Annotated in this window: 51 protein-coding genes, 1 pseudogene and 1 riboswitch; of the genes and pseudogenes, 40 read left to right on the top strand and 12 right to left on the bottom strand. The window is 40.0% G+C overall.

The window, feature by feature from the left end; genetic code table 11:
* Positions 1-467: 467 nt before the first annotated feature.
* The 4 genes from ACIFPW_RS13740 to ACIFPW_RS13725 form a co-directional block, all read right to left on the bottom strand.
* Positions 468-602: a hypothetical protein gene (locus ACIFPW_RS13740; RefSeq protein WP_430245049.1), complete on the bottom strand. Its 135-nt coding sequence runs from the start codon at positions 600-602 to the stop codon at positions 468-470.
* A gap of 48 nt (positions 603-650) precedes the next feature.
* Positions 651-803 (bottom strand): hypothetical protein, encoded by a 153-nt coding sequence (locus tag ACIFPW_RS13735; protein ID WP_430245047.1) that lies wholly within the window; start codon positions 801-803, stop codon positions 651-653.
* Between the two features lie 135 nt (positions 804-938).
* Positions 939-1,229, bottom strand: coding sequence for a hypothetical protein (locus ACIFPW_RS13730; RefSeq protein WP_430245044.1), 291 nt, complete (start codon positions 1,227-1,229; stop codon positions 939-941).
* A 146-nt stretch (positions 1,230-1,375) separates the two neighbouring features.
* Complete coding sequence (locus tag ACIFPW_RS13725) at positions 1,376-1,654, bottom strand: hypothetical protein (protein WP_430245042.1); 279 nt, start codon at positions 1,652-1,654, stop codon at positions 1,376-1,378.
* Between the two features lie 104 nt (positions 1,655-1,758).
* On the opposite strand from ACIFPW_RS13725, the gene ACIFPW_RS13720 reads away from it, so the two are divergent.
* From ACIFPW_RS13720 to ACIFPW_RS13585, 28 genes are all read left to right on the top strand, one after another.
* Positions 1,759-3,156: a YqiA/YcfP family alpha/beta fold hydrolase gene (locus tag ACIFPW_RS13720; RefSeq protein ID WP_430245040.1), complete on the top strand. Its 1,398-nt coding sequence runs from the start codon at positions 1,759-1,761 to the stop codon at positions 3,154-3,156.
* Between the two features lie 17 nt (positions 3,157-3,173).
* Complete coding sequence (locus ACIFPW_RS13715) at positions 3,174-3,476, top strand: hypothetical protein (protein ID WP_430245038.1); 303 nt, start codon at positions 3,174-3,176, stop codon at positions 3,474-3,476.
* A gap of 146 nt (positions 3,477-3,622) precedes the next feature.
* The gene (locus ACIFPW_RS13710) at positions 3,623-5,440 is read left to right on the top strand and encodes a sigma 54-interacting transcriptional regulator (RefSeq protein WP_430245036.1); all 1,818 of its coding nucleotides are present in this window, start codon (positions 3,623-3,625) and stop codon (positions 5,438-5,440) included.
* A 188-nt stretch (positions 5,441-5,628) separates the two neighbouring features.
* Entirely contained in the window at positions 5,629-6,789 is a 1,161-nt protein-coding gene (locus tag ACIFPW_RS13705; protein ID WP_430245150.1) for an iron-containing alcohol dehydrogenase, read from the top strand.
* A gap of 30 nt (positions 6,790-6,819) precedes the next feature.
* Complete coding sequence (locus ACIFPW_RS13700; RefSeq protein ID WP_430245034.1) at positions 6,820-8,169, top strand: GntP family permease; 1,350 nt, start codon at positions 6,820-6,822, stop codon at positions 8,167-8,169.
* Between the two features lie 30 nt (positions 8,170-8,199).
* Positions 8,200-9,657, top strand: a complete 1,458-nt coding sequence (locus ACIFPW_RS13695; RefSeq protein ID WP_430245032.1) for a CoA-acylating methylmalonate-semialdehyde dehydrogenase — start codon at positions 8,200-8,202, stop codon at positions 9,655-9,657.
* 580 nt (positions 9,658-10,237) lie between these two features.
* The gene (sigY, locus tag ACIFPW_RS13690; protein ID WP_430245029.1) at positions 10,238-10,774 is read left to right on the top strand and encodes an RNA polymerase sigma factor SigY; all 537 of its coding nucleotides are present in this window, start codon (positions 10,238-10,240) and stop codon (positions 10,772-10,774) included.
* The gene (locus tag ACIFPW_RS13685) at positions 10,771-11,103 is read left to right on the top strand and encodes a YxlC family protein (protein WP_430245027.1); all 333 of its coding nucleotides are present in this window, start codon (positions 10,771-10,773) and stop codon (positions 11,101-11,103) included. Before sigY ends, ACIFPW_RS13685 begins: the two co-directional genes overlap by 4 nt.
* The gene (locus ACIFPW_RS13680) at positions 11,090-11,299 is read left to right on the top strand and encodes a transcriptional regulator (RefSeq protein WP_159781743.1); all 210 of its coding nucleotides are present in this window, start codon (positions 11,090-11,092) and stop codon (positions 11,297-11,299) included. Before ACIFPW_RS13685 ends, ACIFPW_RS13680 begins: the two co-directional genes overlap by 14 nt.
* A gap of 4 nt (positions 11,300-11,303) precedes the next feature.
* Entirely contained in the window at positions 11,304-11,504 is a 201-nt protein-coding gene (locus ACIFPW_RS13675; protein WP_194220751.1) for a PLD nuclease N-terminal domain-containing protein, read from the top strand.
* Between the two features lie 12 nt (positions 11,505-11,516).
* Positions 11,517-12,410, top strand: a complete 894-nt coding sequence (locus ACIFPW_RS13670) for an ATP-binding cassette domain-containing protein (protein WP_430245025.1) — start codon at positions 11,517-11,519, stop codon at positions 12,408-12,410.
* A complete protein-coding gene (locus tag ACIFPW_RS13665) occupies positions 12,407-13,183 on the top strand; it encodes an ABC transporter permease (protein WP_430245023.1) in 777 nt (258 codons plus the stop codon). Before ACIFPW_RS13670 ends, ACIFPW_RS13665 begins: the two co-directional genes overlap by 4 nt.
* A 499-nt stretch (positions 13,184-13,682) precedes the next feature.
* Positions 13,683-14,678, top strand: coding sequence for an ester cyclase (locus ACIFPW_RS13660; RefSeq protein WP_430245022.1), 996 nt, complete (start codon positions 13,683-13,685; stop codon positions 14,676-14,678).
* A 34-nt stretch (positions 14,679-14,712) separates the two neighbouring features.
* Positions 14,713-16,302, top strand: a complete 1,590-nt coding sequence (locus ACIFPW_RS13655; protein WP_430245020.1) for a sodium:solute symporter family transporter — start codon at positions 14,713-14,715, stop codon at positions 16,300-16,302.
* Between the two features lie 111 nt (positions 16,303-16,413).
* Complete coding sequence (locus ACIFPW_RS13650) at positions 16,414-17,433, top strand: LacI family DNA-binding transcriptional regulator (protein WP_430245019.1); 1,020 nt, start codon at positions 16,414-16,416, stop codon at positions 17,431-17,433.
* A 12-nt stretch (positions 17,434-17,445) separates the two neighbouring features.
* On the top strand, positions 17,446-18,201 hold the full coding sequence (locus ACIFPW_RS13645) for an SDR family NAD(P)-dependent oxidoreductase (RefSeq protein WP_430245016.1): 756 nt from the start codon (positions 17,446-17,448) through the stop codon (positions 18,199-18,201).
* 49 nt (positions 18,202-18,250) lie between these two features.
* On the top strand, positions 18,251-19,396 hold the full coding sequence (locus ACIFPW_RS13640; protein ID WP_430245015.1) for an ester cyclase: 1,146 nt from the start codon (positions 18,251-18,253) through the stop codon (positions 19,394-19,396).
* 67 nt (positions 19,397-19,463) lie between these two features.
* Positions 19,464-20,678 (top strand): iron-containing alcohol dehydrogenase, encoded by a 1,215-nt coding sequence (locus ACIFPW_RS13635; RefSeq protein ID WP_430245013.1) that lies wholly within the window; start codon positions 19,464-19,466, stop codon positions 20,676-20,678.
* Between the two features lie 40 nt (positions 20,679-20,718).
* Positions 20,719-22,104, top strand: coding sequence for an aldehyde dehydrogenase family protein (locus ACIFPW_RS13630; protein WP_430245148.1), 1,386 nt, complete (start codon positions 20,719-20,721; stop codon positions 22,102-22,104).
* 23 nt (positions 22,105-22,127) lie between these two features.
* Positions 22,128-22,751 (top strand): cupin domain-containing protein, encoded by a 624-nt coding sequence (locus ACIFPW_RS13625; RefSeq protein ID WP_226611957.1) that lies wholly within the window; start codon positions 22,128-22,130, stop codon positions 22,749-22,751.
* A gap of 4 nt (positions 22,752-22,755) precedes the next feature.
* On the top strand, positions 22,756-23,472 hold the full coding sequence (locus tag ACIFPW_RS13620) for an alpha/beta fold hydrolase (RefSeq protein ID WP_430245011.1): 717 nt from the start codon (positions 22,756-22,758) through the stop codon (positions 23,470-23,472).
* The gene (locus tag ACIFPW_RS13615; RefSeq protein WP_430245009.1) at positions 23,469-24,245 is read left to right on the top strand and encodes an HpcH/HpaI aldolase family protein; all 777 of its coding nucleotides are present in this window, start codon (positions 23,469-23,471) and stop codon (positions 24,243-24,245) included. Before ACIFPW_RS13620 ends, ACIFPW_RS13615 begins: the two co-directional genes overlap by 4 nt.
* A gap of 216 nt (positions 24,246-24,461) precedes the next feature.
* Positions 24,462-24,977 carry a CBO0543 family protein gene (locus ACIFPW_RS13610; protein ID WP_430245007.1) on the top strand — a complete coding sequence of 172 codons (516 nt, stop codon included), beginning with the start codon at positions 24,462-24,464 and terminating at the stop codon, positions 24,975-24,977.
* Positions 24,978-25,704: 727 nt separating this feature from the next.
* Positions 25,705-27,657: a MotA/TolQ/ExbB proton channel family protein gene (locus ACIFPW_RS13605; RefSeq protein WP_430245005.1), complete on the top strand. Its 1,953-nt coding sequence runs from the start codon at positions 25,705-25,707 to the stop codon at positions 27,655-27,657.
* The gene (locus tag ACIFPW_RS13600) at positions 27,657-28,328 is read left to right on the top strand and encodes an OmpA/MotB family protein (protein ID WP_430245003.1); all 672 of its coding nucleotides are present in this window, start codon (positions 27,657-27,659) and stop codon (positions 28,326-28,328) included. The genes ACIFPW_RS13605 and ACIFPW_RS13600 overlap by 1 nt, the downstream gene beginning before the upstream one ends.
* Entirely contained in the window at positions 28,328-29,590 is a 1,263-nt protein-coding gene (locus ACIFPW_RS13595; protein WP_430245001.1) for an EH signature domain-containing protein, read from the top strand. Before ACIFPW_RS13600 ends, ACIFPW_RS13595 begins: the two co-directional genes overlap by 1 nt.
* Positions 29,544-30,551, top strand: coding sequence for a hypothetical protein (locus ACIFPW_RS13590; protein ID WP_430244999.1), 1,008 nt, complete (start codon positions 29,544-29,546; stop codon positions 30,549-30,551). Before ACIFPW_RS13595 ends, ACIFPW_RS13590 begins: the two co-directional genes overlap by 47 nt.
* An 8-nt stretch (positions 30,552-30,559) precedes the next feature.
* Complete coding sequence (locus tag ACIFPW_RS13585; RefSeq protein ID WP_430245146.1) at positions 30,560-32,158, top strand: DEAD/DEAH box helicase; 1,599 nt, start codon at positions 30,560-30,562, stop codon at positions 32,156-32,158.
* Positions 32,159-32,266: 108 nt separating this feature from the next.
* Here ACIFPW_RS13585 and ACIFPW_RS13580 read toward each other — a convergent pair whose 3' ends face one another.
* Genes ACIFPW_RS13580 through dndB form a run of 5 tightly spaced genes read right to left on the bottom strand, consistent with a single transcriptional unit; the run spans position 32,267 to position 38,436 of the window.
* Entirely contained in the window at positions 32,267-33,388 is a 1,122-nt protein-coding gene (locus ACIFPW_RS13580; RefSeq protein ID WP_430244997.1) for a cysteine desulfurase family protein, read from the bottom strand.
* Between the two features lie 11 nt (positions 33,389-33,399).
* Positions 33,400-33,771: a DNA sulfur modification protein DndE gene (gene dndE, locus ACIFPW_RS13575; protein WP_430244995.1), complete on the bottom strand. Its 372-nt coding sequence runs from the start codon at positions 33,769-33,771 to the stop codon at positions 33,400-33,402.
* Positions 33,768-35,756, bottom strand: coding sequence for a DNA sulfur modification protein DndD (dndD, locus tag ACIFPW_RS13570; RefSeq protein ID WP_430244993.1), 1,989 nt, complete (start codon positions 35,754-35,756; stop codon positions 33,768-33,770). The genes dndE and dndD (ACIFPW_RS13570) overlap by 4 nt, the downstream gene beginning before the upstream one ends.
* A gap of 18 nt (positions 35,757-35,774) precedes the next feature.
* Positions 35,775-37,340 carry a DNA phosphorothioation system sulfurtransferase DndC gene (gene dndC, locus ACIFPW_RS13565; protein WP_224597142.1) on the bottom strand — a complete coding sequence of 522 codons (1,566 nt, stop codon included), beginning with the start codon at positions 37,338-37,340 and terminating at the stop codon, positions 35,775-35,777.
* Positions 37,330-38,436 (bottom strand): DNA sulfur modification protein DndB, encoded by a 1,107-nt coding sequence (gene dndB, locus ACIFPW_RS13560; protein ID WP_226611976.1) that lies wholly within the window; start codon positions 38,434-38,436, stop codon positions 37,330-37,332. The genes dndC and dndB overlap by 11 nt, the downstream gene beginning before the upstream one ends.
* Before the next feature lie 175 nt (positions 38,437-38,611).
* Here dndB and dptF point away from each other — a divergent pair, with 175 nt between their 5' ends.
* The 3 genes from dptF to dptH are packed head-to-tail and all read left to right on the top strand — an operon-like array spanning position 38,612 to position 47,598.
* Positions 38,612-40,879: a DNA phosphorothioation-dependent restriction protein DptF gene (dptF, locus tag ACIFPW_RS13555; protein WP_430244990.1), complete on the top strand. Its 2,268-nt coding sequence runs from the start codon at positions 38,612-38,614 to the stop codon at positions 40,877-40,879.
* Position 40,880: 1 nt separating this feature from the next.
* Positions 40,881-42,284: a DNA phosphorothioation-dependent restriction protein DptG gene (gene dptG / locus ACIFPW_RS13550; protein WP_430244988.1), complete on the top strand. Its 1,404-nt coding sequence runs from the start codon at positions 40,881-40,883 to the stop codon at positions 42,282-42,284.
* The gene (gene dptH / locus ACIFPW_RS13545; RefSeq protein WP_430244986.1) at positions 42,265-47,598 is read left to right on the top strand and encodes a DNA phosphorothioation-dependent restriction protein DptH; all 5,334 of its coding nucleotides are present in this window, start codon (positions 42,265-42,267) and stop codon (positions 47,596-47,598) included. The genes dptG and dptH overlap by 20 nt, the downstream gene beginning before the upstream one ends.
* A 44-nt stretch (positions 47,599-47,642) precedes the next feature.
* Here dptH and ACIFPW_RS13540 read toward each other — a convergent pair whose 3' ends face one another.
* From ACIFPW_RS13540 to ACIFPW_RS13530, 3 genes are read right to left on the bottom strand one after another with little or no spacing between them, the layout of a single operon-like run.
* Positions 47,643-48,014: a hypothetical protein gene (locus tag ACIFPW_RS13540; protein WP_430244984.1), complete on the bottom strand. Its 372-nt coding sequence runs from the start codon at positions 48,012-48,014 to the stop codon at positions 47,643-47,645.
* A gap of 6 nt (positions 48,015-48,020) precedes the next feature.
* Positions 48,021-50,030 carry a DNA sulfur modification protein DndD gene (dndD, locus tag ACIFPW_RS13535; RefSeq protein WP_430244982.1) on the bottom strand — a complete coding sequence of 670 codons (2,010 nt, stop codon included), beginning with the start codon at positions 50,028-50,030 and terminating at the stop codon, positions 48,021-48,023.
* Positions 50,030-50,215, bottom strand: a complete 186-nt coding sequence (locus ACIFPW_RS13530; protein ID WP_430244979.1) for a DNA modification system-associated small protein — start codon at positions 50,213-50,215, stop codon at positions 50,030-50,032. The genes dndD (ACIFPW_RS13535) and ACIFPW_RS13530 overlap by 1 nt, the downstream gene beginning before the upstream one ends.
* A gap of 364 nt (positions 50,216-50,579) precedes the next feature.
* Between ACIFPW_RS13530 and ACIFPW_RS13525 the strand changes: the two genes are divergently transcribed.
* From ACIFPW_RS13525 to ACIFPW_RS13485, 9 genes and pseudogenes are all read left to right on the top strand, one after another.
* Positions 50,580-50,903, top strand: coding sequence for a nucleoside triphosphate pyrophosphohydrolase (locus ACIFPW_RS13525; RefSeq protein WP_430244977.1), 324 nt, complete (start codon positions 50,580-50,582; stop codon positions 50,901-50,903).
* Between the two features lie 97 nt (positions 50,904-51,000).
* Positions 51,001-51,103, top strand: a riboswitch (SAM riboswitch).
* A gap of 21 nt (positions 51,104-51,124) precedes the next feature.
* Positions 51,125-51,526, top strand: coding sequence for a hypothetical protein (locus tag ACIFPW_RS13520; RefSeq protein ID WP_430244975.1), 402 nt, complete (start codon positions 51,125-51,127; stop codon positions 51,524-51,526).
* Positions 51,527-51,810: 284 nt separating this feature from the next.
* A pseudogene (locus tag ACIFPW_RS13515) lies at positions 51,811-52,706 on the top strand (DNA/RNA non-specific endonuclease).
* A 195-nt stretch (positions 52,707-52,901) separates the two neighbouring features.
* Positions 52,902-53,558 carry a hypothetical protein gene (locus ACIFPW_RS13510; RefSeq protein ID WP_430244973.1) on the top strand — a complete coding sequence of 219 codons (657 nt, stop codon included), beginning with the start codon at positions 52,902-52,904 and terminating at the stop codon, positions 53,556-53,558.
* A gap of 24 nt (positions 53,559-53,582) precedes the next feature.
* On the top strand, positions 53,583-54,179 hold the full coding sequence (locus ACIFPW_RS13505) for a flavin reductase family protein (RefSeq protein ID WP_430244971.1): 597 nt from the start codon (positions 53,583-53,585) through the stop codon (positions 54,177-54,179).
* Positions 54,180-54,305: 126 nt separating this feature from the next.
* The gene (locus ACIFPW_RS13500; protein ID WP_430244969.1) at positions 54,306-54,827 is read left to right on the top strand and encodes a DUF6141 family protein; all 522 of its coding nucleotides are present in this window, start codon (positions 54,306-54,308) and stop codon (positions 54,825-54,827) included.
* A gap of 249 nt (positions 54,828-55,076) precedes the next feature.
* On the top strand, positions 55,077-55,391 hold the full coding sequence (locus tag ACIFPW_RS13495) for a DUF5082 domain-containing protein (protein WP_224884981.1): 315 nt from the start codon (positions 55,077-55,079) through the stop codon (positions 55,389-55,391).
* A complete protein-coding gene (locus ACIFPW_RS13490; protein WP_430244966.1) occupies positions 55,388-56,992 on the top strand; it encodes an HNH/ENDO VII family nuclease in 1,605 nt (534 codons plus the stop codon). Before ACIFPW_RS13495 ends, ACIFPW_RS13490 begins: the two co-directional genes overlap by 4 nt.
* Positions 56,993-56,994: 2 nt before the next feature.
* Positions 56,995-57,468 carry an SMI1/KNR4 family protein gene (locus tag ACIFPW_RS13485; RefSeq protein WP_430244964.1) on the top strand — a complete coding sequence of 158 codons (474 nt, stop codon included), beginning with the start codon at positions 56,995-56,997 and terminating at the stop codon, positions 57,466-57,468.
* The last annotated feature ends 203 nt before the right edge of the window (positions 57,469-57,671 follow it).

Raw genomic sequence — 57,671 nt, 5'->3', positions numbered from 1 at the left:
CACCACTAATGAACACAGTTCCCATTGATGAAAATTGATGCGAGCTGATTTGTACATGATTAAAGGTTCGGTCACTCACAAATCTGCTCTTTACAAGCTTCTTTCATATTAGGGAAATCCTCTCCTGGAGCTAAATGCCCTATCGAAAAATTACTTCGAACCCCAGCTGTAAATTCAACCGCCCCGTCATTAACAGTTCCATCTACATTTAGTCCACCCATTTCGCTTTGATAAACTTTAGTGACCTCAACGGATTCAATCTCTTCATAATTATTTGTGATAAATCTCTCTACGGAAGCCTTTGCTTTTTCCTTTGTTTCGTCGTCATAATCCTCACTCTGCGTATAGAAGCTACAAGCAGCTAACAGGAGAAGAACGACAAGAGGAAACGTTTTTAATATAGAAATAGGATCATCTCCTAACCTTTAGCTCGAATACGGAGTAAGTGCATTGAATGTAAGAAGCATTTAATCGTCACATATTCTCTCCAAACATTCTTCTTTCTTTTCAGGAAACTGTTTACTTTGAATCGCTACCCCAGCTACCATCAGATCAGTGTCCAGGCTTACAGAAAAAGCTTCACCGTTTGCTTTACCATCCACGGTCATAATCCCCATTTCTGCTTCATAGGGCTCGGTTACTGCAAGGGATTAGATGTTAGCGTAATTGTTTTCTATGTAACTCGTCACGTTTGCTTGTGCTTCTCTTATTGTTTCATCGCTGTATTCTTTCGTACTAGAATTCACACTACAACTAACTAATAAAATGAGCGATACAATGGCGTAAATGCGGATGAATTTCATATGAGGTCACCTCGCTTTATGCATTTTCTTGATTAGCCTAAACAGAAGAGAAGAGGGTAGCCCACATACTGCAAAAAGAAAGCCTGCTTGCACAGACAAAATCTGTGGCAACAGGCTGAGAGAGCACTATCTTTATTACTTACTTATTTCATAGTCACAGGAGTGGTCTTTACATTCTTCTTTAGGCTCTGGAAATCCTTCACCCATGCCAATACTTCCAACTGTAAAATCATCATTCACTCCGATATTAAATGTCGCTTTTTTATTAACAGTACCTTCAAGAACAAGTCTACCCATCGGTGCAGAAGGAGACTCTTTAAACTCTACGCTTTCGACATTGTGATAATTATTTATAATGTAACTTTCTACGCTCGCTTTCGCTTTTTTGATAGTTTCTTCGCTATAGTTTTCACTGTTAGAGTTCACACTGCAGCTCCCTAATAGTATAACAACGGAAAAAATTAAAATGAGACGAGAATACAAAAAATCACCTCATATGATAGTTGGAGTGAAAATTTAAGATAAAGAAGATACAAGGAATTTTCCGTATTTCATATTTATGTATAACAGTCTTAATCACAAATCTGTTCTTTACATTCTTCTTTCATATCAGGAAATTTTTCTCCTGGACTTAAATTACCGATAGAAAAATCATTTCTAACTCCTGCTTTAAATTCAGCTGCCCCGTCATTAACAGTACCCTCAATATTTAATCCGCCCATTTCACTTTGATAGAGTTTAGTGATTTCAACGGAGTCGATATCTTCATAATTGCTAACTACGAAACTTCTAACTGCTTCTTTCGCTTTTTCCTTAGTTTCATCATCATAGTTTTCACTTTGTGAGTTCACACCACAACCTCCTAATAGTATAATCAATATAATGGGTAAAAATAACAGTTTGTAGATAGGATAACCTCCTTAACTTTCGTTTCAAACGAAGGGAGAGATTTATTATGATAAATGAAATGACTGCTAGTGAAATTTCGGAAATAGCATATGACGACATTAAATCTGAAGTTTTAGTAAAAGTGTCTCCAACTAATTATGTTGTTTGGAAGAAGATTGGTACTATTGAAAACACAGAAACTGGGCTTTTTGGATACGTATTAAAAAATTCTAATACTGAAGATATTGTTATTAGCTTCAGAGGAACTGAAATGCCCACATTTGTTGAAACAAAGGTTGAGTCAAAATACGTTGGAACCCCTTCCCAAGACGCGATGTTAGCGACCGGTGATGCAAGCATCGAAAATGGAAATCTCGTATATGAGAAAAACACCATCAATAAAGCAGACATTGCTGAATCGTATAAAGATGTTAAAGAAGACCTCGAAGGCATCGTTTTAGGCAATTCCAATTATACCAAAAAGAGGTATGGGACAACAGACTATTTAGGAACTCCTTCCCAGGTTGCAAGTCTAGCAAGTGGCCGAGCTGAATTAGATTCAAAAGCTGGTACTATTTCGTATATACATAAAAATCAATTTACTGAAGCGAAAGAAAAAGTGGATCACTATGTTGAAAAGTATGGAGCTAAAAACATCACATTTGTTGGTCACTCTCTTGGTGGGGGATTAGCGCAGTACTTTGCCGTTAATCACGATTCGAATGCGGTCACATTCGCAGCTGCAGACGTTTATTCACTATTAACGCCCGAGCAACAGCAAAACGCCATTAATGGAGAGTACAAAGATAATGTCATCAGCTATACCTATCCTGATGACGTGGTCGGCACCTATTATGAGAAATCTGTTGGTTCCGTTTATTATATGAATGATCCTAGTCAAGCTGGAATGGCCGGGGTTTCCATGCACGGGATAAAAAATTACTTAGATTCAAGTTTATATGACGATGAAGGCTACTTTGTGCCACAGGTTCTCTTCGACGAAAAGCTTCAAAGTCAACTCAACCTATCCCCACTCGCCCTAAAAAACAGAGGTGTCTCAGACTTCCATATCCAAATCCAAGAAAGCTTAATGGAAATGTATGTGCAAGAAATGAAGCAGAGCGAGGAGCAACTTGAAGCAACAAAACAGGCGTTGCTAGATTTCCTAGATGTATACATGAACACAATGCGCGATATGAAAAGCAAATACATGAATGCAGTAGGAAGCGGGCAATTTGATAAATTAAATGCATCAGAGGTGGAGAGTTACTTTCATGAATTTACGAAAGCGCCAGTTGACGGTGTACCGATGCTATTTGATATCCAGATGTTCGATAGCTTAATGGCATCACTTGGTGACACCCATCAGGATACGGAGGACATTGCTTACAACATGGAGCGAATGAGTCAAGACTTAATGCGAGCCGATCAATTACTAGCACAGTGGCTACGTTACGAATCTTAAAGAGAAGAGGTGAAGAAGTGGACTTTGATTTTGACTGGTGGAACGATTACTGGGAAAGGCAGCGGCAAAAAGATGCCTTAAGAACGCAGATCAAAAGTGATCTTGAAGCGGAAGCAAATCTATTAAACGCTTATTTAGAACATTGCTACGCGGTCGGATCGCTTAGTGAGCGACATAAAGCGATTCTTAACCAGATTGAGCATAACTTTGATGGTCAGGCGAATAAAGCGCTGGTGCAGCGGTTTGAAGAGAATGAGTTGAAGTTAATGAAGATGAAGATGATGTATGAAATGTTGCATGACAGTATAAAGGTAAGGTGAAGGACGTCTCATTAAAGGGAGGTCCTTTTGTTATGCCTATCGAAAGTAATAGGGGCAGACTTACGCTCAATCGCTTATTTCGACAGCATTCATCATTAAACGGGTGGTGACAGGCACCACTAACCATCATATTGGAGGGCTAACTTATGTCGATCAATGATCTCGTTGAAACGAATAATGATTTATCAGATGTAGAACCGATTCTCTATGTGAAGAATTGGATGACACCGGAACCTCTTTGCATCAAATCGGAACAGTCAATTCAGGAGGCTGGTGAATGGATGATCAGCCATAAATTAAATACATTACCGATTGTGGATGATGATCATCATTTTCTCGGAACGATCACACTGAGGCAAGTGCTATCTTATTTTCTACATGACAACAGGGACGTAAAAGTAGGGCGAGATCTTTTTAAACGAAACTTCGCGGTGGTCCACCCTGAAGATTCAATCTTAGAGGTTTTTTCACTACCATACAATGAACTGCCTGTCCTTGATTCAAAAGGGAAATTGATTGGCTTGTTATCAAAAGGCGATATTACGGATGGGTTTTCGAAATACATTTCAAAGCTTAAGCAAAAACAGCATACAGCAGAGGCGTTGAACACCGTGCTCGAAAGTGCTTATGAAGGGATTGCTGTTGTAGATGAAAACGGAACGATTCAGGAGTTTAACGAAGCGTACAGCCGTTTTACTGGGATCGAGAAAGAAAATGCGATTGGACGACATGTGACTGAAGTAATTGATAATACAGAGCTTCACATGACCGTGCAAACAGGGCTAGCCGAGCGTGGTGTACTCCAAACAATCCAGGGCCATGAAATGGTCGTTCACCGCATTCCGATTGTGAAAAATGGCGCTGTGATCGGCGCCATCGGAATGCTTATCTTTGAAGGGATTTCGGAGATCTATAAAATTTATGAACGACTTAAAGAAACGGATGCAGAGGAGCCTGAACGAGGCACGAAACAAGTTGGAAAAAAGAAAGAGAATCACATAACGCTTGATCAAATTATTGGTGTAAGTGAAGAGATTAAAGCTACGAAACGACTTGCTAGAAGAGCAGCCAGAACAGCGGCGACCGTGCTCATTACCGGTGAAAGTGGCACGGGGAAAGAAATGTTTGCGAAAAGTATCCACCATCTAAGTCCTTTTGCGACAGGCCCCATGATTAGCGTGAACTGTGCGGCCATTCCTGAGCATTTGTTTGAATCAGAATTATTCGGATATGAAGAAGGCGCATTCTCAGGAGCCAAGAAAGGAGGAAAGCCCGGGAAATTTGAGCTGGCGAATAACGGTACGATTTTCTTGGACGAAATTGCAGAACTTCCGCTAAGTATGCAAACAAAACTGCTTCGTGTGCTCCAAGAAAAAGAAGCTGAGCGGGTTGGTGGCATCAAGAAATACCAAACCAATGTAAGAGTGATCGCGGCAACGAATCAACATCTAAAGGAGCTCGTCGAAAAAGGGACGTTTCGTGAAGATCTGTTTTATCGATTAAATATCATTTGCCTCCATGTCCCGGCTCTCCGGGAACGGAAGCAGGATATTCCAATTCTCCTGTCTTACTATGCGAAAGAGATTTGTGAGAAGTATCGCGTCCAAACAAAACGATTTACCCACGAAGCTTTATCTACTCTTACTCATTCAGAGTGGAAAGGGAATATTCGTGAACTAGTGAATACGATTGAACGTGTGGTTACGTTAATTGATGAGCCGATTATTGGGAAAGACCACCTCAATGGACTTTTTAACGTGAAGGCAGATCGTGCAAAACAAATTCCTGATGAAAAATCCCACAGCTTATTAGACGAAGCGAAACGAGTTGGGAAGGAACGAGAAAAGGAAACTATCGTTCAAGCGATAAAAGATGCAGGTGGCAATAAAACGAAAGCAGCAGAACGCCTGGGGATTCATCGGACCACGCTTTATCAAAAGTTAAAAAATCTCGACATCTCCTAAGTGAAGTGTAGGAGAATCACTACATAAAATCAACAACTGTAGTGTAGGTGCTACAATCAATAGCGCAAAAATGCTTGATGTAGCGCTTGTTAAACTTGGCACGGATCTTGCTTCTATAGATAAGTAAGTCAGAATGAAGGAGTGATAGCCAGGCGGAAACCTATGCCGTTTTTCGAACGCCGCAAACGATTTTATATGGTCGAGAGTCATTTAAACAAATTGGAGTGGAAGCTTCCATTCGTGGAGGTAAAGCACTCATTATAAGCGATCAGGTGATGTCTAGTCTCGGCTATGTGAGTGAATGTCAGGATTACTTGAAGGAAAAGGGGATTGAAAGTGAGGTTTATACAGGAGTAGAGTCAGAACCGACTGATCAGTATGTGGCAGAATCGTTAGCCCTTTTAAAAGAGAGTCAGTCTGATGTCGTGATCTCGCTTGGGGGTGGAAGCTGTATTGATACAGCAAAAGCGATCGTGGTTCTTGCCACAAACGGTGGTGACTTAGCCGATTACCGGCTTAACAAGAAAGTCGCTGAGCATACTCCAATTCCGCATATCGCAATCCCTACAACAGCAGGAACGGGCTCGGAAGCGACAGATGTGACGGTCATTACAAATACATCTAATGAGGTGAAAATGATGGTGAAGCAGCCAGCTTTCATGCCAGCTGTCGCGATTGTTGACCCATTATTATCGATCTCCTCACCACAGCATGTAACGGCTGCAACAGGCGTTGATGCGCTGAGTCATGCGATTGAATCGTATTTATCTAAGAGATCTCATCCGATGACGGATACATTTGCGCTATCAGCGATTCAGCTCATTGCCCATAATATTGAGAACGCTTACTTCAATGGTGACAACCTTGAAGCGAGAGAAGCGATGAGCTTAGCGGCGTTACAAGCAGGCATGTCGTTTACCAATGCATCCGTTTGTCTCGTTCACGGCATGTCGCGACCAATCGGAGCACTGTTCCATGTGCCACATGGCTATTCCAACGCGATGCTCTTACCTGCTGTTCTTGAATTTAGCAAGAGTGAATGTCAGAAGCGCCTTTCCGATATCGGACGCATTTTTCAACCGAGCAGTGCCACTCTTACTGATGAAGAAGCAGCTGAACAAGCGGTGGCTTCCGTTCAAGAACTTTGTCGCACATTAAACATTCCCAATTTGAAATCGTGGGGCATTGAGCAAGAAGCCTTTAACCGAGCCGTTTCTAAGATGGCGGCGGATGCGCTTGATAGTGGGAGTCCAAGCCATAACCCTCGCGTGCCTACTCAAGCCGAATTAGAAGAACTCTATCTCACTTGCTATGACTACCAATTTCGTAGCGAGCACAAGGTTCAATAACGCGCTTAGAGGGTACAAGGAGGGAAGAACATGCTAGGCATGCTTGGCTTAATTTTATCGTTAGGCCTCCTCATTTATTTGACAATGAAAGGGATCAACATCATCATAGCGGCGATTCTTTGCGCCGTGCTCGTTGCCCTTACTGGAGGACTAAATCTAGAAACAGCGTTAACCGATTATTACATGACGGGATTCACGTCTTACTTTGCTTCCTGGTTTCTCATATTCTTATTAGGAGCCATCTTTGGAAAAGTGATGCAGGAAACGAAAGCGGCAGATAGTATTGCGAATTGGATTAAGAATACGCTCGGTCCTTCTCGCTCTGTCTTTGCGGTCGTTGCGGCAGCAGCCATCATGACCTACGGCGGCGTTAGCTTATTCGTTGTCGGCTTCGCGGTTTACCCTATTGCCGTCTCTCTTTTTAAATTAGCGAACCTGCCACATCGCTTTATCCCTGCAGCGCTCGTCTTCGGCTCCATTTCCTTTACGATGACAGCTCCGGGATCACCAGAAATCCAGAACCTGATTCCAACCGAGTACTTTGGAACAAAACCAACGGCTGGTGGGTTCATCGGCATTCTCATTGCCATCTTGATCATGTTAACGGGTGGATGGTTGCTAGGAAAAATGGTGAAAAAAGCGGTGCGAAATGGGGAAGTTTTTTCATTGCCTAACGAGACTTCAAAAGCATCAAATGAAATCGCTGCAACAGCCGAATTGAAGCAGGTGTTGCCTGAGCCAGAACCAGAGCAAAAGCAGTTGCCGAATGTCGTTTTAGCGATCTTGCCACTCGTCACGGTCATCGTCTCGTTAAATACGCTGTCCAATTTTATCTCATCAACCGGGGCCGCACTCATTTCGCTTGCTTCCGGTATCGTTTTAGCCTGTTTCATCATGCTTCCATATTTACAGGAATTCTGGAACCCGCTCGCAAAAGGAACGCATGATGCGTTAATAGCTGCTGCGAATACTTGCGCCGTAGTCGGCTTTGGTAGCGTGGCGGCACAGGTCGCGGCTTTTCAAACGGTTGTAGATGGTCTTGTGAATATTCCAGGTCCACCACTGATGGGACTTGCGATCGCAGTTACACTTATTTGTGGGCTAACGGGCTCAGCCTCCGGTGGTCTTGGAATCGCACTCCCGATTTTATCCCCGATTTATTTAGGGATGGGGAACTTAGATCCTGGCGCGATGCACCGCATTTCAGCCCTTGCTTCAGGTGGACTTGATTCGCTCCCACATAACGGATATGTGGTGACCACGATCCGTGCGATTTGCGGTGAAACACATAAGCGTTCTTACGGACCGATCTTTTTACTTAGCGTTATTCTGCCGACGATCGCCTTGATCCTGGCAGTTATTTTATATTCGATTTTCTAAAAAGTGTACAAAAAGGAAGGGGACTTTAACATGGCAACGACAACAACAAACACGCTACAAAACTACATTAACGGTGAATGGGTAGACGCAAAAACCGATCAATTTCAATCTGTACCAAACCCAGCAACGGGTGAAGAACTCGCACAGGTACCGATCTCATCAAGAGAAGATCTTGATGAAGCAGTAAAAGTCGCAAAGGCAACCTTCAAAACGTGGAGCAAAACCCCCGTACCAAAGCGTGCTCGCATTCTGTTTAAATACCAGCAGCTCCTCGTCGACAACTGGGACGAGCTGGCACGATTGCTTACACAGGAAAATGGAAAAAGCTTTAAAGAAGCGCAGGGCGAGGTACAGCGCGGAATCGAGTGCGTGGAGTTCGCTGCCGGTGCGCCTTCCTTAATGATGGGGAAACAGCTTCCGGATATTGCGACAAATCTAGAATCCGGCATGTACCGCTATCCCGTCGGCGTCGTTGGTGGCATTACACCGTTTAACTTTCCGATGATGGTGCCGTGCTGGATGTTCCCGCTCGCCATCGCGATGGGGAATACATTCGTTCTTAAGCCATCAGAACGCACACCGCTACTCGCAAACCGATTAGCGGAACTATTCAAACAAGCGGGTCTTCCAGACGGAGTCCTTAATATCGTTCACGGTGCCCATGATGTCGTAAACGGCCTATTGGAGCACAGAGACGTGCCAGCGATTTCCTTCGTCGGCTCACAGCCTGTCGCAGAATATGTGTATAAAACAGGTGCAGCGAACGGCAAACGCGTTCAAGCCCTAGCCGGTGCGAAAAACCATTCCATCGTCATGGCAGACGCGGATCTTGATGCAGCGGTGAAAGAAATCATTGCCGCTTCCTACGGATCAGCAGGAGAGCGATGCATGGCGTGCTCGGTCGTTGTCGCAGTAGACGATGTCGTCGAACCATTGCTTCAAAAGCTGAACGAAAAAGCGGATGAAATTAAAATCGGAAACGGACTGGACGACGATGTGTTCCTAGGACCCGTCATCCGGAAAGAACACAAAGAAAGAACGGAAAGCTACATTCAAAAAGGACAAGAAGAAGGCGCGACGCTTGTCCGTGACGGAAGAAACGATGAAGCCTACAACGACAAAGGCTACTTCATTGGACCAACGATCTTTGATCACGTGAACACGTCCATGCAAATCTGGAAGGACGAAATCTTCGCTCCCGTCCTATCGATTGTACGAGTGAAAAACCTAGAAGAAGCAATCGAGCTCACCAATGAATCCGACTTCGGAAACGGCGCCTGCCTCTTCACCCAAAGCGGCAGCAACGTCCGCTACTTCAGAGAAAACATCGAAGTCGGCATGCTCGGGGTGAATATCGGAGTTCCAGCACCGATGGCGTTCTTCCCATTCTCAGGGTGGAAAAACTCCTTCTACGGCGATCTTCATGCGAATGGATCGGATGGCGTGGAGTTTTATACGAGACGGAAGATGTTGACGGCTAGGTGGTAGGGAAGAGAAAAATAGAATAGGATAGATAGTTTAATGGAAAGGCATAGAGAAGGGGAACTTCTCTATGCCTTTTTAGTAGTGTGCCCGGAATGCGCACACGCTTTAAGGTTCAAGTCCAGAACGTTGGTTGGTGGCTCGGTGGTGACAGGCACCCGCGAACTCTGTCGAATCACTTAGTGGGTGACACAAAGCGATTCTTAACCAGATTGAACATAACCTTACAGTATAAAGGTAAGGTGAGGGACGTCTCTGAATAGGGAGGTCCTATTATTTTTGAATTTTGTAAGTTAGTAGAGTAAGAAGTGTAGTATACACACAGTGAAAAGGTAGTTATAAGGAGACAAACTTCTATAGGTGCAATTGCATGGAGAGCTGATAGCTTATTGTCATTTAACCCGCTCAACTTGGTTTTGAAGTGTTGAATAAAGAAAGAGAGGAAAAGCTAACTTCTGAAAGACGGAGGTTAGCTTTTTATGTATCATTTGTGGAAAGAGTATTGATCAAGCTAAATAAATTTAATTCAAATGAACGATTTCTAAGAGGTCAGCGTCATATAGGTGCAGGTAAAGGAGAGGGTTGTATGGAACGCGAGGAGGAGATTCAATTAATTCAGCAGGCACAAGCTGGAAACGATGATGCGTTCACTCAGCTTTTTCAGTGCTATTATGCTTTCCTCTACAAATATCTTTTAAAGCTAACCTTAAATGAAGAGATCAGCGTGGATCTTGCTCAGGAAACGATGATGAAGTGTTATGTGAAACTTTCTTCTTATAAAGGAGAAGGGAAGTTCTCGACGTGGATGATTTCGATCGCTTCTAGGCTTTACATTGACATGCTTCGGAAAGAAAAACGTGAAAAGAAATGGGTGGATGAAGAGAAGCGTACCTTATCGCGAAAGCTAGCGTGGGACTCGAGTACAAAAGGAATGAATTGGAGCGACCTTTTCACAGATTTTAATACGTTAGACTCCACGCTCAGAGTTCCGATCTTGTTACGGCATTATTATGGCTACTCGTATGATGAAATTGGGAAAATGCTCGGGATACGCTCAGGAACAGTGAAATCCAGGGTGCATACTGGTTTACGGAAGTTACGAAAGGAGTTGGATACGCCGTGAATGACAAGGAAGAAGAAAAGATTGTGCAACACCTTAAACAGGATTGGCAGCATATCGATGATCTTGGAAAAGGTTCACTTTCTCAGCTTGATATGGAGAAACAACTAGTCCTGTTTCAACAAAAAAAGAAAAAAGCGTTTTACATCGAAAGTACGCTCTTCTTGTTAACAGCGGTCGTGATTTTAACCGTGGTTATCGTAAGTCTTTTTGAAGCTCCACTTTTCTTTCTATACTTCCAGATCGTTGCAACTCTGATTGCTCCTTTTGCTGTCTATTTCACTTATAAGAAAGTGAATAAGAAAGGAATGTTTGATTATGACAAATCTTGAGCTCTACGTCTTTGTTCCGATTCTTATTCTCTTGTTACTCACGCAAAGCATGCTTCTCTTTGTAGATGCAAAGAAAAAAGGGAGTTACCCGTGGCTATGGGGGATCTGGGGTTTGATTCAATTACCGATGCCGACCTTATTTTACTTGCTGTTCGTCGTATGGCCATATAAACGAAGGTTAAAGGGGAAGAGGTGAAAAAATGGACATCTTGAACGACATAAACTGGGCGTTAGTGGCGCCATTGTTGATCTTGCAGGCGATCTTAACCATTTCAGCGCTTGTTAGTTGTATCAAACAGAAAGAAACAAACGGACCGAAATGGATGTGGATCCTTCTTATTCTCTTTGTGAATCTCTTTGGGGCAATCCTTTACTTTGTGATCGGACGTAAAAACAGTTAGGTGGTGAAAATCATGCTTGTTAACATCGACAATCTATCGAAACAGTTTAAAGGTAAAAAAGCTGTCTCGAATCTCTCCTTCACCATTCAGGAGGGAAGCTGCATGGCTCTATTAGGTCCTAATGGAGCGGGTAAAACAACGACGCTGCAAATGTTAGCTCGAATGCTCACACCTGACTCAGGATCCATTCAATTTAACGGATATCAGAATAAAGACTACCGACCATTGATTGGCTTCTTGCCTCAGCATCCGTCCTTTTTTAATTGGATGACAGCCAAAGAATTTCTTGCTTTCGCCGGTAAGCTATCATCGATACCAAAGGTAGAGCTTCATGATCGCGTAGAGGAGGTGCTAGCGTTCGTTAGCTTAGAAGAGGCCGCGTTTAAAAAAATCGGTGGCTTTTCTGGGGGAATGAAACAGCGCCTCGGATTAGCGCAGGCCTTGCTTCACAAACCGAAGCTTCTCATTCTAGACGAACCGGTTTCTGCGCTCGACCCAAAAGGAAGACGAGACTTTTTACAACTGATCGAAGTACTGAAACAGAACATGACGATTCTATTTTCGACTCATATCTTGCACGATGCAGAGCAAATTTGTGATGAAGTTCTTATTCTGCAAGATGGCTGTTTAAAGTGGAAAGGGTCATTACCTTCATTGCGTAAAGAATTTGATTTATTGCCAATTAAAGTACAAACCGAAGAACCGATGAACGGCATCATCGAACAGCTTGAGATTATCGAAGCTTATGAATATATTGATCTTAAAACCGTAAAGGTGAGACTTCCTGCGCATGTTCACCCAAATGAGCTGTTACAGGAGCTCATTAACCGGAATAGAGCAGTAACTCACTTTGAAATGATGCATGATTCATTAGAAGATGCTTATATGAAGGTTGTGAGACAATGAACCGGTTTCTAACGCTATTACACAAAGAAATTCTCGAGCTAATGCGGAATGGCAAATGGATCTGGCTTCCGGTCGTACTGATGATCATCGGCATCTCGCAACCTCTGACAAGTTATTATATGCCACAAATTCTTGATATGGCCGGTAATCTACCAGAAGGAGCTAGTATCACGATCCCGATCCCTACGGGTGAAGAAGTATTGAGCGGCGCCCTCTCTCAATATGGCACGATCGGTACCCTGCTGTTCGTTCTCGCAACCATGAATGTGATCGCTCAGGAACGACAAAACGGTTCCATTACGCTTGTTATGGTGCGCCCTGTTAACGAGTGGCAATACTTAGGCAGTAAGACTGTTGCCCAGCTTGCCCTCTTGCTTTTATCGCTTCTATTAAGCTACTGCCTCACATGGTATTATACGAATTTATTATTTACTTCAGTCGACTGGAAGCTTATGGTGAGCAGCCTCGTCATTTACTGTTTCTGGGTTCTCTTCGTCGTCTCCGTTACGATTTTTGTCGGAACATTCATCCAGCACAATGGCGGAATAGCGGGCGTTAGTATTCTCTTCCTGTCGCTGATCAGCTTGCTAACGTCACTCCTTCCGAAATTCATGGAATGGAGCCCAGGGAATATACGGGGAGAAGCGATGAAGGTTTTAGTCGAGCAACAATGGACCGAGTCAGCCTGGACGGTCATCGGTAGTACTGCGACATTATCTCTTTTGCTACTTATAGCGGGTGTCATGGTGCTGAAGAGGTATAAGCATTATTAGAGAGGGCAGGTGTGGGTATACGTTGTTTATTGGGATGATTCTTGTTAGCTAATAAAATGTGGATTTGGCCAATATATTTAATATTGGCCAAAAAATATGCATTCTGGACAATATATCTGGAATTTGGCTAATAGAGAGGGGATACTTTATTAGCACGTGCTGACTTATTAATATCCATATTTTCTTCCTGACACTCCATTATTTAAGTTTATAATCTTCCCTATGGGTGAAACACTATGTAGCTAGGTCTCTCATAATAACTCTAATGTTTCCGTTGATATAATATTTAAAAAATTCAAATAAAAGGTTTACTTGAACGAACGAATCCTTTATAATTCCAATTAATGATTCCACATTAACAGTGTGAATCTTTGTTTTTGAAATAAATTGAATCCGCATTCAGAATTTCAATCTAACCAAATCCTGTTAAAAACCTCCATTTTACATAGTGGTGTAACAATTTTTGAATGCGGATTCAAAATAATGGGAGAGTGAGTATATGAGTATTCAAAACAAACAGCTTATTTACGAATTTACAAAACAGCTTTACAAAGCAACTCCTGAAACCATCCCAAACATCCTCAGAACCTACTATCACGAAGACGCCGTTATGTATACGAACCATCCTTTCAATGAACTGACAGGAATAGACGAAATTAGTGAAGTCTTTTACAAGCCTTTAGTTGCTTCATTTCCAGACTTACATAAACAATCTTATATTGTCATGGCTGGAGAATATGAAGGAGAGTCCTGGATAAGCACAACTGGAAACATGGTTGGTACCTTTACTAAAGAGTGGGTAGACATTCCACCACATTTAGGAGCGACGTGGATCCGTTATGGAGAATTTCACAAAATGAAAGAAGGGAAAATCGTAGAAACGCGGATGCTTGTCGATATGCTGGATGTGATGAGACAAGCTGGATTTCGGTTCATCCCTACTCTTGCACCAGAAATAACGGTGCCGGGTCCATCGTCATACGATGGCGTCTTATTAGGAAGATCTGATGAAGAGGAGAGCCAGAAGTCGCTTCAGCTAGTAGAGGATATGATCTTTAAGGGGCTTAAGAAGGCTTCCTCTGGTCTAGAAAAGCAAGGATTAGAGGCGTTCTGGGCAGATGATTTTATGTGGTACGGACCTGCTGGGATTGGCTCAACCAAGGGCATTCAAGGCTTTAAAGACTATCATCAGGGACCGTTTGTTAAAGCGCTACCTGATCGTGTAGGTGGACACAATCATGCAGCACGATTTGCAGATCAAAATTATATCGCCTCAACCGGTTGGCCGAGTGTTGAAGCAACACATACAGGAGTAGGCTGGCTTGGTATTCCTGCTCCGAATAGAAAAGTATCGATGCGAGTGATGGACTGGTGGCGGAGAGATGGCGATCTGCTTGTTGAGAATTGGGTACTCATCGATATTGTGGAATATTTATTGCAGCTCGATATCGACATCTTCGATCGTTTGAGAAAAAGACAGTATCTGATCAGGTAGTCATTGCAATCTATATGGAAGTGGTGGTAAATACATGAGTCCCATAGATATAGCGCTCCTAGTTTTATATATGCTTGGTCTGGTCTACATGGGTTTTAGACTGAGTCGGAATATTGACTCTCAAGAAGATTACTTTATTGGTGGAAGGTCGGTAGCAACCCTGCCGATCGCCTTATCGATTGCAGCAACGACTGTTAGTGCAAATGGTTTTATCGGTGGCCCGGGGTGGGCATACGATTCAGGATTAATCGCATTTATGCTGAATTTTAGTATTCCGTTAGTGCTTGCCGTTGCACTATCTGTATTTCTGCCCTTCTTCTATAACTTAAAAGTCACTTCTATATATGAGTATATTGAGTTACGTCTAGGTGGGATTAGTCGTTTGCTTGCAGTGATCGGCTTTGTCCTTTCAAACATCATACAAGTTGGATCCTTTTTGTTTATCCCGGCGCTTATTATACAGAAATTCACAGGTTGGTCATTAACAACTGTGGTGCCAATTGTTGTAACAGTATCTATCTTATATACATTGCTTGGAGGTATTAAAGCGGTTATCTGGACAGACGCGATCCAGATGGTTGTCTTATGGGGAGGACTCCTTGCAACGATTGGGATCATTTTAGCAAACCTTGATGTTGGTTTCTTTGAAGCAATGGGTCAAGCAAAAGCTGATGGAAAATTGGATGCACTTGATTTTTCTCTTGATCTTCAGTTAGAAAATGGTGTTTGGGTGGCTCTGATCGGCGGTTTCTTCCTCTGGCTGAAATACTATGCAACAGATCAAACACAAACACAGCGAATGCTTGCTGCTAAATCAGTTACAGAAGTAAAGCGTTCGATATGTATTAGTGGTTTTGTGATGAACATCATGTTTTTTGTATTTATGATTGTCGGTGTCCTTCTTTATATTGCATACGATGGAAGAGAGTTCGCGAACTCCAATAATGTCATGATTACGTTTATTGCAGGTCAGATTCCAGTTGGCATATTAGGATTATTGATGGCAGGTATTTTTGCAGCAGCGATGTCGAGTATAGACTCAGTATTAAACTCGGTTACAACTGTTTTTGTGAAAGATATCTATGAGAAGTTTATTACGAAAGGAGAAGAGGCATCCCTTCGAGTCTCCATGATTTTCACATTCGTGTTCGGGATGCTGTTGATTGTCTTTACCTTATTGGCATTCGGTGGAACATCAGCCTCTATCTTAAAAGTTGTAGGAAGTTATCTTTCTTACTTCTCAGGTTCAATACTGGCTATGTTCTTACTTGCGATGCTAACGAAAAGAGCGACTGACAAAGGTGTAGCAATTGGCTTTGTCCTTGGTATTGCTCTCACTGCCTATATAGGGAAGTTAGGCGTAGTTAATTGGTTGTGGAACTACCCAATAGGTTGTGCATTAACACTTTTGATCGGTTATCTTGCGAGTCTCCTGTTTAAAAAACAGAAAGTAAACTACGAGGAATTTACGTTATTTGGTCAACGTGCGAAACTACTTTCTGAAGGGGCAGACAAAGATGAAAATGGTGTTTCCATTCTCCCAGGAACGTTGGATAAGTATTCTTATGCTTTAGTCGGATTTTTCGTGGTTCAAACAATCATTCTAGCATTAATCCAACTATAAATGAGCTATTGTTGAATTTGTTTGAAAATTTAGATATCATCTTATGAGAAGACATACTACGATAGAAATAGGAATAGCCCTATTTCTTGTTGATGAAAGGGTTATGAGCCAATGGACGGTAGAATTAGTGCATACGATGTAGCCAAAAAAGCAGGTGTCTCGCAGTCTACAGTATCGCGAGTGTTAAATAACTACCCTTATATTAAAACAGCGACAAAAGAAAAGGTACTAACGGCAATCAACGAGCTAGGTTTCACAAGAGACGAAATCGCTCGTAGTCTTGCAAGTAAGAAAACAAGAACGATAGGGTTGATCGTTGGTGATATCACAAATCCATTTTTCTCTGAATCAGCAAAAGTCATTACGACAAAGGCACAGGAAATGGAGTATGATGTTATCCTTTGTAACACCAACCATAAGGAAGAGAACCTTAATAAATACATTCAAACACTCATTGGTAAAAGAGTAGATGGCATTATTATTGCGTCAGCAGACAAAGATAACGAGAAGATTAAAGAGCTTTATGACAATGGTTTTCCAATTGTCCTTTATAACAGTATGATGGAACACGACCATGTGAACTACATAGCGGTGAACAATTACCGCGGTGCACAGCTCGCGGTTGAGCATCTCTATCACCTTCAGCATAAAGAAATTAGTTATATCGCAGGTCCTTCAAAATACCTTACGACACATTTAAGAAATGAAGGGTTTAAGGATGCGTTAAAACAATTCGGTTTACCTCTTCATGAAGAATACGTATACAATCAGGAGTTCTCATACGATGAAGTCTATCGATTCACGAAGAAACTGCTGAATGGGAAGAAAAGACCAACCGCTTTTTTCTCTGCATCTGATCAAATGGCCTTAGCCATTCTTGATGCTGCAGCAAGTGAGAATATTCGCGTTCCAGAGGAGCTATCGGTTATCGGATTTGATGATATCGACCTTGCGAAGAATCGATACATCGGGTTAACAACCATCACCCAACCAAAGGAGAAGATGGCGAAGCTTACATTAGAAAAGCTTATTGGTCTTATTGAGGGAAGTGAGGATGTCGCATCTCCTTTTCAAATTATATTAGAGCCAGAGCTTATTCCGAGAAAAACGACGGGGCAATGCCAGGCGTAAAGGAGGCGTATGATGTTAAAGGATCTAGTAGGAAAGAAGATTCTTGTCACAGGTGGAAGTAAGGGAATAGGGAGGGATATTGCATTAACCTTTGCGAAGCACGGATCAAGGGTTGTCATCACCGGGCGAAATGAAAATACACTTAAAGAATGTGTTTACGAGCTACAAGAACACAATCCCGACTGTTCATATGTCGTCGCTGATATCCAGAAGATTCATGAGATTCGTCGAATGGTAGATGAAGCGGTTGAGCTTATGGATGGAATTGATGTCCTCATCAACAATGTTGGAGTGAATATTGCCAAATCAGCACTCGAGGTAACGGAGGAAGATTGGGAAGCCGTGCTTGATACCAACCTGAAGGGAAGCTTTTTCTGTGCACAGCGTGCCGGGCATTACATGATACCGAAACAGCAAGGAAAGATCATCACAATTGTCTCGCAAATGGCTTTCGTAGGCTATGTAAAGCGGGCAGCCTATTGCTCAAGTAAAGGCGGAGCTGTTCAAATGACGAAGGCACTTGCCGTAGAATGGGCACAACATAATGTGAAGGTGAATGCCGTAGCCCCCACGTTTATTGAAACCGAACTCACATCAAAGATGTTTGAGGATAAAGCATTTCATGAAGACGTGATGAAACGAATTCCGCTAGGGAAATTAGCTCAACCATCCGATGTAACTGGTGCTGTCGTGTATCTCGCATCAGATATGGCCAATTTCGTAACGGGTGAAACGTTAAAAGTGGATGGTGGATGGACGGCAATATAAAATTTATTTTGAATGCGGATTCAAAAAAAGAAAGAGAGGGGTTTGATTAATGAATGATGTGGATCATTTAACAGAAGAGAAGAGTGAAAAAGGAGTCAAGACGTATGAAAGTATCGTTCACTATGGTGACTCGAATGAAGTAACGCGTGTTGGGTATTCGGATTATAACGAATTCACTAAGAACGACAAGCGAAGTCAGAGTATGGAAGGGTTTGATAAGGATTACAGAGATATCGTGGATTACATTCTAAAAATTACGCATCGGATTTGGGAAGAAAAAGGGATTGGTGTCATTTATGATACGTATCACAACAACGTTTCCATGCATACCGGGTCAGTGACGGTCCAGGGAATTAATGCTGTTATTTCAGGTACCCTCCAAACCCTACATGCGTTTCCAGATCGGAATTTGATTGGAGAGAATGTCATCTGGTCTGGCAATGATAAAGAAGGATTTCTATCCTCCCATCGCATTGCATCTACTGCGACGAACCTTGGTGATTCTTCGTTCGGTCTTGCGACAGACAAACGCGTTTTTTTCAGAACGGTCGTTGACTGTTTTGTTCATTCCAATCGCATTGTAGAGGAGTGGCTCGTTCGAGATAACTTGTCGATCGTCAAGCAGCTAGGCTATGACCCCGTTGAGGTAGCGAAGAAACTCGCATCTGAATCAAAAACGAAATCCTTTCAACTAGGCGCAGGAGCTAATGAAACGATGGATGGACAGTTCTCACCGAAAGTGTATGCATCGGATCAAGAAGGATTCGAAATTGGCGATTTTACCCTACAGCTTTATAACAGCATCTATCAGCGGCGGTTATTTAATGAAGTAAAACACTATTATAGCGAAACAGCTGTCGTTCATGCCATATGTGAGCAGGACCTTACGGGACATCAGCAGATCCAGAGCATGCTGATTAGTTTATTCGCATCATTCCCAACTTCTAAAGTAATGGTAGAACGTGTGACGTGTAATGACGGTCAGCTTGAAAATGAATGGGATGTGGCGGTAAGGTGGACGCTTCAAGGACTTCATGATGGTATTGGTTATTTCGGCCAACCGAGTGGTGCACCTGTTACGATACAAGGAATCTCTCATTTAAAAGTAAGAAATGAGGAAGTTGTAGAGGAATGGATGACGTTTGATGGACTTGATGTGCTTCGACAAATCTATCTTGAGTCGGAAGAAGGATAAGGATACAAACGAATTGTCACTTACGATCATTATTTGAATGCGGATTCAAAATTAAGGAGGACGTAACATGACAACTGACTTGCTTCAGAAACAGACCTTTAGCGTAGCTGCATCAACAGATTTCATGATGCCTGGAACTGTACGATTCGGTGTGAATTCGTTCCTATCACTTGGGGATGAACTTGAAAAACTAGGTGTAACGAAGGTTGCGGTGATCAGTGATAAAGGATTAGAAAAAGTAGGACTCGTCGACCGTGCAGTGGAGATTGTTCATGCTAGTGGGAAAACGTCAACGACGTTTACAGAAATCGCTGGGGAGCCCACTTTCGATCTACTGGCACAATCAATTGCCCATGTAAAAGCAGAAGGATGTGATGCGATTGTAGGAATCGGAGGAGGTAGTGCTCTCGACGTCGCTAAAGCGACAGCGGCACTTGTTGATAAAGACGACTTTTCAGCGTATTTCAGTGGTGAGAAAACGGTGGAACAGAGAACGGTATCTTGCATCCTGCTTCCAACCACTTCTGGAACAGGGGCGGAAGTGACGAAGAACGCGATCTTTGAAGATACAGAGAATGAGGTGAAGAGAGGGTTAGTGAGTGCAAGCTTTCTACCTGATGTTGCGATCATTGACCCCGCTCTTACGCTGTCATGTCCATCCAGAGTAACCGCTGCATCTGGAGTTGATGCTTTCACACATGCCATTGAATCCTATGTGGCTGTGAATGCTACACCCATCACCAAGATGTATGCAGAAAAAGCGATGAAGTTATTCGCACCAAACATTGCAAGTGCCGTACATAACGGCAAAGACCTTGAAGGAAGAATTGGCATGAGCTGGGTGAGTGTGCTTGCTGGAGTTTCGCTCGCCAATGCGGGAGTTGGAGCGGTTCATGCGCTAGCCTATCCACTAGGTGGGAAGTATCACATCGAACACGGGGTAGCAAATGCTCTTCTGATGCCATTCGTCTTCGAAGTAACGGGAGAAACGCGCATGAGCGAAATGGTTAACGTCGCTTCATTTTTACAACTCGGAGATTATTCAAATAACCCGCATGAAGCGCTTGAAGCTGTGGTTTCATACTTGTACCAATTACTAGGTAAGCTCAATCTTCCTACCTCGCTTTCTGAGCTGGGAATTTCAAAGGAGGACTTACCAGATCTAGCGCACCAAGCATCGAAAATTGACCGCCTCCTTTCGAATACGCCATACAAGTTGAGCGAAGAGATGATTCTATCGATCTATTTAAATGCCTATAAAGGAGTGAAACAGCGTGATTAAAACCGATTCGATTCATCCATTTTACGTTAATGGTAAGTGGATGGAAGCAGAAGAAAGCATTGATCTTAAGTCCCCTTATTCAGGACAGGTCGTCGCAACCGTTCCTCAAGTTAACAGGGAAGAGGTCGCGAAGGCGATCGAAAGTGCAGAGCAAGGAGCGCAACGGATCAAGAAGTTAACAGCACTAGAACGCTCAGAGATTCTAGAAAAGGTCTCAGATTTGTTCAAGGAACGTGCCGAGGAGGCAGCACGGATTCTGGCAAGTGAAGCTGCAAAACCTCTGAAAGCGGCTAGAGCTGAAATCGATCGAACAGTGGAAACGTATAAATTTGCTGCTGAAGAAGCAAAGCGAATCACTGGTGAAACCATTCCGATGGATGCAGCGAAAACTGGAAAAGGTCGCGTTGCTTTCACCATGCGTGAGCCCCTTGGCATCATCGCAGCGATTACGCCGTTTAACTTTCCCTTTAACCTTGTCGCACATAAGCTAGGGCCAGCCATTGCTGCAGGAAACGCGGTTGTATTAAAACCTGCCAATCAGACGCCACTTAGCGCACTCTTTACCGCAAAATTGTTTGAAGAAGCGGGTCTCCCAACAGGAGCACTCAACGTTGTTCCAGGAAAGGGAAGTGTGATTGGAGACGTTCTCGTAACCGATCCACGCATTAAAATGGTTACGTTCACTGGAAGTTATGAAGTTGGGTTATCGCTAAAAGAAAAAGCTGGTCTAAAAAAAGTGACGCTTGAACTTGGATCAAACTCTGCTGTCATCGTCGAAAGTACAGAGGACTTAGATGATGTTGTGAAGCGCTGTGTTCAAGGGGCTTACGCGTATGCTGGTCAGGTGTGTATCTCGATTCAACGGATTTATGTGAACGAAGCGTTGTATGAGACGTTTCTTGAAAAATTCATCGCTCATACGAATTCACTCCTAATCGGTGATCCGTTGGATGAAAAAACGGACGTTTCCGCGCTCATTTCGAAACGTGAAGCTGAACGCATTTCTTCCTGGTTGGAAGAAGCGAAATCAGCAGGTGCACGAATCGCGCTTGGAGGAAAACACAATGGTGCGATGATGGAACCAACCATCATAGTCGATGGTTCTGAAGAGTTGTCAATCAGCTGTAAGGAAGCATTTGCTCCAGTCGTGAACATTACGCCTTATGGATCGTTCGATGAAGCCATCACATTCGTCAATGATTCCGCGTATGGCCTCCAAGCTGGTGTGATTACAAATTCGATTCACCAGGCATTTCAGGCAGTCCACGAAATTGAAGTAGGTGGTGTCATGGTGAACGATATTCCAACGTTCCGTGTCGATCAAATGCCGTACGGCGGGGTGAAAAACAGCGGAAGCGGAAGAGAAGGGATAAAGTACTCTGTGGAAGAGATGACGGAACTAAAGCTTGTTTCTTTTAAACTATAAAACTCTGAAAGGATGTTATCAGTATGCAAACGCAACAACCAAAAGTGAAGAAGGAAGTATCTAATCAAGACATGGAGAATAACTGGATCGTCCGGTTTGACGAGCTAAAATCAAAAGCGATTCCACTGATGTTTATTGATAGTATCATCCCAGGACATAACCGATTAAACTATGCGCTCATTGGAGATACGGCGAGTGAAAACGATAAGTACGAACCTGAAATCACTGAACCACACGGCTTTCAAATTGGGATGGTCAAAGCCCCTCCTGGTAACGGTCCAGCATTTCATTCTCACGACTATATTGAAGCCTTCATGCCCTTAAAAGGAAAGTGGCGCTTCTACTGGGGAAATAGTGAGGACGAAATTGAAGGTGAAACGATTATTGAAGAATGGGACTTGATCTCCCTTCCTCCAGGACTATGGAGAGGATTTGAGAACGTTAGTGAGGAAGACGGTTGGTGCCTTGGAATTCTAGAGCAGCATAAAGTGTTCGATGGGAAAGACCCATACTGGGCTCCTCAAGTGATCAAAAACGCAGCCAAGCATGGCTTCAACGCTGATGAAAAAGGAAAGATGATTAAACCAGATCATTATGAACAACTTGAAAAGCAAATGGCAGAAAAGCTTCGAGCAGGTGAGAAGTAATCACATGGAAAACCTTGTTCTCTTAACAGGAACGCTTTGTGATGAACGACTTTTTGCACATCAAAAAGAACACCTTACGGATGTAACGGCAAGCATCACGATTCCTGATTTGACGCATCAAGAAACGATCACGGATTTAGCGGAATCTGTTCTGCAAGAAGCCCCAGAACAATTCGCATTGGCAGGTCTTTCGCTAGGCGGCATCGTCGCAATGGAGATCATCCGGATTGCTCCCGAGCGCATCACGAAGCTTGCCCTACTAGATTCAAATCCATATGCCCCAACGGTCGATCAATTGGATTCTTGGAAAAAGTTGATCCAGCGAGTAGAGGATGGTGAGTTTCAGGAAATCGTTCAATCTCTGTTACCTAAACTCATTCATCCCACTGCGCTCACTGATCGTGATTTAACAAATACTATCATTCAGATGGCAGAGAATATTGGCCCGCAAGCTTATATTCGTCAGCTGAAAGCAGTAGGCACGAGAACGGATGCGAGAGAGCGACTAAAGCGCGTTTCGTGTCCGACGCTACTGCTTGTCGGAAAAGAGGATGGTGTGTGTCCACCGAACTTTCATCAGGATATGCATCATCTTTTGCCCAATTCATCCTTCATCACAATTAAAAACTGTGGCCACTTGAGTAGCCTCGAAGCCCCAGAAGAAGTAACACGTGCGATGAGAGAGTGGCTCATACAAGAATCGAAAGGAGGGATGATGTGAACAACTTAGTAAAAGAGAAGTTAAAGAATGGAGAACGTGTAACGGGCTGTTTTATTGGAATGTACGCTCCGAACATTGTCGAAATGATCGGGTACAGTGAGTATGATTTTGTTGTGATTGATGACGAACACGGCGCGTTCAGCACATCCGAACTCGAAAACATGATCCGTACAGCAGAATCCGTTCATCTCGTACCGATTGTACGCGTGTCTTATGACCCTTCCAGTATTCAAAAAGCACTGGATCGTGGCGCTCTCGGCATACAAGTTCCAATGGTTAACACAAAGGAAGATGCAGAGCGAGCTGTCGAAATGGCTAAGTTCCCTCCGCTTGGAACAAGAGGGGCAGCTTACTCACACCGAGCAGCCCGGTTCGGGACGGATAAAGGAAAAGCCTTTCTTGATCAATCAGACGAGCACATTCTCGTGATTCCACACATCGAAACGAAGGAAGCTGCAACAAACTTTAAGGAAATTATGGACGTAGAGGGAATCGACCTTGCCTTTCTCGGTACAACGGACCTTTCAGTCAATATGAATTACAAAGAAGAGGGACCGAAGCATCCAGAAGTTCAGAAGGTAGTGGATGATTTATACGAGATTGCGAGGGAGAACCATTATAAGATTGGGACTGTTGCTGGCGATGCGGAAAGTGCGCAGAAGGCATTTGATAAAGGTGCCGATTATGTTGGGATTATTGCGGTTTCTGTAATGTTGGATGCGTTTAAGAATGTGAGTAAGGAGTGTAAGAGGAAGTTAAGTAAGAAGGTATAGAAAGTATAGAAAGTAGAGTGTTGGGACCCCGGCCCAATTCAGTTGGAGCGGGGTTTTTGAATTGAATGATTTCACTGGTATGAGCGTTGTTAGAATTTACACAAGAGGAATAGTAACCAGGTGGTGACAGGCACCCGCGAATTCCCTACGACTAACGTATAAAAGATCCAAGCGGCGTCAATAATGAAACGACTTAATACGATTGAGGTGGGTTTTATGTATTTATTATTCGTGATGGTCGTTTGGATCTTTTTTGCTTATAAATTTATCGACTGGTCGCAGTGGAGAAAGCAGTATGCTACCATTCTCTTTTTCATAGTGATCAATCTTACATATAACTTCCTCTATTTCAATCACACACTGTGGGCGTTCAGAGGAGTTACAGCAGAATGGATCAATCATTCGATCATTAACATGGCCTTCACTTTCTTTATCTGTCCCGTCGGTCTCATCATCTACCTGCAGCGCTTTCCGAAGAAAAGGATCAATCAATTCAGTTACATCGCTATATGGGCTGGATTCTACACAGTGCTTGAGACGATCTTCGCCTATAAAGGATTGTACGTCTATGATAACGGTTGGAACGGGTGGTTAAACATTCCCTTAAATATCATCCTGTTCTTGATGATTTATATCCATTATCGAAGTCCGGTGAAAGCACTCATCATCTCCATTCCTCTCGCCATCCTTTTCTATTTATTCTTCCCCGTCCCATTGGACAGTCTAAAATAATAAAGGAGTGGAGCAGTCATTATGATGATTCGTGATGTTCTATCAGTACCCGTCTTTTTGATATTGGCGATGATAGCGTATGGTGCCATGTGGATTTATTTGTGCAGGAAGAAAGTGAATAAGGATGAAGAATGAAGAGGAGATTAATCATTTGCAGGATGTCAAGGAGGTTCGATGTCCTGTTTTTTGTTTTTAACTGTCTCCTAGATCTCATAATAAGGGTAGTTTATTTTTATTTTGGTACTAAACATTAGATCTTTCTGTACCGATTAAGAAAGTAAGAGAAGAAATATATTATGACTATTGTATTAAATAAGGAGTGTCGTTATTAGTTAGGGAAGGACATCCTAGGGCTAGAGAAGTGGTCACCAAAGAGAAAGTTGTCGCCACAGTGAGTACTGAAATCACTGAGTTAGTTAAGCGGTATGAAGGTGAATGATCAATATTAATAATTCAAAATTCATTACTTCAAAAATAATTAGCTCAATTGAAAGTACAATTAGATATAAACATAAACCCTATGGAAGTTATTGGTTTATCAATATAGGAAAACTCCCTTACTACTTTAGGGAGTTTTCCTTTTGTCAGTGTATGACTTTTGTCATAAATAATAATATCCAATTGAGGAAAACGCTGTTATTCTATTAATAGACTTATTACATGTTTTGTAAGTTATTCATTACTATATTATTATTTTAGCAAGATTATATTTTAAAGGGTGGTTAATTTGTATCAGGTATTTGAGAGCTTTTTTAAATTTATTCAAAATTTAGGTGTGGAAGGATTCACGGGATACTATCTCGCATTCCAGTTTATCCTTTTCCTAGGGATGATTGCTTTTACTGCCATAAAGATAGCGAAAGAAATAAGGATTATGCGACGTTTAAAACCAAAGCTCGAAGGCATTAATCCATCCACTATAGATCGAGAGAAAGCATCAAACGTTGATCAGGAACTACAGGACGCATTTACGATCTTACCTAAATCGAAGTATAAACAACAATGGGATCGTTATTTTAGGCGTTCCTCACAAAAAGGCGAGGATGAAAGAATCCGGGTAGAACCGTTCTTTAGTTTTGATGTCCTCATGCATCATCTCGGTTACCGTTCCATTTTAGAAAGTGGGGCTGGAACAAGCGTTAGTCTTGGAGTCCTTGGAACATTTATCGGTTTATCTGTTGGGTTGGCTGATTTAAATGTTGGAGATACTGATGCACTGCGTACAGGAATAGATGGCTTGTTATCAGGGATGAAAGTGGCTTTTTATACCTCTGTATTTGGTGTGCTCTTATCACTTCTATGGACGTTTTATGATAAAGGAATTAGTAGTCGTCTTGAAAGTCACATCGACTGGCATGCGGAAAAGCTAGATTTCCTTCTCAACACAGATGATGAAGAACTTTTCCTTAACCGGTTAGAGAAGATTTCACGTAACCAGGCGGATCATCTGAAAACACTTTTAACAGATGCGCTAGAAAAAGTAATGCATCCTGTAATGAATCAAATGCAGTCTTCAAATGGACAGGTGACAGACGCATTTAATAATCTTTCAGAGCAATTTAGTGGTTTTCAGTCTGGTATAGAAAATCAAACAAAACTATTAGAAACACAGTTCCAATACACACAACAAAACAGTAATGATATGACTAACCATCTAGTAGACCAAATTACAGGTGGAACAGAGCAGTCGATCAATCAGTTCAGTACGCTCATAAGTGAGACACAACAGATGCAGCAGGAAATGATGGGGACCATCAATAAAGTGGTACATAACATAGCTGAATCAGAGGAAAGGCAAGCAAGTACCTCACAACAAACAGAGCGGATGCTGAGTCAATTTCATAGCATGACCGAAGAACTGGAATCAATGCGCAGTAGTTATAAAGACACTTCTTCATTTATGAATGAATTAGGAGATACGATTAGTAGTGTTCAAAAGTTATCAGAGCAACAGCTTCCAATTCAACAGGATGTGATGAGAAGTAATCAGCAGCTTGCGGAAAAATATGAAACCATTTCAGCTGCCTTTGAATCGTTCAACGAAAATATAGAAGGACGTCACAATGAACTTCTTAATGAAGTAATCTCCTTCACGTCCAAAATGTCGACTACTTATCGGGATATGACCGAGAAGTTCAATGAATCACTTTCAACCCAAATTAAAACGATCAGTGAATCGGAATCTCTTCTCCAAAATGTAAGAGAAATTGTCTCTACGCTTGTTCCACTTGCTCCTGAACTTAGAAGTGTTATGACAAATCTAGATGACCTTCGTGGGAAGCTGAGTGAAACACAACAAATACAGTCGCAACTTCTACCTGAAATGATTGATTTACGGAAAGATACGAATACGACAATTACTTCAGCACTAGCAGATACAAGAATGTACATGGAAAAGATGGAAGATCAAATTAGCTCCTTGCAAACTCATTGGAGTGTAACGGAAAGTAGTTTCAAAGATACGCGCGATATCCTTGATACATCTGTAAAAGGCTTTAGTGAAAACGTCGATAATGGCTTGAGTAAAACATTCCACCACCTTGATGAAACGATGACGAAAGCAGTCAATACGGTTAGTAATATGATTAATCAATATAGTGATCTACAACAGGAGTTAGTAGAAGGACTTGAAGATCTTAGTGAACAAATCAATCAATCGAATCGTAAAGTGACTAGCTAATGAAGTACCGCAAGCGAGAAGAAGTCAACTACTGGATGTCATATGCGGATTTGATGAGTGCGATGCTCATGATCTTTGCCCTTCTCTTAACTCTAGTGATTCTGGATTACAGAGAATTGTTAGAGGCAAAAGAAAAACAAATTGAAGAGGTTGTAAGTGTGAAGACCGAAATTATCGAAGCACTGACAGATGCCTTCGAGGAATCAAATTTAGAAATAGAAATTGATCAGCAAACCGGAGCCATTCGCTTTCCAGGTAGCATTTTATATGAATCCAACTCTGCTGATCTATCGCCAAAAGGTGAGAAATTCTTAAGGGATTTTGTACCGAAGTATTTTGGGATACTACTACAAGATCAATTTAAAGACGATATCTCATCGATTATTATCGAAGGTCACACGGATAAAAAAGGCGACTATATGTATAACATGCAGCTATCTCAGAGCAGAGCTCTCTCAGTACTCGAGTATGTATACAGTGATGAAATGGGAGATTTTAAACAGAGAGAACTTGCACAGTCTATTGTAACTGGAAATGGGCGAAGCTTTAGTCAGCCTTTGAAGGATAGTAAAGGGAAGTATGATCCTGATCGATCAAGAAGGGTTGAGTTCTTATTCCGACTTAAGGATGACGAGGCGATCAAAGAAATCGAAAAGCTGGTTGATAAATAATGAAATACGTCTATGAATTTCATCTCCTCAACAACTGGGCGAGGGATAACCGAGAATTTCGGATCAAGATGAATGATGATTTGTCAGGGGCAAAATATCAGAGTAAGTTGGAAGGTTTGAAGCAAGAATTTCTAAGCCTTCCCTATTTTCAAAAGTCATCAACGTGGATGAAATCGTTAAGTAAACGTCAAAGGAATCTTGTTCCATACCTGTACGATCAGAACCTAGAAGCAAAACAAAAAAGCTTCTTGCTTCATGCTATCAAATCAAGCATACCTGAAGAGAGACGGATGTTTCGTACGTTGGTGGATGTGCTTTATCAAACGTGTGACGTTGATGTCCTATGGGAACTGGTTCGAAGTTCTCAAGTGGCGCATTCGGAGCGGATTGAACGACGGATGGAGCCGGAGCAGTCCGACAAGTGGGAAAGGTTTCTTCAAGCAGATGAGCCGGTATCTTATTTAGCTGAAGAAGGATACAAGAGTGATAATGGATTTATCGAGGAGTTAAGTACTTACTATTTAACTGAGAATATGCCGCTATTTAAGTATGTTTTGCTTGATATGCTTAAGATAGCGGATGAGGATTTTTTCATTAAAGAGAAAAAGTTGTACCAGAAGTATTTTTCGGATGGCTCTAATATGGAGCAGCAAGAAATGGCTGATAATCTAATTAAGAAGTGTAAGCTAAATCGAGTAGAGGATTTAGGAAAGCTGATATATGAGAAACTAAAAACTTATCGTAGAAAACCAACGTTATGGAAAAATGTTGGTGAAGATGAGAGAAGAAGATTTGCTAACTGGATAATGAGGCTTGAGTTAAAGGACTTCTTTGAACAGGTAGATAAAAGCCATGAACGGTATCAATATTGGAAGAAGTTTATTTTAAAACTAGAAGATGTTGTGGTTACAGATGGGAAAAGAACGTTGATTATGTACTTTGCAGACGTTGTCATTATAGAGGTTTTAGCAACAGGTGCTGTTTATATTTATGACAATCATAAGTTTAAAAGACACTTTCAATCAAAAGTTGATAAGTATCTTACTGATAAAGAAAAAACATATCCACGAGGGGTATTCCCTAGAGAACTAAAGCGTAGTGAGCTTATGGAAAAGTATCTTACTATTGAGGATGGTTGGCTAACTCATATTGGTGAATGGCAAAAGAGGTTCGATGAACGGCTAAAACTTAACTTGAACTGGGAGGTGGACAGGGATGTTCTTTCTAAAAAAGAAGCAGCAATTGATGAGGGTGAAGCTTGATCCAGAAAAAAATGGAGTCCAAATAGGCATTGAACTTGTAACAGGGAAAGACTCTCAAGAACTTTCCCTCCCCCTCTCAAAAGAAGAAATCGAAAACTACTACAAACTACCGGGATTTCAAGCATATGTGTCCTGGGAAGAGATTCACGATGCAGGATTATTAACGGACTCTAGATTAAGTTATGAAGACTACTATCAACTAATAGAAGAAGAAACTGGAGTGGAGTTACTAGAACTGCTCCAGTTACCTGTTCAAGAAATGAACGTTCACGGAGAATTAAAGTTAGAATCACTTCCGGAACAAGCGGATCTTAAGCTTGTGTTAAAAAATGAAAACGCTCAAACAATTGATCGAATTGGAAGACGTAATGGAGCAATAGCCGTGATTAATCAGCAGCTATTTCTTTTGCCTGGGAAAGTTTACGAGCTTCAAAAAGCTATCGAAGCAGAGTATGAAACAGGCTACCAGAAGATAGGCGTCTGTCAGAAGCTTGCGAATGAAGCACACATCGATCAGGAGGATTTTTTAGAGAACGAGTCTTATCATGTAGTCGATTCTTATGACCTTGAAATGAAAGTCCATTCGCCGAATCACATCGAGTTACAACCCGTTGGAAGCACTCCGGCCGAAACGACCGTGCTTGGCTCGCCTTCTCCAGTAACAACGTACAAAACGAGTAACAAACGAGATCGTTTCGTGCGAACGGAAAAAATCAGCCGTGACATCATTCAACTTTCAAAAAAGCGACACATTACTGGGGAAGAGGTACCACTTTTTTTGAAAACCCGCTTGCCGTGTTACCTGAACACGATTATGAATTTGATCTTGAAGCCTTTTCTGAACGAGCAAGAGGAATTATTCCAATTGAAAAAGTTCGCCCATATTCTCAGGGGGACAGCGGGATTCAATGGTTTGATCCTGAAGCAGATCAGCAAGTGGCATATGATGAAGATTTTCTAAGAACGCTAATGGAGCAGCATCCTAACGAGCAGTACATTCAACACGAAAACAAGTGGATTTATCTTGATCCGCAAATGCGCAAAAATTTACTTGAGGAAGTTGTTGAGGAAGATCAATCTCTCAAGAAGAATTTCACTTTAGATATTAAAGACAATGAAGCTGATCTTGAATATCGGTTAGAAGCGAATGACACCGAACAGGTTCAAGAATATCCGATACCTCAAACATTGAAAGCTGACTTATTTGATCATCAAGTTGAAGGTTTTCAATGGCTTTGTCATCTTGAAGAGAGAAGCAGAGGTGGTTTATTAGCTGATGATATGGGATTAGGAAAAACGATGCAGGTAATCACTTTTCTACTACATCAGAAAAATCAGGGAAAGCATTCTCCAACTCTACTCGTGTTACCTGTTGCCCTAATGGAAAACTGGATTGAGGAAATACGAAAGTTTGCTCCTGATCTACTAAGCAGTCTTTATATCCATAAAGGCTCAGGAAGAAGCAAGTCATCCACACATATTAGTAGCTATGACCTTGTCTTCACAACCTATGACACACTTAAAATCGATCAACTCCTTTTCGGTAAGATTAACTTTCAATCTATCATTTGCGATGAGGCACAGAACGTAAAGTCTCACAGTAGTCAGCGTTCACGCGCACTAAGAGCAATGAAGTCAGAATTCCGACTCGCGATGACAGGGACACCTGTTGAAAATAGCCTGGAGGAACTGTGGGCGATTATGGATTTTGTTCAACCAGGAGAATTAACTTCCTTAAAAGAATTCAAGCAGCAATATATCGAAGCAGCAGATTACGACGGTCTACTAAAAGCGATCCAGCCTTACTACCTCAGAAGAACGAAGGAAGGAATCTTTAGCGATCGTTTACCAAAGAAAGAAATCAAGGATCCCATCTATGTTGAAGCCTCAAAGGTTCAGAAGTCCATTTCAGAATCAATGCTTCAAACGAAAGAGACGGGACAAATTGCGATCTTAAATATGCTCATGAGACTTAGACAATTGTACGGACACCCTGGAGTCATTATTCCGGAGTATGAAACCTTACCAGCAAGCGAGGTTCCAAAAGTAAAAGAAGTGATGAGCGTCATTGATCGCATTAAAGAAAAAGATGAAAAAGTTCTCGTCTTCACCGAGTTTCGTAAGCTTCACTCTATCTTTAAACGTCTTTTTATGGAGACGTATGGTATCTCCGTTCCAATCATTGATGGAAACACGGCTAACCGCCAAGGAGTCGTAAAAGAGTTTAATAGCCGCCCTGGGTTTGGGATCATGCTGCTCTCTCCAAAAGCAGCTGGCGTCGGACTCACGATCACAAGCGCCAATCACGTCATTCACTACACTAGATGGTGGAATCCAGCTGTTGAGAATCAGGCCACGGACCGTGCCTATCGGATTGGTCAGGAGAAGGACGTGTCTGTTTATCAGGTGATTACAAGGGATGTTCAGAATTTCCCGAATGGAACGGTGGAAGAGTTGATGCATGAGCTGTTGGAGAGTAAGCGGGAGTTGGCGGAGAATGTGATTGTTCCGTTTGATATGAGGGAGGTTCAGGAAGTTGTAGCCCGTAGGTTAAAGATGGAAAGATGAAAATTGATCCTATCAATTTCTATATATGGATAACCCATGGTAATTAGTTGGAATACGAAAGATGGCACACTACCTGTTAACTTAGTGCGCCATCCTTGATTTGTTTTTTTATAACTCATTAAATATAGCTAAATCTTGTGAATTAATAGTTGGTGATATCGAAAACCTAACAGTAGACCTTATCTCCTCAATCGTACACCCCATCGCTTCAAGAACATGACTAGGTTTACTAGAACTACAAGCTGATCCAGTAGAAGAGGCAATGTGATCAGCTAATGATTTTACTAATACTTCATTATTCACACCTTTAAACTGAACATTAATTATCCCTGGAATCTTATTTTGGTGATCATTATTGAAAGAGATATGATCGGAAAATTTTTCTTTGAGCAATCCACTTAACGTTGATTCAAGCTCTTCTAACTTATTTACATTATGAGTTAAGTTTTTATATGCCAGTTCAGCAGCTTTCCCAAACCCAACAATATTATGAACCGCTAACGTTCCGCTCCGATAATCTCTTTCTTGTCCGCCGCCGTGCATCAATGGAGTAAGCTTTACTGGAATTCCCAGTGAATCCTTGCGTAGAATAGCCATCCCGGTTCCTTTTGGACCATGCAGCTTATGAGCAGATCCTGATAGGAAGTTTATACCTGGATAATCAGATAGACTGAACTTCACCTTTCCAATCACTTGTGTTGCATCGGTATGAAAGAAGATGTCCTGCTCTTCGCAAAGCTCTGCGATTTCATTAATAGGGTTAAGGGAACCCACTTCGTTATTACCCCAGATGATAGAGACAAGTACGGGGGGATCTTCTTTTATCACTTGTTTGAAATCATCGATATTGATCCTTCCAAACTGATCCACATCTAGATAAGTAACCTTATAATCACGCTGTTCTAGATACTTACAGGCTTCGAGTACAGCTGGGTGTTCGACTTTCGTGGTAACAATGTGGTTGCCTTTATCACGATAATAATCTGCTACACCTTTAATAATCATATTGTTACTTTCTGTTGCGCCACTGGTGAAGACGACTTCATCTGGATCGCAGCCAACTAAACTCGCGACGTTCTCGCGAGCCTCTTTGACTGCTTTACTAGCGTTTGTTGCAAGAGAGTAATATTTACTTGAAGGGTTACCGAATTCCTCTAGTAAATAGGGGAGCATGGCATCTTTTACTTCAGGTAGAACTTGAGTTGTTGCACTGTTGTCTAGATATAACATGTGTTTTCCTCCTAATCCATGCTCATTAAGTTAATAATAAACTTTTCATAGTTTCCAGCATGTTTGTATTCACTATTCAAAAGACCAACGCCTCGCTCTAAGTGCAGGTTAAATAGGGAAGGGAAGTATTCTTCATCGGTTACTTCACGTTCTGCATGCTGGGTAATTAACGCTTTGAAGATGTAATCATATTCACCTGTTAAAGTGTTGCGATTAAATTCTAGCCCGTTCGTGTTTGCTAAATCCTCAGATGGCATAGATTTCACTTTTAAGGAAAGGGAGATGGCCAATCTTGCTAGAATGTTAGGTGTTAAGTTGGTTGTAGACTGCAGGTTCTTTAGTTTTTCTTCTGTTTGTTTTGAAGTTCGCAGTCTGAAGTTCATGATTTCAGCTCCGATTCTTTAAATTTAAAGTATTCTTTGTGTAAATCAACACGTTGTTCCTCTGTGTTGAACTCCAGGGTGTATTCGTGAGAGATATGTTTGCTTAGTAAGTTGTAGTGTGTTGTGTCTATTTCAGTATCTGTAGAAAGAATAAGTACCTGTTCTCCACTTGAAGGAATGAGGTCCGTCAGGACCGATTTCTTGTGAGACTTGTCCAACCTACCAAGTAATGTATCAAAGATGAATGGTACCCGTCGGCCGGAACATTTGAACATTGCCCAAATAATGGAGAGTAAGAGAATCTCCTTTTCACCTGCAGATAGACTTTCTTTATATAGGATTTCTTTATTCCAATCATAAAGAACCACTTCATACGTTTCATGATTAATTCGAAGTGAAGAAATATAATTTTGTTTTCTCATTAATCGATTTAACATTTGAGTAGCTTCTATTTGAACTTGTTGTAATTTCTTTTGTTGTTGAAGACTTCTAAATTCTTTACTTAACTCCATCACTTTAGAAGAAATAGTGAATGCATTCTGAGTCTTTTCATTTTGCTTAAGAACTTTCTTCTTCTCATTAATTTGATATGAAAGCTCAGTAAGCGCTCTTTGGTCTTCAGAATGTTTTTGTTCTTGTTGTGCTAATTCATGTTCAGTATCTACAATCTTTCGGTTAATGCTTTCCATTTCTTTAATGATTTTATGGAAGTCATCTTTTGACTCATCATTTGCAGTGATTTTGTCTCGTAACTTCTTCGATTCAGCTAGCAACTCTTGATTATCTTTTAGAAGATCAAGGTAGAAGTGATGGTTTTCTTTGCTTAATTGTTGGTGTGTAGATTCCACCTGGCTTCGCTGAGAAAAGGAGGCGCGATGAATAATCTTGTCATTCTCAGGCTTAAATTCATTAAGAATGCCTTCTTTTAGCTTTTTAGAATCGACTTTAGAATCATCAGAAGAGACGGAAGTCATAATAGTGCTCATCGTTTCATCATTGAGTCGGTTTGAAAGCTTCTGGTACATTTGGTTTGAATCTTCATCTTCCATTTGATCCAGAGAATCTTTGATTAAAGAACGATTTAAATAGAAAGGTAAGAGAGTAGTAATGAACTCTTTAACAGCTTCTATGTTCTCTTTTCTTTCTGTTTCAATGATATTCACTTCATTTTGTAATTTATCTCGTTCTTCTTTTGCAAGGCCACCATTAACCTCAAAATCTTTCTTTAGATCCTGTAGCTGGTCTTCTAATGTAGAAAGGTAATGCTGCTTATCCTCAATTTCTTCAATTCTTGCTTCATGTGTTGCCTGCAAATGTTCTTCTTTATTCTGAAGCTCTAGTAACTGCTTTTCTGCTTGAGAAAGGCTGTTTTGATCGAGGTCATTTTCCACATATTGCTTTAAATCAGATTCAAGGACTTCAAACAAATCAAGGTTGAACAATACTTTTGAAGCACTCTTAAGATAATTTGATAGTAAATTCTCATTGATAATTCGAGAGATTTCTTCACCATCAAAGAGACAAAGGTCAAATAATTGTGGCGGCATTGTTTCCCTAAGTCTCGTTTGGTAGATTTCTTTCTCATAGTCGGTTAAATGATGGTTGTCTCGAATAATTTCGAGTTCTTCCTTAACAGCACCATCAGAGATTTTCCAGCCTCTGTAAAGCTTATACGTATGTCGTTTGAAGTTTTCTACTTCGCTATATTCTAGAATAACGCGGAAACGGTGGCCTTCTTCAGCTCTTTTTCTATTGTTTAAATAGCCCCAAATCCGATCATAATACGCTTTGTTTTCCGTTTTATACCCATATGCAAATGAGCCAAATAAACCAAGTTTAATAGAGTTTAGTAGTGTAGTCTTACCAGCTCCATTTTCGCCACCTATTAGAATAACATTTTGCTCAGGTGATCCTATTTCAAAATCAAAGGAATAGGTGCCTTGATAAGCACCTATGTTTTCAATCGTTAAATTCTTAAATAACATGTCAGTAACCCTTTCGCATTAAAGGTGTAGGTAATCCTGTGTTAATGCTTTATCTAATTCATTCATTAACCCACGTCTTACTTTATAGCCTGAATATTTTTTCTCTGTTAGGATGAGTTTCTTCAGTAATTTAAAATCAATATTCTTCTCTTGAGCTAGTAGTTCAAGGTCAGAGATCTGTTCATTATCGAAAAGAGGACGATCATCGAATTCCCAGTCGAGTTCATAACCCATAACATTCTTAAAGATCTCAGGTAGGTTATCTTCAAATTCGCCAGCTTCAAGCCAGAACCTACGGATGACTCTAAGCTCATCTTCACGAATTAGTTCAAAGTTTGGATCATCCGGGTGTTTCAGGTCTCTTTGAGTAATAAGAAGCTTCTCTAGAATCTCTTGTCTTGTTTCTAGAGTGAATGGTCCAAGACCGAGCTGTTCGAGCTTACCTTCTTCATTTCTTACTAATAGCTTAAGATCTCCTGAAGCACCAAGGTCAATATTATTTTCTTTAATATATTGCTTTAAATTGACTTTTTCTACAATTGCGTATTCTTCTAAATTGATTAGATCTTTTCTTCTGCTACCTTTTTTAGGGATAATTACGTATTCTTTATCGTCAATTTCTTCAATTCGAACTTCATTGAAGTACATTTGTCCATTCATACGATATTTCATTCTACGGTTGCGATCGTCTCGAATCCCTGCAAGCCAATTTCTAAATTCAAGAAGAGGGCGCATCCAGTCCTCACCACTCTCAATGAAGCCGTTTAGGGCTTTATCTTCGTTTACGACAGTACATACCCAGCAACCAAAACGACTGTTACCACAAGAGCCTGCGCTTTCTTTTACACTCTTATCTACTACAAGGGGGCACTCACCACTGCTTGAGTCTTGATACAGTTTATTCAATGCATGGTTATCATCTCCCCATGGAGATGGAACTGAAAGAAGATAATCCCAAACATCATCCGTTTCAAAGCTTCTTATTGGTGCATAAACATATGCGTTAGAAAGGGTAGAGTGTTTCATCAGTGTCTTACCTTCGACACTATGTGACTTCATCACGTTCGCTCTTGTAGCACTTTCGTTATCTCGTACGCCTAACACCATAATCACTTCACCAAATTTAGACACTTTATCTAGGATAAATTGATTAGCGGGATCGATCTTAAGTCGATCGGTACACCAACGAAACTTCTGGTTAGGGGAAGGGTAGCCTTTCCCAATTATTTTCGACCAAAAGGACTGATCAGGAGCAGGTTTAACCTTATGCGTTTCAATAGGAAGTCCTATTTCTAATGCCTTAGTCTGAATTCTTCTTAACGTTGTATTGATTGATTGAATGATCAATGGCGTCTCAACTAAAGTGTCTGAAGAAATGACATAAACTTTCTTATGCAATTCTTCGGGAGATAGCTCAGACAACGCGTCGAAAACAAGCTGAATAACGACAGTAGAATCTTTACCGCCACTATATCCTACAACCCATGGTCTTGGATCTGACTTATAGACTTCTTTAATATGCTCTTTTGATTCAGAGGCTTTAGGGAAGTCGTTTTTTAATAAGTTACTAATACTATTTATCATTTGATTCACCTGACTTAAATTTATTTTCGATCTTCATTTCATTTTCAGTGAGAGGGAGACCAAGTTTTTCTTTTATGAGATTAGCTGTTAGCTGAATGGTGTGGTTGTTCTTTTGAATCCGTCCATTCGAATTAAATGCCCGTCCTTCCCAATCTGTTGTATTCGCTCTATTCCAATCTATAGTAGATAGCTTCCTAATGGTTTCTTGCCAGCTTGTTGGTTGGAACTCGTATGCATATCTGCCAACAATACCAACTGCTTCAAGGAACAAGCCGTGCCCTACGATATAGTTCATTCTTAATTCACGAGGGTTCATTTGCTTATCCAATACCAATTGCCATTCAGTAATGGTTTCACAGAGAATGCTCCAGAACTCTTTAACGAATTGCTCTTCATCATCTGTAATTACATCACCCTTTGTTTTCCCAACAAGCTTTAAATTCGTATTGAAAATATGATTCAAAGCCATGATTTTAGGTGAATTCTTGGATAAAGAGACCTTTTCTCTATCGGTATAACGAGAGAGAAGGGGGTTCTCTGCAACGATTTCCTTTGTAAGCATAGCTAATCGATCACGATGATCATACAAAATTCCTATAGAGGAGGTTGTATTCACAGCATGTCTATTTAAATCGGAGAAGATTTGTTGTGAGTTTTTCAATCCTTCATCATAAAAGAATACAACGGAAATCGTTTCATTACCAAGCTCTGGTGCAATTTTTAATGCTTCTTCAATCGCAGCTCGGCGATGCTGGCCATCATTAATAAGAAAACGAGCTTCCAACGAAATCCTTAATTGACCTAAATCATTCGACGTTGTATCTTGACCAAATGGAATAAACTCTAGTTCGCCATCAATTGACGCTGTAATCGAAGAAAACACATAATCATCCTGGTTTTCTACGATGTAATTCGTCATTTCAGGGATTCTTGTTTTATTTAAGATTCGTTGTGCTCTATGCTCTGGCGGAATCTCGTCTTCATCAAATAAGAAGATCTTAGGGATTATCCTAAGTGGACACATTGCCACAAAGTATTCCTTGCCAGCTTGTTTACCACGTATTGCAGGGAAGTTATAGCTAAATCCCATATCCATATATACAACCTCCGATTTACGTACGTAATTGTTAATTTTATTATAAACCTCATATAAACTTATGGCAATAAAAAGCGAACATTAATTCGCTACTTTCAATTTTCTGCCAGTTTAGTAGAGGTGTATTTATATGGTAGAATAATGGTAAGAATACGTTTATAAGAGGTTGATAATTATGGAAAAAGGAAGCTTTTTAAGTTTTATAGAACATTTAAGTCCCCTAGCGGCTCTAAATGCGAAGAAAATGGAAGAGTTATTATTTGAAGACTCAGCGAGTGCAATTGTTAAATCACGATTATTTCTCGAGAAAGTATTAGATGAAGTTTTTAAAATGGAGAGTATTGAGGCGCCTTACGTTTCTTCACTTTACGAGAAGATTTCCTATTTATCAAAAGAGGGAATTATAAAGAGGGACACACAGAAGTTGTTTGATACGATTAGGATCAATGGGAACAAAGCTGCTCATACTGGAGACTTTGCAGATTTATCTCAAGCGATTGGATTACATAAGGTAATGTACAAAGTGGCCCTATGGTTTTATGAGCTATACTCCCAAGAAAGAGTTGATATACCTCCTTACGAACAGCCCAAACCTACTAAGAGTGAAATTAGTTCACAAGAACAAATCGATGAACTTATTCAAAAACAATTAATTAAGATGTTGGAAGAAAGAGGAGAACGTACCACACCTGATCCGAAAGAAGTAAATCCAGAGGGAGAAGAAATTCTCGTTAAAGATTTGCCTAAAAATAAAAGTTATCTGTTAAGAGAACTAAGAAGATTAAGTGATTCTGCTCAGGAAGCTATCGAGAATGCAAACGCTTTTAGCCATTTCAAAAAATACATGCACGTGGACCGAAAGATTCAGAAGGACCTCGAGTACATTCTCGAAAAGAACAAACAGGATGATTCAGGAAAACTGATTCTACTTTGCGGAAGTGTAGGAGATGGTAAATCCCATCTATTAGCTTATTTGAAGAAACATAAACCAGAGCTCATCTCTGATTATGAGATTCATAATGATGCGACTGAAAGCTTCTCTCCAGATAAGGATGCGATGGAAACGCTAGCTGAAGTACTGAAGGATTTCTCAGATCAGCGAGTTGAAAGTAGTAACAAGCGCGTCATTCTAGCGATTAATATGGGGGTTTTGCATAATTTCATTACAGCTGATCATGGCGACCAAACGTATCATGAACTAAGTAAGTTTGTTGATAATAGTGATTTGTTTTCTCAGAATGTAACAACACATTATAGTGAGGAAGCATTTGATTTACTAAGCTTTGGAGATTATCACCCGTTTGAGATTACGAATGAAGGACCTCAGTCTCAGTTTTTCTTATCGATCTTAAATAATATCTTTAAAGATAGCAACGATAATCCATTCCATCTGGCTCTTAAAGAAGATCAGAACAATGGAATTCATACCATGCTTCACGAGAATTTTGAATTTATGAGAAAACCATTTGTACAAAAGCAGGTTGTTGATTTAATCATACAAACATTGATTCGAGATAAAATGGTGATTTCTGCACGTGCATTTTTAAATTTCATAGCAGATATCTTAATTCCTGATACACTTTCGTCCTATTACTCTCTTACTGAATTTCAGCGATTAGAGTTGAATACAACAAATTTGTTATTTAATCGAATGGAACGTTCTCCTATCTTAAAGGCAATGGGAGAAAAGGATCCAATTCACCAACGCTCCTACCATATTGATCAGCTAATTATTAACTTAAATACGTATACCGACTATGCCAAAGTATTTGACCGCTATATTCAATCTGATGAAGCAAAGAAATGGTTAGAACCTTTCAAGCAAGATGACAGTGTCACAGGTCATTCATTTAGCCAGCTTGTAGAGGTGGTCATCCGCTTAGCTTATCTAACAAACGAGGACTTTTCAAAACAAGTCATTGAAGAGAACTACTTGAACTACGTAAAGTATTTGTACGCATTTAATGCTGGTGAAAAAAGCAAGATTAGAGACTTCTACGAAGAGATGAAGCAGTCCATTTTCAAATGGAATGGCACTCCGAAGAAAGAGTACATCTATATTAACAATCCTGCTGAGAAGTTCAGAATTGCCCAGTTATTGAACTTTAAACCTACGTATAAGCATCTGAATTTTAATCACCAAAATGTACTAGAATCGTTTAAGGCCACTATTCATTTGCGCTATCACGATGGTAATGGGGACAATCAAGTTGATTTAGAAATCGACTATCCACTATATAACTTACTAACAAAAGTACAGCAAGGTTATTGTCCAAATAAAAAGGACAAAGAAGATGCGATTAAATTCGTTGAATTTATGGACAGAATCATGGGCTATGGAAAGAAAAAGGACGAGCTTTTGGTTCAATTCCCAGCTGATGAACGGTCTTATAAATTAAAGCGTGACGATTTTGGTGATTTTGTTTTTGAAAAGGAGTCTTAAGATGGAAGAGATATTAGATGTTGGTTACTTGGATGAATTATTAACAAAAAAAAATAAACATACGGTTGGAGAAGCAATTGATGTTCTTCCGTTTCTAACGAAGAGAACGAAAGCGATCAAAGAAAACTTTAATGGTGTGCTAGGTGAGTACATTCGACGCGTATGTGAGGTTGAACTTGCAAAGGGGAAGAGAAGTAAATCTGTAGATGAAGAACTTTATGAAAGTGACAATGAATTAGTCAATCAAATCTTAAAACAAGTATCCTTTGATGATGGGAATTCAAGAAATGACCTAGAGCGTTTCATTGAGAGCTTTCTCTTTAATGAAGATCATGATATCAAACCAATTCACCCTTATCTCTTTAATTATGTACCAGTCCCAGAAAAGCATGACAATGAGTTCAATAAGTATGCACAGTTTCTTAAGGATGCATTTGCTGGTGATAGCTCTGCACTTAAAGAAACTTTTAATCAGAAAGATCATCATGACATCTTAACTGAGCTAATCCTTCAAAACATTGAATCATTAAAAGACAGCAAGCCAAAAGAACAGAACTATCAGTCTATGCTTCCTTCTATTACGAATTTGTATCAAGAGGACTTGCTTTACCTGAGTCAACATCAAGAATACTTTCTTCAATCATTTGAGCTGTTAACTCATTTCTATACGATGACGTATGTATGTCAGCTTATTCTGAAGCTTGAACGGTTTGAGAATGCTGATTATAGCGAGCCATCACTGTTATATTATGCTTTAGATTGGGAGTCTGTTAGTAAGAGACGAAAACCAGCAGATGAGCTTGAAGGGTTCAAATTCATTAAAGAAAAGTCTAGTAACCTATTTGTTCATATTCACACCCTGTCTCATTTAAGTCACAACCATTTAAATACATCTCTAACTAATAATAAGAAGTCTTTGATGAATTATAAAGAACTATTTGATTTGGTTTTTCAAGAAGGACAGGAAGAAGTTCTTCTGACAGATATAAAGAAATGGATTGCAAACTATTCAGAATGGCAACAAATGAAGAATGCGCCAGAACCTCAAACTCTCTCAGAGGCGTTCCCTGCAATGTTTGATTGCTTGAAATACGGAATGAGTACTACAGTTTGTGAGAAATTTGGTAAGAACATTGAAGACTTAGGTAGTGGACGATTCATTAAATCTCGAGGAAGTCTCGGTCATGTGCTAAACATTACCCATGAGATGCTTTTATTGCTTACTGCAGTTTCTGTAAAAGACAATCGGATCCCTCTTAACCAACTCTTTGAAGAGTTTGCAAAAAGGGGAGTCATGTTCGATCGGTATTCGAAGAAAGAAGTGATTGCGTTGTTTGATTCGTTAAATATTTTAGACAAAAAAAGTGATAGTGGTGATGCTCAGTATGTCAAACCAATTTTATAATTATATAGCTGACCAAATCCTTCAACATTTTAGCTCAAGCTCGTTATCTGCAGGAGAACGCTTCTACTTGCAGCTTGATCAAGATGAAGAGATTAAGAACCTAGTAAACTCCCTTCAGCAAAAGCAAAATGTGCAAAAGTTTGTATATAAGCATGAGTTTGGAGACCCTTATGAAACGTTTTGCATTGAAATAGAAAATATTCGAGTGGTTGTTGCTCACACCCATGGAAATATCAAACCTGATTTCCTCGTTACACTTCGAAACCAGGTAGGGGAGCAACAAGGAGTATGGAAGAACACAGCTCTACTTAGCATTGTGTCGGAACAGCTCGATTCCATTCAAGGTGGAAGCAGCGACTTGCTTAAGGAAGGGATGCCTTTACATCCAGTTTCATTATATAAAACGCTGAAATCTGATATCGAGCATAGTAGTTTGGAAAAAGTCGATCAGATTATCTTGCTAGATAATATGGAAAGTTTGATCGAAGAACAATCATTCCAACAAATCTCATTCTTTGATTTTCAAGAGATCTTCACGATTTTGGGTAAAGGCTATATGGAAGATAAGGATTACAAAGAGTTTGCACTTTTTAAAGATCCAGACCTGGCAACATTTACAGGTAAACAACTCGAAAATAGATTAGAAGAAAACCGAGAGCTGTTTGATTTTGTTAGAAAAGTTCATGACTTTGGATTAGACAAAGATGAGCTCGAGAAGAAATTCACTTCTGAATTTGCAAATAGGCTATACCAGGAAGATTGGGAAGATAAACCCTATTCAGATATTAAAAAAGATCATTTGAAATACCTTGAAACAGTTAAGGACGCGAAAGTTGAATTCAAGGGGATAACAGTAGATAAGGGTGTGGAGATCTGGGACCGACCTCAACGTGAAACTGCTGCTGGTAAACGGAAGAGACACATCATTTTATTTAATGAACAGCAACTCGATGAAATTAACCTGCAAATTTCGTTTTCTCTAACAGGTAAAATTACAAGCTTAAGTAAAGATTTCGCTAATTTGCAAAAAGCTTATACCACCACTACTGACATTAATGTTGCCAGATCAAACATGAATGTCAAAATAACACCTGAATCAAATAAACCAACATTTACAAAGTTTGCTTATAAACATGACCAGAAGGCGACTCTTGGTGCGGAGTTTTTAATTATTGTATTACCAGTCAATCCATATTTACTTGAATCATTTAAGACTAGTTATCTAGTCAATGTATCATCAGGAGATTTGGAAATACAATATGAAGGTTCTTCTGTAATCGTTGGTCAGGGGATTAGTAGGGAAGAAGAGGTAATTGAAGATCATCAAATTCTCGAAATTAAGAATGATGAGCAATTAACTTTGCTTCCACAAGCAGAGGCTTTCAATGACAATAATAAGCTTGCTCTTAAATTGCATTTTACAGAGATTGGATTTGTACTTCCTTTATCGTTGAAAAACGAACTTCCAGAATCTATGCCAATTACTGGATCAAGGATTTGGAAGTTGAAAAGAGAAAGTCAAATCGACTTCGAACTAAAGTCCAACCGTCTTGTTCTTGGAAATAGAGACTTCTATGTTCATTCAGAATATAAGGAGTTTATTAAATGGGAAGAAAATTGGAAAGAAAATGGATACCGTGCTGCTAAATTAGAGGGTGATACCTTACAACCTATTGATATTGATCTTGGTGATGAGTTACGTGAAGCCTATAGTCGTTACCTCAACTACTTTAATATAAAGCATAACATCCCAACACTCAGCTACATGAGTCCTGACTTAGAAGAAAGAGCAAGAGCTTATGTTGATGCTTATTTAAGTGAAGTACAATCATTTAAGACTGGCGTTGAAGCGGGTAAAAAAGGGAGAGACTTGTTCAGTCTCGGAACCATTTCATCTAAGCATGAATTATATTTCACACCTTACCATCCATTAATGGTGGCTTTTCGGCTTCAGTTAAAGGACTCTCTTTCAAATGAGGAAATCGATAATAGCATTCTATCAAGGTTGAAACCTCTAGGATTAGTGCCTTACATTTATAGAAATCATGATGATCTCTATAAGCCAGATCAACAAAATGCTGCACTTGAGTGGTTAGTTTATAAGCCTGTTAGTCAAGTATCTGTATCTGATGGAAATCATTATGTGGCAAAAGTAGTCGAGGATAAATTAACTCAATTTGAAGAGCACTTTTCTTACTTGTTTATGGGAAGTTCAAGTGCGCCATTGTTGATTAATCTTATTAACGTTAATAACGACAAAGAAATTCTGAGAGGGATTATTCAGCGTCTCATCAAGCAGATTAACTCAAAAGAATTGGATCGAGTTAAGCCTATTGAGGTAACTGTCTACAAAAGCGACGCTACAAGCGCGTTTGATGTGTTTTCTAGAACAGAGTTTATTGAAGAGCTTGAAACAGCACTTGATTTAAAGTTCACCTCAAAGAATTACGAGCCTAAAGATTTGTTACATCTGATTCGAGAAAAGATTAAGTATTTCAAGCGAGAATTCGGTGTAGATGAATACAATTATGCACATATTTCATTCTATAAGATGCAAGCTCAAGAAACTTACGCACTCCAGCCAATGAAAGATATGGTTTCTGGAATAAACCTTAATGGACTTTATTCCTCAGTCCCATCGATGAAGGGAAATGAGAACTACCGAAATGGTTTTGGAGTGAAGGGTTATTCTATCGATCAAGGTAATATATTAACACAAACCGCTTATCTGTTGAATGAATTAAGTGCCAATTTAAAGAACGGTGGTAATGATTCTTATCATAAAGGAGAAGCAATTCTTTCTAGAACTTCTACCATTGATGAAGAGACTCTTTCACAAATCTTTGGTTCTTCACACTGGGTAACGTTTGTCGATCCTAGTGTAGACTTAGATTTCTTCAATGAACACGATGATGATCTTGTTGTGATTCATTATAGCGATCAATATTCATCTTCAAGTCGTTATGATGCTATTACTGTAACTGACAAGTCAGATCAGTATTTTGCGGTTGTTAAAGAGTTTCTAAATGATAAGCAAGTAGAAGGCTCTGATGAGAATGTAAGAAATACGATCAAAGCATTTAATACTTTCAACGGAGAATGGCTGTTAAGAATTATCGGTAGTAAGGGACGCTATTCTAGAGAGAAATTGAGTATTATTTCTGCTATTAAGTTCTCACTATCATACTTTGACCATCGTGATATCCTATGGGTACCAATTTCCTTGGAAGAAATTCTTAGGGTTGCAGGAGCAGCAGGGTTGAGTAAATCTGGTGGTGTCTTCACAGCTAAGAATCTAGGCGTGCAAGGTAGTCATAGTGATGATTTGTTGTTAATTGGTTTAAATACTGCAGATCCAACTAATCTTAAGCTTCATTTTTACCCAGTAGAAGTGAAAATTGGAGCAAATAAAAATGATGTTGTAACGAAAGCGAAGGAACAGGTAAGGAAAACGAAATCTCTTCTAAATGATGCATTAATTGAATCAGAAGGATCTCAGTTTAACAAGAAATTCTATCGCAATTTCTTTGTTCAACTTTTCTTATCAAATGTTAAGAAGCTTGGTGCAAATGACATCTGGAATGAAAAGGGTTATGAATTATCTGATGAAATCATTGAGAAGCTATTAAAAGACGAGTATAGGATATCAAACGAAATTGATGAGGTCATCGGAGAGGGAGCTATTCTATCCTTCCAGCGTGATGCTTACTATCGAAGCTCAGCTATTGACGAAGGCATTACGTATGTGGGTCTAACAGAATTTGATGGTTATCAAGGGTTAGTGCAGTCCATTAATCAGATGCATGATTGGGTACAAAATAAAGAAAATGATTTTGTACGAGAAAATCTATTATCTTACCAGTACAATCCTGCTCAAGTAGAGATAAGCATGAATGAAGAAAAGCTATTAGAAAAGGTTTATGCTGGAATGAATACAGAATTAGTAGAGACTTATGGCAATCCCAGTGATTCAACACCTTCAGAGAAAAAGCAAGAACGCTCTCAACCTCAAGCGCCTTCTTTTGATGAAGAAGAAGCGGTTAAAGACGTGGACGACGAAGGACCTTCAGATATTGAGGATCATCCGGTTGAAAAAGAGAAAGAAGTAACTAATGTTGAAGAAGAGGTTGTAGTTGAGCCAGAGGAAGTAACAGAAGTTAACTCACCTGATGTTACGTCACCGTTGTTTGATATTGAGAAATCAAGAATATTACTAGGTAAAGCTGAAAATTCCAATAGAGAAATCTACTGGGAGTATGGAAATAAAGGGTTGGCAAACCGACATTTATTGATATCTGGTAAGTCTGGTCAGGGTAAGACTTATTTTATGCAGTGTTTATTACTTGAGAAATCGAAGCTAGGACTATCTAGTGTAGTCATTGATTACACGGAAGGGTTCTTACCAAACCAGCTAGAGCCTGAGTTTGTCGATTATTTAGGAGATAAACTTAAGCAAAAAATTGTTTATAATGATAAGTTTCCTATTAATCCTTTCAAGAAAAATGAAAGAGACATTGGTGGAATTAAAATTCCTGAATCAAACACAGATATTGCAGAACGAATTAAGAGTGTGTTCTCATCGGTTTATAGTAGTTTAGGAATCCAACAATTGAATTCTCTTTATGAGGCAACATTGAATGGGTTAGAGCAGTTTGGTGAAGATATGAGCTTACTTCATTTGAGAGATATGTTGGAAGAGGCAGGTACCAATTATGCTAAAACAACATTGTCCCAGATCCGCCCATTAATTGATCGCAATCCATTTACTCATGAGAATTCGTTAGACTGGAAAGATGTATTAAATGATAACGGTGAAGTGTACGTAATTCAACTCACTGGATATCCAAGAGATGTTCAGCTCATGATTACTGAATTTATTCTTTGGGATCTGTGGAACTATACTGTTCGATTTGGCAGTAAGAATAATCCACTTCCAGTTATTATGGATGAAGCCCAGAACCTTGACCATACTGAGAAATCTCCTTCTGCTAGAATCCTAACTGAAGGCAGGAAATTTGGTTGGTCTGCATGGTATGCGACACAGTTCTTGAAATCCCAACTTGATACAGACGAATTAGCTAGACTTCAGAATTCGGGGGAGAAGGTTTATTTTTCACCTCCTGAACAAGAAATCTCGAGTATTGCTACTAGTCTTTCAAACGATCAGCATGAAAAGAAACAGTGGGAGAAGAAATTATCTGAGCTTAAAAAAGGACAATGTATTGTACATGGTCCAATACAAACAAATGGTGGCGAGTTGTCTAAGCCAGTCGTTACTGTAGTTGATATTATTCCATTACAAGATCGAATGTAAAATAAAAGTGTCTCATTAGTTTCTACAACTAATGAGACACTTTTTTAATTTAGTATGGTTAATTGATAATCTTCCATTGAGGTTAGGTCATCAATTTCAGCTTTAATGATTCTCAATCCAGATTCAATGAAAAGTAATAAGTATTCTTGAATTGCGCCGTCATCTAACGATTTAGAAAGTTCCTGGATAATTAGATGCTTGTATAAGAGGAATTGGTTCCCTTTAATGACGTTTTCAGGGATTGTCCATTTTGGTTTGTTGTCTTTAAAGTCTTTGGAAACAGGTCCATTAGCTTTAGATATTCCTTTTGCAATAGCTAAGTTGATTCCAAGTGGACGGTCAATATCAATTTGATCACAAAGTTGATCGAGAATTTCTTTCCCAGTTCCAGATAAGCTCAGTTTTTTGTTACCCAATTATATTCACACCTTTATTAAGTCAAAGTACCCTTTTCGAATGACCGTGTACTTTTTATCCTCGTCATAATCTAGCATATATTGTTTGTGAGAATGCTCTTTCATGAAGTCGACATAGTCTTTTGTTATCTCTGTGTCTGTTGATAAGATGATGACTTGTTCACTTAACTCTTTGTAGTAATGGTTGATCAAATGGTTTCGATGGAAACTATCCAATCGACCAAGTGGTGTATCAATTACCATTGGAAGAGACAAATCAGATGCTTTTGTTAATGCCCAGATTAGTGCAGAAGAGATCATTTGCATTTCCCCTGCGGAGCGATCCTGAATACTGATTTCCTGCATTTGATCACTGTATAGTTTAACAGTATAAGAGCGAATATCGAATTCAATTTTTCCAAATTCGTATTTCTTTCGGAAGAGTTTTGTTAGCATATTGCTGAATTCTTCTTTAATATAATTTGCTTTTAGCTCTGTCATTTTCTCGATATAACCACTGACAACATTATATAATTTCTTAACTGTCTCGAGCTGATTCACTACATCCTCATAATCACTACCTTGATCATTAAGCCTTGTAAGCTGACTCGTTAATGCAGTTCTTGATTCAGTAGCTTTCTTTAACTTCCTTCTGGTAGATTTAAATCGAACTTCTTTTTCCCCGAGTACTTTGGTTAAATCGTCAATTTGTTTGTTTTCATTTGAAATATCCACTGACTCTGGAGCGTTTCTAAGCTCCGTTTCCAAGCTTTCCAATTGATTTGTTAATCGATCAATTTCTGTTTGCTTTGATGAATATTTTTCCGAACCATTCGATTGAAGGTTAGTAAGGTAGTTAAACGTATTAGTAGATAGGTCATGAAGTTCTTTTGCTTCTTGATTGAATTCTTTTATGTCATTATCCTTCATCCAGATGCCTTCACCAATTTCTTTTATTTGGTTTAATTGCTGTTCATTTAGAGGAGGAGTAATGGTTTCACTCAATAACTTGTTCATAAAGTCATGGTAAGGTGTAAGGGAAGCATTAGCGATTACTCGCTTGTTTTTTAACGCTTGTTCATTTCTTAACTGTTTTTTTAATGTGTTAATTTTCGAGTTGAGGATTGTATTGACGCCTTCATTCAAGAAGAGGTTACGAAACTCAGTTTTCATGTTTTGTAACTTAGCATCTATTGATGATTGGCGTTTGATCAACTCTTCTCTTGATCTAGAATTGTTTTTCAGTTTATCGTTACGTTGATTCTTCACTGTTTCAATCTCGCTCTTTAGCTCATCCAGTTCCTTACTTCTTGTTTCTTTCTTTTCTCGTAAAGTCTGAATTTCATCTTCAACTTTCTCAAGTTCGTTATTAATGTTTGAAAGCTTTGATTTACTTACTGATCTTGATAAATCCTGTTCAAGACTTCGAATCATCTTATCTAAATCATCTAATAACTGGTTGTAGGCCTGCATACCAGTGATTTTATGAATTGCTTCAGTCATTTCGCTGCTGTTTTGTCTTAAGATAATATCTTTAATTTCTTCACCGTCAAAGATGAAGAATGGAGCTGAATGATAAGGAATAATTTTATCGATAAATCGGTTATATACTTCAATGTTATCTATTTGTACCTTCTTACCCTGCCTTATACCAGGTCTTCTAACGAGGATCGAGCGCTCTTCGTGAGTCAGTCGTTTCAAATAGTCAAAGCCCCATCTTACTTTTAATTCCCATTCCTCTTTTTGTTCGGTTTCCAACACCAATGTAACAGAGCAAGATCGCCCGCCCTCTTCGAAGAAGGTATTGTTAATGACGTTTGAGAACAATCTCTTATGTTCGCTCTCAGATATTCCTCTTTTACCAAATAAGACATACAAAATTGCTTTTAGAATAGTGGTTTTACCAGCCCCGTTCAAACCACCTAATAAGATAATGTTTTTGCCTTTTTCACGTTCCTCAGGGGGGATGTAAAGATCCACATCCTGATGACCATAGTAGGTTTTATAGTTATCAAAAACGAGCTTCTTTAAAAGCATTAGCTATCCCTTCTTAAATGAAAGTCTATTAAATCACTATATTCTTTTCGACGAGCTCGATCAGAAACATTTTCATAGGATATTTTTTCAGCTTGTCTAATAATTTGATAAACACCTTTCGTGTTTAAATCATTCTCTTTACATAGTTCATTTAGTATTTCTAATTCTTTCTCTTTAATGTTCATACTTTAGACCCCTTAATATAGAAGTATATCTATAAAACATTTTACTATAAAATAGGAGCTAGAGCCAAGGTGGATACAGTATTTGTAAGAAGTGCCATCTATAGACCTAAGCAATGGGAATACAATGAAATACTATATTTTATTATTGTCCGGGTTCTGTCAAACGCCATCGTAATATTCATGTAGTACATAGTGAAATAGAAAAACTCATCAAAAACAAAAGCAGACCTCAAAATCCAGCTATTGTATTTAAGCAGATCTATGAGTTGCTATCTATAATGTAGATTAATCCAGCAATTCCTTTCCAATTTAGATTGTCTTATATTATTATTAAATTAACTGACAATTCAAAGGGGAGAAGGGAATGCCTACCAACAACAAGCTAGTGAGAGATCGGATTCCAGAGATCATTCGTGCAAACGGGAACAAGTTTCATACCGAAATTCTTGAGGAGGCTGAGTATAAAAAAGAGCTGCAGGTAAAGTTAAAAGAAGAACTACAGGAGTATCTTGAAGCTCAGGAAGATAGTCATGCGGTTGAAGAACTGGCGGATGTGCTTGAGTTGATCTATTCATTAGTTGAGGTGCATCATTCTTCCATTGAAGAATTGGAAGAAGTCCGTAGGGAGAAGAGAGAAATTCGTGGTGGGTTTGATGAGCGGGTTTATTTGATTGATGTGGAGGATTAAATAGGTATGAGTGAAAAGTCTCTGCGGTAGTTTTATCTGATTTTTATTCAAAATGGACAGTTTCCAAATGAAGAAGTAAACTAATACCAACTAAATAAGGTTATCAGGAGTGAACGAGAGTAAGGGCTCACTGACTTCACAGCAACCTGCCAGGCGGTAAGGTGCTCCAACCTGCAAAGCATGGCTTTGAATGATAACGCACGGATAGCGGAGGCTCTTTGTTGCATTCATTTGCGATGAAGGGCCTTTTTTGTTCAATTGTTGAATACCTTGTTTATGAGAATAAGGGGGATGAGTTTGTGAACGTCAATCGATTTGCACGAAGCATCATGGCGAAAAGTTATGAAGGGGAAAGTTTTTTGTTACACGTTGCAGAAGTCATTGAGCGTCAACTTAAGGAGTGGGATGAGGCGTATGAAGTGATCGTGATGAAGTTGATTGACTATGAGGTCGTTGTTAAAAAGGAAAACCGCTCTTATGAACTGTTGCTTACCGAGAAAGCATTGCTTTCCCTTCAACAAAAAGAACCTTATGCGCTGGATCGATATTTGTGGCTGGAATTAGAGAAGCAGGGGCTTCAGATTGTGAGAGGAAATGGGGATTATATTGAGAGTGTGATGTGAGCCAATGTTGATAGAAGAGGATTTTGGCAATTCATTTTGATGATTCGAAATCGTGGATGTTTGGGGATTAGACTTGGAAGCTTTTTAAGAATAAGCTGCAAAACTATTTTTTGAAATGAATAGTGTATTTTTTCTGAATGCTTTTGAAGTTATTTAATGTGGTAAAATTAAACTATTAAAGTAATGGATAATAAAAGTGTTAGAAGAAATTATGGTTCCATTTTTACTCTTTCTTTTGATTTTTTTAACATTACGAAATTTCCCTATTATAGGAGCGTTCTAATATGAAAACGAAAATGAACTATTTCATCTTATTTTTAACGATCATTTTTATAGTTGGTTGTACCAATTTAGAAAAGGCATCCAATAAAGATGCAGAAACAAATACACAAGAAGTAAGTACAGTTGAAACAAATGAAAATAGTGAAAAAGGAGAATCGAACACTACGGTTGTTGATGAGCCAGTAGAAGAGGAAACACCAGACCCAACAGAAGATGAACAGTTCTCAGGATACGAACTTATTGAAGTTGATGGTGGAGATTTGTCTGGACATCGAGAACCTAACGTCGTCGTTGATATTGGGTACGGTGACCGTGAATATTGGGCATTTACGAATGAATACGGACAACTCGTACGTGTCGTTGCTGACGAAATCATTCTACAAGATGATGGTAACGAACCTGTATTATCGTCTGGCAGGTACTATTCTGATGAGGCAAAGGTTCCGGGCGTCGAAAGTGACGTGTTAGACGAAGGACATATTATTGCTGATTCTCTCGGAGGGGTATCGAATGCTTATAACATTACCCCACAAGAGAGTACACTTAACCGACATGGTGATCAAGCTTATATGGAAGACGCGATCCGTAGCGCAGGTGAAGCTACGGATTTCGAAGCCATTATCACCTATTCGGATACGGAAAAGCAGATACCTTCAAGTTATCAGTACACGTATACTTTGAACGGAAATGAGATCGTTGATACATTTGATAATGTGAACCCTGATGAAGTCAACGCATCACTCGGATTAACTGAGAGCGAGCCTGACGATTCAACGCCTTCAGACACAGAGGGTGATATTTCTAGTATTGATACAAATGGTAATGGACAAGTGACGATGATCATTGGTTATATCCTTATATGCGTGATAATGATAATGACGGTATGGTAGGTGAATAAGAGTCTAGAAAAATATAGTAGGTGATACGTAAAGGGTATATCGCTTCGCCGGGACGGTTTTTATGATGCGATATTTCGAAAAAAGGTAGTGGAGCATTAATTATTAGTATAATTGATGCTCCTTTAATTTTGGAGATGGAATCGATAGAACCGTCCCGACGATTCTAAGACTTAACAGAATCGGAGGTTTTTATTGTGAAATCGATAGTTAAGCTCGTTTTCTTATGTATGATTCTCTTTATAGGAGGTTGTCAAATAGGAAATGACAAACCAATCACGAATCCCGAAAAAGTGTCTACTGAAGATTTACCTGATACTAGAGCGATGCAGGATGAATTTACGAGAAGTTTTTTGAAATCAACGGAAGAGGTAGAGGATGGTTATTACTCATTTGTTTCTGGTATTAATCGTTATGAAATGAATTTCCCGAAATCGGGAGTAATCGGTGAAAAGGGTTATTCGAAAGACGAGGGATTTGAACAGCTTTCGATTGGCATTGAAAGTTCATCTTATAATATTGGGATTACTTCTGAGTATATTAGCCATTTAAAAAAAGATAATCTAGAGACGAATATATCTCTTTTAGGTAGCATTGCTGAAGATGTAGATTTTCAACAAATAGACAACGATACGGCTGATCTTCATTATGGGAAATTTAATAGAAAAGATAACTATGGGTATCTAGCGTACGTACAAAACTCGAGAGATACGGGTGGTATTCTTATTTCTTATTACATTCAATGTCTAGAAACCAATAATAGCTGCAAGGATAATAGTAAAGAAGATGAGTTCCTCCAATGGTTGAAGAGTATTAAATTCAAGGAAAAAGAGCTTAGTGAAAATAGTGCATAAGTCATCACATGAGGAGTGAAACCAATGGACGTAACCCCTTCCGACTTAAAAACCAAAGATATCTACAAACTACTGACCGGCTCCGTTGTTCCAAGACCGATCGCCTGGGTATCAACCGTGTCTGAAGACGGCGTTCATAACTTAGCACCATTTAGTTTCTTTACCGTTGCTTCCATCCGGCCTACCATTCTCGCGATCTCCATCGGACCAGGGACGGGGGAGCGTGAGGGTACGGATAAGGATACGCTCGCAAATATCCGATCGCAACAAGAATTTGTCATCAATGTGGTGTCGAGTTCGCTTGGAAACGAAATGCAAAAAAGTGCAGAGAACGTACCTGCGGAAGTCGATGAATTTGAGCATGCTGGGTTAACACCGATCGATAGTAAGACGGTGCAACCGAAGCGGGTGAAAGAAGCGGCGATTCATATGGAATGCAAGCTCCATCAAATTATTCCGCTTGGATCGAATGCCCTTGTTCTTGGGGAAATGAAGCACTATCATATTCAGGATGAGGTGTATCTAGGAAACTATAAAATCGATCTCGAAAAGCTTTCTCCTCTTGGCAGGCTTGCGGGGAACTATAGTGAGAGTAAGGGGTTTTTTACGTTGCCGAGATGAGGTTAACAAAGTTACTTTCATCAACCTGCTTTCTAACTTGAGTCCCTGTAGCATACTTTAAAGCGTGATGGAAGAGTATCTGTTCGCTCAGGGTGTCATTTTTAGTATAGGGATAGGGAGGGGCTGATGATATTGAACCAGGAAATCCACTACAAAGAAGTCCAGCGTCCAAACCAGGTCTGGATCTGGGCGATTGTAATAGGCATCGCGATATTAATGTGGATTGGCTTTTTCCGTCAGGTCGTGATGGGCATTCCATTTGGGAGTAAGCCAGGTACTGATATGGAAGTGATCATGTTATGGATTATTTTCGGAATTGCTTTTCCAATCGTTATGCTCGGATGGCTGCGACTCATTACTGAGGTGAGGGATGATGGGGTTTATGTGCGATTTGTCCCATTTCATCTGACACCCCGTGTTTTCTTATATAAGGATATAACGCATTATGAGAGTTTGAACTACCGGCCACTACGAAGGTTTGGTGGATGGGGGATCCGATGGAATTTTAGTGGTGAGAAGGCTTATTCCATTAGCGGGAAGCAGGGCGTTTTGATGGAAGTGAACGGTGAGAAGGTTTTGATTGGATCACGGGAACCGGAGCGTTTGGTGGAAGTGATGGATCGGGTGAGTAGAAACGAAAGTAAGTAGATACGCTTGTAAACAGCATAAGAGGTTCATAGGAATAGTCCTTTTCTCTTGGTAGAAAAGGACTATTTTTGTGGAATGCGTCGAAAGACATAGAAAAGGAGGGAAAGAGAGGGTATTCTAAGTTTAGAAATTAATGGAAGATATGAGAGCGTGCATTTCCTGCTCGACAATACAGCGGCTATACCTAACTAGACGTACACATAGACTTCATTTGTTGTGAAACGAGGTTTGGTCGAAAAGGAGGTTGCGGTGCTAAACGAACTAGAAGAATTTAAACGTTATTTAGAGCGTATGAAGTATCGGGCAGAAGCCGAGGCGTTGGAAGCGTATCTAGGAAAGGTAAGGGAAGCTAGATTTGATATCGATGATAGTAAACGAGTTTTTGATCACCATCATTCGACTTATTCGTCGAATTGGGTTGGTGAGGCACGTGAAGCATATGAATCGCTTATCGGAGAACTCGAACAAGCCTCTCAAAGTGTGTATGCGGTTCATGAGGAACTGACCTCTGCAATTAACGAAGAAATCGACCGACTTCTTCAGAAAGCGGAGGGCTTGAAGTGACGAGAATAGCAATTAAACCAGAACAATTAGACCAGCTAGCAAGCGGCATCCAGGATGCCGAGCGAAAAGCAGATGAAGCGATTAGCGATTTTAAATGGAACTATCAATCTCTTCTAATGAACATCACGGGCGCGAACACCGGTAAGATTGATGCCCTTCAAGCGGAGTTGCAATATGAAATGCGCAAATACCGAGACAAGCTCCATGACCTGCAGGCGGCAGTGAAATTAACTGAGAGAAAAATGACGGAAGAAGATCACTCGCTTTCGGCAAAGTTTGGTCTTATGGCATTAAAATTTAGTGGTTTAAACAAGCTGTTTCAGAATAATGATCCTATCACGGGAGAAGCATTAAGCTGGAGCGAACGTCTTTTTGGAAAAAATCCACTGACGGCTTCATACGGTGGTGCATTTGGAGAAGTGTTTCCAGATATGCAATATACCTTAAACCCAAAGGTGATTCAGAGTAGGATGAAGCAAACGTATGAAAGTGTCGTGCTTGATCCTTTATCAAAAACGACGACTTATCTAGACGATGTCCGCCAGGATGTGTCGCATAGTGTGGTCAGGTACTCAAACTATGTGGATCGCTGGTGGGGAGAGACGCAGCAGAAGATTGATGAAGCGCGGAATACGGCACGGAGCTTTTTGGGTGATGTGGTAAAAGGTGTGCAGGTTGGAAGCGGGAATGCCGTGGAAGATATGATTGAGGGATTTAAGGATCTTAACGCATTAGGTGAAAAAGCATTCGGACCGAACCTTGCTGTATATCGCGATGAAGAAGATCTCCCTGAATTACTATTTAAAAGCTTAGAAACGATAAACTTCTATAAGAACATCTTTGGTGATCCAAAAGGCAACGTTCAAAAGGTGTTGGATGTACCGAAATACATGTGGCAAGGATTTAAAGAAGCCTGGGATCGAGACTTTGTGAACGGGGATGCCGAAAGTCGAACGGCATTCATTACTTACGGTCTAACATCATTAGGAATTGGAGCCATAGGAGACAAAGGTCTCGGCAAAATTGGAACAACCGCAAAAACGATTGACGATGTTGCGGATGCCGCGAAGAGTGTTAAGGTTGATGGGAAGAGTGCTCAACCGGCGTTAGCTGGAGCGGGTGCTGGGGGAACTTCGGTTTCTAAAAGTGGCGCACCTTATAATGTGTGGAATGATCCGGTTTCTCGGATTAAGACTGAGATTGATCGGGTTTATGGTGGGAAGGGTACTAGTAGGAAATTCAGTGGGTATAATTATTGGGATAAGACTATTGAATTTAATCATATAAAAGTTTATCAAAGAGACGATATTATTAATCCTAATAAAAAAGATGCGCGAGGAAGAACAAATCTCGATAGGATGAAAAAAGGTTTAGCTCCACTTGGCCCTGATGGAAAATCAATAAATCTTCATCACACTACTCAGCGAAATGAAAGTTCTATAGCAGAGGTTACATCAACCTTTCATAAAGAAAATAGTCTCGTAATTCATATCAATCCAAATAAAATCCCTTCTGGTATTAATAGGAAAGAATTTAACAAATGGCGAAGTGAATATTGGAAAAATAGATACAATGACTATATATTTGGGAGTGAATCATAAAGATGAGTATTGATCATTATCATAAAGCAAAAAAATATATTTTAAATGAAGAGGATACAGCCGACTTTGTTGGAGGTCGTTCAAATGAATTAATACAGTTAGCGGAGCAAGAGTTAGGCTTTAAGTTTACCGGCGCATATCTTGACTTTTTAAAAACATTTGGAGCTGGTAATTTTGGTTCTCAAGAGATCTATGGAATAATTGACCGAGATTTTGAAAATTCTGCGGTTCCGGATGCAATATGGTATACATTAACAGAACGCAAGAATATATATCTTCCTAATCACCTTTTAGTTATTTACGATAGTGGATTCGGTGAACTATACTGTTTGGATTTTAATCAACTGGATGATACGGGAGAACCACAAATAGTTTCTTTTGATACGGGTGTAGAAATAGAGAATCAAATTTATGAGTTAATTGCGAACGACTTTGGAGATTTTCTACTTGATTTAGTGATGGAAGAAATGGAGTAATTATGTTGCATTAAGAATTATCGCTTTAGCCTCGTGGGAACGGTTCTCATGATGCAATAAATTGAGCATCTAAGCATCGCGGGGATGGTTCTCATAATGCAATATTTCGAAAAACGTTAAAAGAAGCATTCATTATTCCAATAATGAATGCTTCTTTTATTTATGAAGTGGAATCACCAGAACCGTCCGAGACCAGTGAAAAA

Source organism: Pseudalkalibacillus sp. NRS-1564, from assembly GCF_050467905.1.
GTDB lineage: Bacteria > Bacillota > Bacilli > Bacillales > Guptibacillaceae > Guptibacillus > Guptibacillus hwajinpoensis_B.
Note: the sequence above shows the minus strand (reverse complement) of the source record. Positions and strands in the feature narration are given on the sequence as shown.

What these genes read in the sequence shown, in the direction of transcription:
- ACIFPW_RS13630 (WP_430245148.1), top strand. Translation starts at nt 20,719, where the DNA reads ATGGAAGCAGAAGAAAGCATTGATCTTAAGTCCCCTTATTCAGGACAG.
- dptG (WP_430244988.1), top strand. Translation starts at nt 40,881, where the DNA reads ATGGAAGAGATATTAGATGTTGGTTACTTGGATGAATTATTAACAAAA.
- ACIFPW_RS13665 (WP_430245023.1), top strand. Translation starts at nt 12,407, where the DNA reads ATGAACCGGTTTCTAACGCTATTACACAAAGAAATTCTCGAGCTAATG.
- ACIFPW_RS13720 (WP_430245040.1), top strand. Translation starts at nt 1,759, where the DNA reads ATGATAAATGAAATGACTGCTAGTGAAATTTCGGAAATAGCATATGAC.
- ACIFPW_RS13505 (WP_430244971.1), top strand. Translation starts at nt 53,583, where the DNA reads ATGGACGTAACCCCTTCCGACTTAAAAACCAAAGATATCTACAAACTA.
- ACIFPW_RS13625 (WP_226611957.1), top strand. Translation starts at nt 22,128, where the DNA reads ATGCAAACGCAACAACCAAAAGTGAAGAAGGAAGTATCTAATCAAGAC.
- ACIFPW_RS13635 (WP_430245013.1), top strand. Translation starts at nt 19,464, where the DNA reads ATGACAACTGACTTGCTTCAGAAACAGACCTTTAGCGTAGCTGCATCA.
- dndE (WP_430244995.1), bottom strand. Translation starts at nt 33,771, where the DNA reads ATGAACTTCAGACTGCGAACTTCAAAACAAACAGAAGAAAAACTAAAG.
- ACIFPW_RS13645 (WP_430245016.1), top strand. Translation starts at nt 17,446, where the DNA reads ATGTTAAAGGATCTAGTAGGAAAGAAGATTCTTGTCACAGGTGGAAGT.
- dptF (WP_430244990.1), top strand. Translation starts at nt 38,612, where the DNA reads ATGGAAAAAGGAAGCTTTTTAAGTTTTATAGAACATTTAAGTCCCCTA.
- ACIFPW_RS13600 (WP_430245003.1), top strand. Translation starts at nt 27,657, where the DNA reads ATGAAGTACCGCAAGCGAGAAGAAGTCAACTACTGGATGTCATATGCG.
- ACIFPW_RS13590 (WP_430244999.1), top strand. Translation starts at nt 29,544, where the DNA reads ATGTTCTTTCTAAAAAAGAAGCAGCAATTGATGAGGGTGAAGCTTGAT.
- dptH (WP_430244986.1), top strand. Translation starts at nt 42,265, where the DNA reads ATGTCAAACCAATTTTATAATTATATAGCTGACCAAATCCTTCAACAT.
- ACIFPW_RS13650 (WP_430245019.1), top strand. Translation starts at nt 16,414, where the DNA reads ATGGACGGTAGAATTAGTGCATACGATGTAGCCAAAAAAGCAGGTGTC.
- dndC (WP_224597142.1), bottom strand. Translation starts at nt 37,340, where the DNA reads ATGATAAATAGTATTAGTAACTTATTAAAAAACGACTTCCCTAAAGCC.
- ACIFPW_RS13585 (WP_430245146.1), top strand. Translation starts at nt 30,560, where the DNA reads ATGGAGCAGCATCCTAACGAGCAGTACATTCAACACGAAAACAAGTGG.
- ACIFPW_RS13610 (WP_430245007.1), top strand. Translation starts at nt 24,462, where the DNA reads ATGTATTTATTATTCGTGATGGTCGTTTGGATCTTTTTTGCTTATAAA.
- ACIFPW_RS13525 (WP_430244977.1), top strand. Translation starts at nt 50,580, where the DNA reads ATGCCTACCAACAACAAGCTAGTGAGAGATCGGATTCCAGAGATCATT.
- ACIFPW_RS13710 (WP_430245036.1), top strand. Translation starts at nt 3,623, where the DNA reads ATGTCGATCAATGATCTCGTTGAAACGAATAATGATTTATCAGATGTA.
- ACIFPW_RS13695 (WP_430245032.1), top strand. Translation starts at nt 8,200, where the DNA reads ATGGCAACGACAACAACAAACACGCTACAAAACTACATTAACGGTGAA.
- ACIFPW_RS13700 (WP_430245034.1), top strand. Translation starts at nt 6,820, where the DNA reads ATGCTAGGCATGCTTGGCTTAATTTTATCGTTAGGCCTCCTCATTTAT.
- ACIFPW_RS13735 (WP_430245047.1), bottom strand. Translation starts at nt 803, where the DNA reads ATGAAATTCATCCGCATTTACGCCATTGTATCGCTCATTTTATTAGTT.
- ACIFPW_RS13500 (WP_430244969.1), top strand. Translation starts at nt 54,306, where the DNA reads ATGATATTGAACCAGGAAATCCACTACAAAGAAGTCCAGCGTCCAAAC.
- ACIFPW_RS13675 (WP_194220751.1), top strand. Translation starts at nt 11,304, where the DNA reads ATGGACATCTTGAACGACATAAACTGGGCGTTAGTGGCGCCATTGTTG.
- ACIFPW_RS13680 (WP_159781743.1), top strand. Translation starts at nt 11,090, where the DNA reads ATGACAAATCTTGAGCTCTACGTCTTTGTTCCGATTCTTATTCTCTTG.
- ACIFPW_RS13485 (WP_430244964.1), top strand. Translation starts at nt 56,995, where the DNA reads ATGAGTATTGATCATTATCATAAAGCAAAAAAATATATTTTAAATGAA.
- ACIFPW_RS13530 (WP_430244979.1), bottom strand. Translation starts at nt 50,215, where the DNA reads ATGAACATTAAAGAGAAAGAATTAGAAATACTAAATGAACTATGTAAA.
- ACIFPW_RS13670 (WP_430245025.1), top strand. Translation starts at nt 11,517, where the DNA reads ATGCTTGTTAACATCGACAATCTATCGAAACAGTTTAAAGGTAAAAAA.
- dndD (WP_430244982.1), bottom strand. Translation starts at nt 50,030, where the DNA reads ATGCTTTTAAAGAAGCTCGTTTTTGATAACTATAAAACCTACTATGGT.
- ACIFPW_RS13620 (WP_430245011.1), top strand. Translation starts at nt 22,756, where the DNA reads ATGGAAAACCTTGTTCTCTTAACAGGAACGCTTTGTGATGAACGACTT.
- sigY (WP_430245029.1), top strand. Translation starts at nt 10,238, where the DNA reads ATGGAACGCGAGGAGGAGATTCAATTAATTCAGCAGGCACAAGCTGGA.
- ACIFPW_RS13640 (WP_430245015.1), top strand. Translation starts at nt 18,251, where the DNA reads ATGAATGATGTGGATCATTTAACAGAAGAGAAGAGTGAAAAAGGAGTC.
- dndD (WP_430244993.1), bottom strand. Translation starts at nt 35,756, where the DNA reads ATGTTATTTAAGAATTTAACGATTGAAAACATAGGTGCTTATCAAGGC.
- ACIFPW_RS13595 (WP_430245001.1), top strand. Translation starts at nt 28,328, where the DNA reads ATGAAATACGTCTATGAATTTCATCTCCTCAACAACTGGGCGAGGGAT.
- ACIFPW_RS13660 (WP_430245022.1), top strand. Translation starts at nt 13,683, where the DNA reads ATGAGTATTCAAAACAAACAGCTTATTTACGAATTTACAAAACAGCTT.
- ACIFPW_RS13580 (WP_430244997.1), bottom strand. Translation starts at nt 33,388, where the DNA reads ATGTTATATCTAGACAACAGTGCAACAACTCAAGTTCTACCTGAAGTA.
- ACIFPW_RS13655 (WP_430245020.1), top strand. Translation starts at nt 14,713, where the DNA reads ATGAGTCCCATAGATATAGCGCTCCTAGTTTTATATATGCTTGGTCTG.
- dndB (WP_226611976.1), bottom strand. Translation starts at nt 38,436, where the DNA reads ATGGATATGGGATTTAGCTATAACTTCCCTGCAATACGTGGTAAACAA.